This is a genomic window from Streptomyces sp. NPDC090106 (assembly GCF_044747265.1).
Taxonomy (GTDB): Bacteria; Actinomycetota; Actinomycetes; order Streptomycetales; family Streptomycetaceae; genus Streptomyces.
Genome location: NZ_JBIVDS010000006.1, coordinates 1 through 57671 on the forward strand (window position 1 = coordinate 1; position 57671 = coordinate 57671).

A 57671-nucleotide genomic window follows, 5' to 3' on the forward strand; every position below is an offset into this window, starting at 1 on the left:
ACCGCGTCCCGGTCCGCCACCTGGTGCCGCTGGCGCACGTCCCAGCCGCCGACCGTGCTCCCCTCCGCCCTGCCACCCCGCACGAACGGGGCGAAACCAGGCAGACCGGGCTCGGGCGCGGCATCGTCCGCGGTGTACAGAGGCCGGGTGCGCAGCCCGTCCTCCAGCGCGGTGGACAGGGCGTCTTCCGCCTCGGCCCCCGAGACCTCCTTGCCGGACTTCCGCAGCACACCAGCCACCAGCTGCTGCCACTGCTCAAGCGTCGCGTCAGGGAACTCGGCGGCCAGCGAAAGCCCGTCGTCAGGCAGGACCGTCATGCTCGGATGCTAGGACACGGCGGCAGAGGAGCATTAGAGGCAGCGGTTGTGAGCTTGTTCTCGCGTCGTGTGTGACGTGGGTCGCTGCCCCCGCCGGGGCCCCGCGAGGAGCCCCGGCGAGGGCCCGCCGGCACCCCGCCGAGGCGTCGAGGGCCCCGGCGGGGAGGGTGTCCCGGCGGCTCCCGCCGTGTCAACGGGCCGTGAGTTCACCCCTCACCGTGCGCGCGGCGGCGACCAGGTTCTCCAGCGAGGCCCGGGTCTCCGGCCAGCCCCGGGTCTTCAGCCCGCAGTCGGGGTTGACCCACAGCCGCTCGGCGGGGATCGCCGCCAGCCCGGTCCGCAGCAGCTCCGCCGCCTCCCCGGCGCTCGGCACGCGCGGCGAGTGGATGTCGTACACGCCGGGTCCCGCCTCCCGCGGATAGCCGTGCGCGGCCAGCTCCCGGGCCACCTGCATATGGGAGCGGGCGGCCTCCAGGCTGATCACGTCGGCGTCGAGGTCGTCGATGGCCCCGACGACGTCACCGAACTCGGCGTAGCACATGTGGGTGTGGATCTGGGTGTCCGGCCGCACCCCGGCGGTCGTCAGCCGGAACGCCTCCGTCGCCCACGCGAGGTAGGCGGCGTGGTCGGCGGCGCGCGGCGGCAGCGTCTCCCGCAGCGCGGGCTCGTCGACCTGGATCACGGAGGTCCCCGCCGCCTCCAGGTCGGCGACCTCGTCCCGCAGCGCGAGCGCGACCTGCCGGGCCGTCTCGGCGAGCGGCTGGTCGTCCCGGACGAAGGACCAGGCGAGCATGGTGACCGGCCCGGTCAGCATGCCCTTGACCGGCCGTGAGGTCAGCGACCGGGCGTACGACGTCCAGCGCACCGTCATCGGTCCGGGGCGGGAGATGTCACCGGCGAGGACCGGCGGGCGGACGTACCGGGTGCCGTAGGACTGGACCCAGCCGTGGCGGGTGGCGAGGTAGCCGGTCAGCTGCTCGGCGAAGTACTGGACCATGTCGTTGCGTTCGGGTTCGCCGTGCACGAGGACGTCCACGCCGGCCTTCTCCTGGAAGGCGATCACCTCGCCGATCTCCGCCCTGATGCGCTCCTCGTAGGCGGCGGTGTCGATCCGGCCCGCCCTCAAGTCGGCTCGGGCGGTGCGCAGTTCGGCGGTCTGCGGGAACGAGCCGATGGTCGTGACGGGCAGCGGCGGCAGCCCGAGCCGCTCCCGCTGGGCGGCGGCCCGCTCGGCGTACGGCTGCGCGCGGCGGGTGTCGTCCCCGGTCACGGCGGAGGCACGGGACCTGACCGCCGGGTCGTGGGTGAGCGGGGAGGCGGCGCGGGAGGCCAGCACGGCGCGGTTCGCGGCCAGTTCGGCGGTGATGGCGGCGGTCCCGCGGCTCAGGCCCCGGGCGAGGGTGACGATCTCGGCGGTCTTCTGCCGGGCGAAGGCGAGCCAGCGCAGGATCTGCGGGTCGATGTCCTTCTCGGCCGCCGTGTCCAGGGGAACGTGCAGCAGCGAGCAGGACGCGGCCACGTCCACCCGGTCGGCGAGCCCCAGCAGGGTGCCGAGCACGGAGAGGGACTTCGCCAGGTCGTTCACCCAGACGTTGCGGCCGTCGACGACCCCGGCCACCAGCCGCTTGCCGGGCAGTCCGCCGACCGCCGCCAGGTCGTCCAGGTTGGCGGCGCCGGACCCCGTCAGGTCCAGGGCGAGTCCCTCCACGGGTGCCTGGGCCAGCACCGGCAGGGCCTCGCCGAGCCGGTCGAAGTAGGAGGCGACCAGCAGCTTGGGCCGGTCGCCCGCCGGGATGCCGCCCAGGTCCCGGTAGGCGCGGGCCGCCGCGTTCAGCTCCGCCGGGGTGCGGTCCTGCACCAGGGCGGGCTCGTCGAGCTGCACCCACTCGGCGCCCGCCGCGCGCAGGTCGGCGAGGACCTCGGCGTACACCGGCAGCAGCCGGTCCAGCAGGGTCAGCGGCTCGAAGTCCGCGGGGGCGCCGGGCGCGGGCTTGGCGAGCAGCAGATAGGTCACCGGCCCCACCAGGACCGGCCGGGCGGTGAGACCGAGGGCGAGGGCCTCCCGCAACTCCGCAACCTGCTGCGCCGGTTCGGCGGCGAAGACGGTGTCCGGGCCCAACTCGGGCACCAGATAGTGGTAGTTGGTGTCGAACCACTTCGTCATCTCCAGCGGAGCGACGTCCTGCGTGCCGCGCGCCATGGCGAAGTACCCGTCCAGCGCGTCGGCTTCGACGGCCGCCCGGTGCCGCTCCGGGACCGCACCGACCATGACGGTGGTGTCCAGGACGTGGTCGTAGAGCGAGAAGTCGCCGGTCGGCACCTCGTCGATGCCCGCCCCGGTGAGCCGCCGCCAGTTCGCGGCGCGCAACTCGGCCGCGGTCGCACGGAGTTCGGCGGCGCCGACGCGGCCCTTCCAATAGCCTTCGACGGCCCGCTTCAGCTCCCGGCCGGGGCCCTGCCGGGGGTGGCCGTACACGGTGGCCCGTACGGTCGTCCGCCCGCTCGTCGCGGTGCCGGTCATGCTGCTGGTCACGGAGATCTCCTTCGCGAGACGATTCCCTGAGATCCCGGCGACGGGACGAGGACGCGAAGGGGTGAGTGCCCGGCGGCCGAAGCCACCGGGTTCCGCACGCCGACCCGCCCACGAGGTCACCGGGACACCGCGCGCGAGTGCTTCGCGCCCGGGCAGCCGGCAGGTCTTCGGACTCGCGGGCACGTCCTCGCGCATCTCACCGAGGACACCTACTGGCCGTCGCTTCCCAGGCCCGTTGTCCGGACCCAGTGCGTATGACGGCGCTCGTTCCCACTCACCGCTGCGGGGCAGTCCCGGAATCTCACCGGGTTCCCTCTTACGACGCCCCGCCTGGCGGACGGGGCGAACCAGCTGCACGGGCCACCTTAGTCAGTGCGCGACCGCCACCGCAGCCACCTTCTCCCCGGGAGCCGTGGTGCGGCGTACGCCGACGACCGCCGTCAACGCGCCCAGCACGCACAGCACACCCGCGACCAGGACGGACGTGTGGACGCCGTTCATGAACGCCTGGTGACTGCCCTCGACGACCGCGGACCTGAGCTGCTCGGGCATCTCGTCCGACACCGGCGCCACGCCCATCGCCACGGCGTCCTTCGCCTCGGCGAGCCCCTCGGCGGCGGCCGACGGGACCCCGGCGGAGGTGAGTTCGCCGCTCAGGGTGGACCCGACGCGACCGCTGATCAGGGAGACCAGCACCGAGGTGCCGAGCGCGCCGCCGATCTGGAGGGCCGTCGCCTGGAGGCCGCCCGCCACACCGCCGTCCTTCACCGGGGCGTTGCCGACGATCGCGTCCGAGGACGACGACATCACCATGCCGACACCGAGCCCGAGCGCGATGAACGGCGGCCACATCGTGGCGTACGACGAGTCGGCGCTCCAGCTCAGCATCGTGAAGCAGGCGGCGCCCTGGAGCACCATGCCGAGCGGCATCGTCAGCCGGGGCCCGAACCGGTCGGTGAGCGCCGCGCCCAGCGGGGAGGCGACGACCGAGGCGAGGCTCAGCGGCAGGGTCCGCACCCCGGCCTCCACGGGGCTGAAGCCGCGCACGTTCTGGAGGTAGAGCATGACGAAGAAGATCACGCCGAGCAGGACGAAGAAGTTCAGCGCGGTGATGACGGTGCCGATGGTGAGCGCCGGGTTGCGGAACAGCCGCATCGGCAGGAGCGGGGACGCCACCCGGGTCTCGTACCAGCCGAAGACCAGCACCAGGGCCAGGCCCGCCCCGATCGAGCCGAGCGTGCCGCCCGAGGTCCAGCCCCAGGTCTCGCCCTTGACGACGCCGAAGACGAGCGCGAGCAGACCGAGCGCGAGCAGGACCACCCCGGCGATGTCGAACTTCTCGTCCGCGGCGGCGGCGTTCTTGCTCTGCGGCAGCACGAGCGCGCTGAACACGAGAGCGGCGACACCGATCGGGGCGTTGATGTAGAAGACCGACTCCCAGTTCACGTGCTGCACGAGCAGTCCGCCGACGATCGGGCCGAGCGCGGTGGAGACCGAGGAGACCATCGCCCAGATGCCGACCGCCATGCCGAACTTCCGCGGCGGGAACACCGCCCGGAGCATGCCGAGGGTGTTCGGCATCAGCAGGGCGCCGAAGAAGCCCTGGAGGGCGCGGAAGGCGATGACACCGGTGATCGAACCGGACAGTCCGATCGCCACGGAGGAGAGGGTGAAGCCCGCGACGCCGATCAGGTAGAACGTGCGGCGCCCGAAGCGGTCGCCGAGCTTGCCGCCGAGGATCAGCGCGCCGGCGAGCGCGAGGAGGTAGGAGTTGGTGACCCACTGGAGGTCGGCCGTGGAGGCGTTCAGGTCCCGGCCGATCTCCGGGTTGGCGATCGAGACGACCGACCCGTCGAGACCGACCATGAAGAGGCCGAACGCGACGGCTATGAGGGTCAGCCAGGGGTTGGCGCGGACGCCGGACGGGGCGGACGGGGGAGCGACGACGGTCGCGGTGGCGGAGGGCATGCCGATGCCAGTCCTTCGTGAAGGCGTGCGGACGCGACTGCGCGCGTCCGTGAACAGACGGGGGAGTACGGGAACGACGGCGTCCGCGCGTACGGGAATGCTGAGGTACGGGGTACGGGGTGGTCAGCGGGCGTCGGAGTGGAGCTGTCCGCTGAGGGACTCCAGGGCGCCGAGCGCCGAGCCGAGGGCGTCGAGTTCGCCGTCGGTCAGCGCGCCCAGGGCCCGCGTGACATGCGTCCCCATCAGCCGCTCGACCTCGGTGTGCCGTTTTCGGGAGACCGGGGTGAGGTGCAGATGGGCCACCCGCCGGTCGGCCGGGTCCTGGCGGCGCTCCAGCATGCCGTTCTCGGTCATCTGGGTCACCAGCGCGCTGACGTTGTTCGGTTTCATCAGCAGGGCGTCCGCGGCCTCGCGGACGGTGGCGCCGTCATGGGTGTGGACGTACCGCAGCAGCGCGATCTGGGCCTCGGAGGGCTTGGGATGGGTCAGCTGCCGGTCGACCTGGCGCTCGATGGCCCGGGACAACGCGGGCAGGACCGCCGCGAGGCCGGCGGCCACACGGTCGAGGTCCTGGGCGTCGCGGGGCATGGCACGAGAATAAGTATGAACGGATAGCTATGTCAAAAGAGCTATCGCGGAAAGGCGTGTCCGGACACGGAAAGGCGCGTCCGGACACGGAAAGTGGGGCGGCCCGCACGGGCCGCCCCACTTCACCTCACCTCATCGCGCTGATCGACGGATCAGACCAGGTCGAACCGGTCCAGGTTCATGACCTTGACCCACGCGTCGACGAAGTCCTTGACGAACTTCTCCTTCGCGTCGTCGCTCGCGTACACCTCGGCGAGGGCGCGCAGCTCGGAGTTGGAGCCGAAGACCAGGTCGGCGCGGGTGCCGGTCCACTTGACCTGACCGGAGGCGTCGCGGCCCTCGAAGGCGGCCTGGTCCTCGCCGGTGGACGACCAGGTCGTACCGAGGTCGAGCAGGTTGACGAAGAAGTCGTTCGTCAGCTTGCCGGGGGTCTCGGTGAACACGCCGTGCTTGGAGCCGCCGTGGTTGGCGCCCAGGACACGCAGACCGCCGACCAGGACGGTCGTCTCGGGGGCGCTCAGCGTGAGCAGGTTGGCGCGGTCGATGAGCAGGTATTCGGCCGGCAGGCGGTTGCCCTTGCCGACGTAGTTCCGGAACCCGTCGGACGTCGGCTCCAGGGCCGCGAACGACTCGGCGTCGGTGTGCTCCTCGGTCGCGTCGACACGGCCCGCGGCGAACGGCACCTCGACGGCGAAGCCGGCGTCCTTGGCGGCCTGCTCCACGGCGGCGGAACCACCGAGGACGATCAGGTCGGCCAGGGAGACCTTCTTGGCGCCGGTGTTGAACTCGGCCTGGACACCCTCCAGGACGCGCAGCACCTGGGCGAGGTCGTCCGGGTTGTTGACGTCCCAGCCGGCCTGCGGCTGGAGGCGGATCCGGGCACCGTTGGCGCCGCCGCGCTTGTCGCTGCCGCGGAAGGTGGACGCGGAGGCCCAGGCGGCACCGACGAGCTGGGAGACGGTCAGACCGGAGTCGAGGATCTTCGCCTTGAGCGCCGTGACGTCGGCGGCGTCGATGGCCTCGCCCTCGGCGGCGGGCAGCGGGTCCTGCCAGATCAGCGTCTCCGCCGGGACCTCGGGGCCGAGGTACAGCGACTTCGGGCCCATGTCACGGTGGGTCAGCTTGTACCAGGCGCGGGCGAACGCGTCCGCGAACTGGTCCGGGTTCTCGTAGAAGCGGCGCGAGATCGGCTCGTAGATCGGGTCGACCTTCAGCGAGAGGTCCGTGGTGAGCATCCGCGGGCGGTGCTTCTTCTCCGGGTCGAAGGCGTCCGGGACGTTCTCCGGGGCCTCCTTGGCGATCCACTGGTTGGCGCCGGCCGGGCTCTGGTGGAGCTCGTAGTCGTACTCGAAGAGGTTGGCGAAGAAGCCGTTGCTCCACTGGGTCGGCGTCGAGGTCCAGATGACCTCCAGGCCGGACGTGATCGCGTCCTTGCCGACGCCGGTGCCGTAGGTGCTCTTCCAGCCCAGGCCCTGCTGCTCGATCGACGCGCCCTCGGGGTCGGCGCCGACGTTGTCCGCGGGACCGGCGCCGTGGGTCTTGCCGAACGTGTGGCCTCCGGCAATCAGGGCGACGGTCTCCTCGTCGTTCATCGCCATGCGGCGGAACGTCTCGCGGATGTCACGGGCGGCGGCGATCGGGTCCGGGTTGCCGTTGGGGCCCTCGGGGTTGACGTAGATGAGGCCCATCTGGACGGCGCCGAGCGGGTTCTCCAGCTCACGGTCGCCGGAGTAGCGCTGGTCGTCGAGCCAGACGGTCTCGGGACCCCAGTAGACGTCCTCGTCGGCCTCCCAGACGTCGGCACGGCCGCCGGCGAAGCCGAAGGTCTCGAAGCCCATCTGCTCCAGGGCGACGTTGCCGGTGAGGATCATGAGGTCGGCCCAGGAGATGGACTGGCCGTACTTCTTCTTCACGGGCCACAGCAGACGGCGGGCCTTGTCCAGGTTGCCGTTGTCCGGCCAGCTGTTGAGCGGGGCGAAGCGCTGCTGACCGGCGCCCGCGCCACCGCGGCCGTCGGAGATGCGGTAGGTGCCGGCGGAGTGCCAGGCCATACGGATCATCAGCGGGCCGTAGTTGCCGAAGTCGGCCGGCCACCAGTCCTGCGAGTCCGTGAGGACCGCGGCGATGTCCTGTTTGACGGCCGCGAGGTCCAGGTTCTGGAACGCCTCGGCGTAGTCGAACTCCTCACCCAGCGGGTTGGTGACCGGCGGGTTCGTGGCGAGGATCTTCAGGTTGAGCCGCTCCGGCCACCACTGGCGGTTGCCGCCGCCCTGGGTGGGATGCAGGGCGCGGCCGTCGTGGGCTACGGGGCACTTGCCCTCGGCGGCACTGTTCTCGGTCATGGGAAATCCTTCCGGACGGGGCGGATCTGTGGTGCTCAGAAACGGTTGGGGGAACTGCTTCTGGAACTGCTGATACCTGGAACTGCTGGTACAACGTGCGGGGAACTGCCTCAGGAACCGCCGGCGGCCATGCAGCCGGGGCACAGGCCCCAGTAGATGACCTCGGCCTCGTCGACCGTGAAGCCGGCGTCGTCCGAGGCGGTCAGACAAGGGGCGTGGCCCACCGCGCAGTCGACGTCGACGACGACGCCGCACGAACGGCACACGAGGTGGTGGTGGTTGTCGCCGACCCGGCCCTCGAACCGGGCGGGGCTGCCCGGCGGCTCGAGGCGGCGGACCAGTCCGGCCGTGGTCAGCGCGTGGAGGGCGTCGTACACGGCCTGGAGCGATATGTGGCCGACACGGTCGCGCACGCCGTCGGCGATCGCCTCGACGCCGAGGTGGTCCCCGGCGCGGACGGTCTCCAGGAGGGCGACACGGGCGGCCGTCACCCGCAGACCGGCACCACGCAGCTCATCGGCGGGGGTCGGGCTCTGGGGCGCTGTCATGCGGAACAACCTACCGCGCTAAACACGAATAGTTCAAGAAAAGGAGTCATCCAAGTCTGGAGTGTCGTCGCCGGAGGGGTGCGCGTCCTTGCGTACCTCCCTGGGGAGAACGGGAGCCGAATGCGAGGATGTGACGCCATGACGGCAGGGTGGTGTTCTCGCACGGTGCGGTCCGCGGTGTTCGCGGCCGTCTGCGTGCTGCTCGCCGCCCTGGGCCACGTCCTGATGTCCGGCCGGCACGTGCCCCTGCGGGCGCTGCTCCTCGGCGCGCTCCTGACCGGCGCCGCGGGCTGGGCCCTCGCGGGACGCGAGCGCGGGCCGCTGGCGGTCGTGGCGATCGCCGTCACCGCGCAGACGGCACTCCACCAGGGGTTCTCGCTGGCGCAGGGCGGCGCGGACGCGCACACGGGCGCGGGCGCGGGCATGACCTCCGGGCACCTGGACCCCGCCCCCATGCATTCCATGGCGTCCATGCATTCCGTGCACTCCATGGGGCCCATGAGTTCCATGGACATGGACATGGGCATGGACGCGGCGCACATGGGCGCCGGGCACACAGGCTCCGGCTCCCTCGGCATGCTCGCAGCCCATCTGCTCGCCGCGCTGCTGTGCGGTGTGTGGCTGGCCCATGGTGAGCGGGCCGCGTTCCGGCTGCTGCGGGCCGTCGCGGGCTGGCTCGCGGCTCCGCTGCGGCTGCCGCTCGCCGTGCCGCCGTCCGCGCACCGCCCGCCGGTACGCCGTCCCCGGCGCCGCTCGGAGCGGGCGCCGCGGCTTCTCCTCCTCGTCCACGCGATCACCGGCCGGGGTCCGCCCGTGGGGACCGCTGTCGCCTGACAGCCGGAACCCCCGAGGCCGCCCCTGTGCCCCTCGGGCTCTCGCCGTACGCCCGCTCCGGCGCCGTACGGCCCTTCCCCGTACCCCGAGAAGGACATCAGGTGATCCCTTCCACCCTGCCCGCGCCACGGGACGAGACCGACCGGGCCGTGACCGACCGGACCGCGACCGACCGGGCCGCGACCGCGTGGGCGCTGGCCGCCGGTGCCGGTGACGCGGTCGCCGTCGAGCACTTCGTCCGCGCCCTGCACCGCGACGTGCTGCGGTACGTCGCCCATCTGTGCGCCGACCCCCAGGCGGTCGACGACCTGGCGCAGGACACGTTCCTGCGGGCGCTCGGCAGCCTGCACCGGTTCGAGGGGCGTTCCTCGGCCAGGGCCTGGCTGCTGGCCATCGCCCGGCGTGCCGTGATCGACGGCTACCGGTGCGCCGCCGCCAGGCCGCGACTCTCCGACCTGCCGGACTGGGAGCCGGCCGCGGAGCTGGCCCAGCCGCGCGGCCTGCCCGGCTTCGACGACGGCGTCGCCCTGCTCGACCTGCTGGCGGCGCTGCCCGCCGAACGCAGGGAGGTGTTCGTGCTGACCCAGCTGCTCGGGGTGCCCTACGCGGAGGCCGCCGCGCTGAGCGACTGCCCCGTGGGGACGGTGCGTTCGAGGGTGGCGCGGGCGCGGGAGACGCTCGCCGCGCAGTGGGCGGCGGTCTGAGCGCGGGTCATTCCGCCCGCTCGGCCGGTTCCGCCGGGTCCGGCATCAGGGCCCGCATCGCCGCGCACTGCTCCGGCCCCATGAACCGGCCCAGCGACTCCTTCACCGTCACGGCGATCAGGTCCGAGGTCTCCCGCAGCAGACCTCGGGCCTTCTCCGTGAGGGCCACCTCGACGCCGCGCTTGTCGCCGCAGACCGAGGCCCGGGTCACGAGCCCCGCGTGCTGGAGGCAGGCGATCTGATACGTGAGCCGGGTCTTCGGGCGGCCGAGCAGCTCGGAGATCCGGGTCATGCGCACGCTCTCCCCGGGCTTCCCGGCGAGCAGGCACAGGATCAGGAACTCGTCGTGCGAGACGCCGAGCCCCTCCTTGACCACCCCGCGCAGCTCCTGCTCCACGGCGCCCGTCGCGGCCAGCATCAGCATCCAGGCGTGCAGCTCGGCGGGGAGCAGCCCGCCACCTGCGGCGTTCGGACAGTCGGAGTGGTCGGCCATGGTCTTGAGTCTACCTGTTGTTCAAATTTGGAGTATCGGCTAGCGTGGGCGCACCGCAGTCATCCAAATTTGGACTATAGGAGCTGAGTCGTCATGACCGTCGCCGTCGAAACCGGAACCTGGCAGCTGGACACCACCGCCACCACCGTGGCGATCGCCCACCGGACCATCTGGGGCCTGGTCACCGTCAAGGGCGCCTTCGGCTCCGTCTCCGGGCGGGGCGAGGTGCGTGCCGACGGGTCCGCCGTGGGCACCGTGACCCTGGACGCCACGTCCCTGGACACCGGCAACGCCAAGCGCGACACCCACCTGAGGTCCGCCGACTTCTTCGACGCCGACCAGCACCCCGACATCACCCTCGCCGTGCGCAGCGCCGAACTCCGCGACGGCGACACCGTGCAGGTGATCGGTCAGCTCACCGTGCGCGGCATCAGCCGGCCCCTGTCCCTGACCGCGAGGCTGACCGGGGCGGACGCCGACGCGCTCACCCTGGACACCGAGTTCTCCGTGGACCGCGAGCAGTTCGGCATCACCTGGAACCAGCTCGGCATGCTCCGCGGCCCGGCCACCGTCACCGCCACCCTCCGCTTCACCCGGAGTTCGTAGCGTGCCGTCGTGTGCGGCGAGCAGGGGCAGGACGCGGTGCCACCGGGTGGGGGAGTCCGCCGGGTCCGGAGCGGCTAGTACACGTCCCTGACGTACCTCTTCGCCGCCGCCAGCTGCTTCACGTACGCCGTCGCCTCGTCCTCGCCCAGACCTCCGTGCGCGACCGCGATGTCCCGCAGGGCCCGGTCCACGTCCTTGGCCATCCGGGAGGCGTCCCCGCACACATAGAAGTGGGCGCCGTCCTGGAGCCAGCGCCACAGCTCCGGGCCGTGCTCGCGCATCCGGTCCTGGACGTAGACCTTCCGCCGCTGGTCGCGCGAGAACGCGGTGTCCAGCCGGGCCAGGGCGCCCTCGTCGAGGAGTTCCGTCAGTTCCCGCTCGTAGTAGAAGTCGCTGGCCCGGTGCTGCTCGCCGAAGAACAGCCAGTTCGGTGCCCGGTGCCCGAGCGCGCGTCGCTCCTGGAGGAACCCGACGAAGGGCGCGACGCCCGTGCCGGGACCGACCATCACCATCGGCGTCGAGGGGTCGGCGGGCGGCCGGAAGTGCGGGGACGGCTGCACGAAGACCGGCACCTCCGTGTCCGCCTCGGCGTCCGCGAGGAACGGCGAGCAGACCCCGCCGCGCGGCACGCCGCGCAGGTTCTCGTACCGCACGACCGACACCGTCAGCGACACCAGGCGCGGGTCGACGAGCGGGCTCGACGAGATGGAGTACAGGCGCGGCTGGAGCTTCCTGAGCACGCCCGCCCAGTCCGCCGCGCCCGCCCGTACCGGATGCTCGGCGAGCACGTCGACCGCCTGGCGCCCCCAACTCCACTGCGCCAGACCGTCCTTGTTGTCGGGCCGCAGCAGCCTGCGCAACTCCCGGTCGTCGCGGGTGTGTTCGGCGACGAACCGGAGGAAGTCCGGGGTGATGCGCGTGATGTCGAGATGCCGGCGCAGCGCCTCCGCGAAGGGCACCTCGCCGACGCCGTCCAGCGGGACGCCCGCCGAGCCGTCGACGCCGGTCGCGGAGAGCCACTCCGCCACCAGCGAGGGCGAGTTGACCGGCCGTACGCCGAGCGCGTCCCCGGCCTCGTACGCCAGGGGCGTGCCGCTCGTGTCGAAGGTGAACCGGCGGACCTCCTTGCCCGCGCCGGGCAGGCTCAGCAGCCGGTTGCCGACGAGCCGGGCGGTGGCCGGGGCGGGCCGGGCGACGCGGGGGGCGGGTATCTCGGGCGCGGGTTCGGTGGCCTGCTCCGTGCCGAGGGCGCCGAGCACCTGGTCCAGCCAGGCGTCCGCCGAGGAACCGTAGTCCGGCTCGCAGTCCGTGCGCGGGGCGAGCCGGACCGCGCCCAGCTCGTCCAGCCGGGCGTCCAGCCGGCGCCCGTGCCCGCAGAAGTCGTCGTAGGAGGAGTCGCCGAAGGCCAGCACGGAGTAGCGGACCCCGTCCAGCCGGGGCGCCTGCTCGGCGGTGAGCAGATCCCAGAAGCCGGAGCCGTTGTCGGGCGCGTCACCGTCCCCGAACGTGCTGGTGACCAGAAGCAGATCGGCGCCGTCCGGCAGGGCGCCCGGGTCGGTGCCGTCCATCCCGAGCAGGGACGCGCGATGCCCGCTCGCCGAGATCCGCGCGGCGACCGCGCCCGCGAACTCCTCCGCGTTCCCGGTCTGCGAGGCCCACAGCACCACGACCTCGCGGCCCGCCCGCGCGGCCGTGACCGGCGCCGAGCGCGAGTACATCCCGGCGAGGACGCCGTTCACCCACATGGCGTGGTCGGCGCTGAACGGCGCGTCCGGCGGCAGCACCGGCACGCCCGGCGCACCGGAGTCGATGCCCGCGAGGAAACCGGTCAGATACAGCCGCTCCCGGGCGCTCAGCACCGGCGGCGGCGCGGGCGCCAGCCCGAAGGGGTCGGAGCCCGGCGTCACGGACGTGGGGACGATCACTTCAGCGGGGACCGGAACGGCCTCACGGACCTCGGCCACCGGCCCGTGGACCTTGGTCAGCGCCACCGCGCACACCTTGAACTCCGGCTGGAAGGAGATCGGGTCGACGGCGTCGCTGGTCACGGCGTTGACGCTCAGGTACTCCCCGAACAGGTCGTTCCAGTGGAACGGCGCGAACACGCACCCGGCCCTGACCCGGTCGGTCACGACCGCGGGCAGCACGGCCCGGCCGCGCCGCGAGGCGACCTCGACCCCGTCCCCGTCGCCGATCCCCAGCGCCCGCGCGTCCTCGGGGTGCAGCTCCACGAACGGCCCCGGGTTCAGCTTGTTGAGCTTGGCGACCTTCCCGGTCTTGGTCAGCGTGTGCCACTGGTGCTGCACCCGCCCGGTGTTCAGCACGAAGGGGAAGTCGTCGTCGGGCATCTCGGCGGCCGGCATGTGCGGGCGCGCGTGGAAGACCGCCCGCCCGCTCGGCGTCGGGAACCTCAGGACCCCGGCCCCGTCGACGTACCGGATCGGGTTGCGTGCCGGCCCGTCCTCGGCGGCGGACGGCCACTGCACGGGCGTGGACCGCAGCCGCTCATGGCTCACCCCGCGCAGGTCCCAGCCGGTGACGGGGTTCCAGGCCCGCCGGATCTCCTCGAAGACCTGCTCCGCGCTGTCGTACGAGAACCCCTTCCCGTACCCCATCTCGCGGGCGACGGCGGCGATGATCCGCCAGTCCGCCATGGCCTCCCCGGGCGGGTCGGCGACCTGCGGGGTCAGGGTCAGGGTGCGCTCGCTGTTGACGAAGACGCCGTCGCCCTCGGTCCACAGCGCGCCGGGCAGCACGACATCGGCGTACGCGTTGGTCTCGGTGTCGGCGAAGACGTCCTGCGCGACGACGAACTCGGCGGCCTCCAGGCCCTCGATGACCGTGCGGCGGCCCGCGACCGAGGCGACCGGGTTGGTGCAGATGATCCAGCAGGCCTTGATCTCCCCGTCGGCCATCCGCCGGAACATGTCGACGGTGCCCTTGCCGACGCCGTCCTTGCGCAGGGTGCCGGGCGGCAGCTCCCACAGCTCCTCGGTGAAGGCCCGCTCCTCGTCGACGAGGACGGACCGCTGGCCGGGCAGGCCCGGCCCCATGTACCCCATCTCGCGCCCGCCCATGGCGTTCGGCTGCCCGGTGAGGGAGAACGGCCCGGAGCCGGGGCGGCAGATGGCGCCGGTCGCGAGATGCAGGTTGACCAGGGCGTTGGTGTTCCAGGTGCCGTGCGTGGACTGGTTGAGCCCCATCGTCCAGCAGCTCACCCACTCCCCGGCGGTGCCGATCAGCCGGGCGGCCGTGCGCAGGTCGTCCTCGGCCAGGCCGGTGATCTCCGCGACGGCGGCGGGCGGGTAGTCGGCGAGGAACTCCGGCATCCCCTCCCAGCCCTCGGTGTGCGCCGCGACGAAGTCCGGGTCGGTGTGCCCGTCGGCGTGCAGCAGATGCAGGAGCCCGTTGAGGAGGGCGAGGTCGGTGCCCGGCGCGATCTGGAGGAACAGATCGGCCTTGGCGGCGGTGGCGGTGCGCCGCGGATCGACGACGATCAGCTTCGCGCCCGCCTTGACCCGCTCCATCATCCGCAGGAACAGGATGGGGTGGCAGTCGGCCATGTTCGACCCGATGACCAGGAACACATCGGCCCGGTCGAGGTCGCCGTAGGACCCGGGCGGCCCGTCGGCGCCCAGCGACAGCTTGTAGCCGGCCCCGGCGGAGGCCATGCAGAGCCGGGAGTTGGACTCGATCTGGTTCGTCCCGATGAAGCCCTTGGCGAGCTTGTTGGCCAGGTACTGGGCCTCCAGGCTCATCTGGCCCGACACGTAGAGCGCGACGGCGTCGGGGCCGTGCTCGTCGACGATCGCGCGCAGCCGCCGGGCGGTCCCGGAGATCGCCGCCGCGACCGGGGCGGGCACGGGTTCCGCGCCGCGGTCGTCCCGGACCAGCGCGGTGGTCAGCCGACCGGGCGCGGCGAGCATGTCCGCGGTGGTGGCGCCCTTGGTGCACAGCCGTCCCGCGTTGGCCGGATGCGCCTTGTCCCCGGTCGCCTTCAGGACGGTACGGCGCCCGTCCGGCCCCGTCGCGACGTCCAGCACGATGCCGCAGCCCACCCCGCAGTAGGAGCAGACCGAACGGACCTGTGACAGGGGAGTGGTGGGGGTCACACGCTGCCCTTCCTAGGCGGCCGGCTCATGACCGAGAGCGTACGAATCGCCCATTACGTCGATGTCACATGCCTTGATCATCGGGAGTTACGTCGGCCACACAGCCGCCGAGGGCCCGATGTGAGGGGGTGTGACGGTCGCGGTCCGTGTCGCTGTTGGGCCGGACGGGTGACTTGGAGTAAGAATTGGCCGGTGCAGGCATTGAAAGCGAGCGATTTCGGGGGGATCCGGTGAACAGGTACGACGTCACCGACGAGCAGTGGGAAGGGCTCGCCCAGGTCGTGCCGTTGCGGGGCCGGGACGCCTGGCCCTCGGCGGTGGACCATCGCGCCGTGCCGGAGGCCGCGACCGAGCCCCGGCGCCGATTCGTGGTCCTGCGCGTCAACGTCTTCGGTGACGCGCGCGAGGTCGCCGAGACGCTGATGGCCGGGATACCGGTCCTGCTCGACCTCACGGGCGCCGAGACCGAGACCGCGAAGCGGGTCCTCGACTTCAGCACCGGCGTCGTCTTCGGTCTCGCGAGCGGAATGCACCGCGTCGACCGCAACGTCTTCCTCCTCACCCCGCCCGGCACCGAGGTCAGCGGTCTGATGGAGGGGGCGGCGGGCGCCTCCGGCGTCTGAACCCCGTGAACCGCCGCCGCCCGGTCGCTCGATCGTAGGAAGCGGTCTCAGCCGGAACGGTTCGGCTGAAGACGGAGCCTTACGGTCCGGATATGGGTCTGTCTTCGATGTCGTCTTCCACGCCGCTCCCGCCTTCGGCGACGGCTTCTGTTTCCGCGGCTCCGGCCGATGCCCCGGACGCCGGGGCGCCCGAGGGCGCGCCGGGCTTACCGGGCTCCGAGGAGCCGTGTGCTCCGGGCGGCGCCCTCAACGATCACCGGGTGCCGGCCCAGGGACGGCCGGGGGGCGGCGCGGAGACGCGTGGGCCGGCGGGTGCGGGTGCGAATGCGGAGGTTTCGGCGGGTGCGGGGACCGGGCTGGACCGGTACTCCCGTCCCGGACGCGCGGTCGGCTCCCGTTCCGGGGCCGGGGCGGGTGCGGATCTCGGTTCCGGCGTGGCTTCCGGCGCGGCTCCCGAGGCGGCTTCCGAGGCGGTCTCCGAGGCGGTCTCCGAGGCGGTCTCCGACGTGGTTTCCGAGGCGGAGCCGAAGCGTGACGCCGGCGCGGGTTCGGCCGCGGCTTCTGCCACGGGTTCCGAGGCCGGTGCCGGCTCGGGGGTGACTGCGGTTGGGGCTGGGGCTGGGGCTGGGGTTGGGGCTGGGGCTGCGGGTTCGGGTGCCGGTACCGGGCTGGGTTCTGATCCAGGGTCCGGCTGTGTCTCCGGTTCGGGTGCCGGTACCGGGCTGGGTTCTGATCCAGGCTCTGGCCGTGTCTCCGACCCGGGTGCTGGCTCCGGGCTGGGTTCCGATCCAGGCTCCGGGCGTGTTTCCGGTTCGGGTGTCGGCTCCGGTCGTGTCTCCGACCCGGGTGCCGGCTCCGGTCGTGTCCCCGCGTCGGGTCCCGGCTCCGGCCGTGTCCCCGATCAGGGTCCCCGCTCCGGGCCCGGCGCGAGGCTCGGTGCCCACAGCGGCTCAGGACCTCGCCCCGATCGTGGTCCGGTACCGGAGGCAGGGCCGGACCGTGGTCCGGTACCGGCGGCCGGGCCTCGGGTCCGGGGAGAGAGCGCGGCCCGGCCCCGGGGCCACCACCCCAGTCGGCCCTATCTCGGTGAGCTGAGGCTCTCCGCGTTCGGGCCGCATCGGGGCGCGGTCTTCGGGCTCGGGGCCGTCACCTTGCTCGTCGGGGCGAGCGGGAGCGGGAAGTCGAGCGCGCTGCGGGCGTACGAGGCGCTGGCGCGGCTCGCCGGGGGGAGCGAGCTGGGGGAGGTGTTCCCCGACCCGGCGCTCTGGGTACCGGAACGGGCGCGGCCCGACGCCCAGCGGCGACGCGGTTTCAGGATCGGGTGCACGGCCGACGGCCCCGAGGGCCCGGTGCGGCTCGACGTCGCCGTACAGGCGGAGCCCGAGCTGCGGATCGTGGGCGAGCGGCTGAGCAGCGGCGGGCAGGTGCTGCTGGAGACGGCGCTGCGCGATCCCTCCCGGCGGTCCGTCCAGGCGGCCTGGCACACGGCCGGGTCCGCGCCGGTGACCCGCGGCCCGCTCCCCGACGACCTGCTCGGCACCGCCCTGCTGCCGCTGCGGGTCGCCGGCAAGACCGACGCGCAGCGCAGGGTGCTGGCCGCCGCCGAGCAGACGGTCGTCGCCCTGCGGTCGGTGTACGCCTGCGATCCGCGCCCCGACCGGATGCGCGCCCCCGTGCCCGCCGGCTCCGGACACCTCCTCGGCGGCTGCGACAACCTCGCCGACGTGCTGTGGCGCACCCGCTCCGAATGCGCGCGCCGCCACGCGCAGTTCGTCGCCGCGGTCCGCGCTGGCTGCGCGGGCCCGGTGGCGGACGTGTGCGCCGAGACCCTGGACGACGGCACCGTCCGCGCCGTCCTGGATCGCGGCGACGGCTTCCGTACGGCCCTGGAGCGGCTCGGCGGCGGCGAGTTGCGGTATCTCGCGCTCGCTTTGGTGCTGCTGACCGGGCCCGGGGTGCTGGAGGTCGACCCGGCCGGCGAGGTGCCCGCCGCGATGCAGACCCTCACCGTGCTCGCCGACGGCCTCGACCGGCGCCTCGACCCGTCCCAGCGCGCCGAACTCCTGCGGCTCGCCGTCCGGATGTGCGACCGGGGGCATGTGCGGCTGTTCGGCACGGCGACCGACGCGTCCTGGGCGGCCGGGACACCCGGGGTCACAGTGGTACACCTGAACCCGTGACAGAACCCCTCGACGTGGCGAAACTCCAGCGCAGGCTGGCCGAGTTCGCCGCCGCCCGCGACTGGCAGCCGTACCACACCCCGAAGAACCTCGTCGCCGCGCTCAGTGTGGAGGCCTCCGAACTGGTCGAGATCTTCCAGTGGTTGACCCCGGAGGAGTCGTCCCGGGTCATGGACGACCCCGACACCGCGCACAAGGTCAGCGACGAGGTCGCCGACGTGCTCGCCTATCTGCTCCAGTTCTGTGAGGTCCTCGGCATCGACCCGCTCGCCGCGCTGGACGCGAAGATCGACCGCAACGAACGGCGTTTCCCGGCGCCGTGACGAGACAACGAACGGCGCTTCCCGGCGCCGTGACGAGACGTCGTGGCGGGCCGTCGGGACGAGGCGGGGGCGGGCGTCGGGACGTAATGGGGTGACCCATCCGGACGTGGCGGGGCGGGGCGTCGGGCGGCGTGCCGGGAGCCGCGCGGTCCGTTTTCACTCTCCGCAGTCAAATTCACGCCTGAATTCGATTCGTTGTCCGCAGATTTCCGCCTTCCACTAGCTTTTCGTCCCGCACGCACTCACTCTGGGTAGTGGACAACGGAGTTCAGGTGCGGACGGGGACAGCCATGGACGCGATGCGGCTCATCGTGACGAGCAGACGGGCCCTCGCGGCGAGCGGAGAGCCGGCCCAGATCCTCACCGAGGTCTGGCAGGCACAGGCGCTGGCGCAGGCGATGGGCAGCAGACTTGCGGTGTCCGGCCCGCCCCGGCTGCGCGGCGAGGCCCTGGGGCTGACGGAGCTGGCGGGCCGGGGCTGCGGTGTCCTGGACCGCCCCGACCTGGACACCGCCGAACTGCGCGCCGCCCAGCTCACCGAACTGGGCGACGCCCGCCAGGCCCTGCTCTGCCTCGGCGGTCTGCTCGGCGAGGTGGGCATCGCCCTGGTCGGTCTCGCCTGCTCCGCGGACGACCAGGGCACGTACTGGCAGTGCATGGAGGCCATCGACGCGGCGGACGAATCCCGTGACCGCGTCCTGGAGATGCTGCGCAGACTCGCCGACCACACCGACGAGGTCCTGCCGGAACGGGAAGCGGGCTGACCTCCGTCCAGCTCGCCGACCGCCCCTGCGCGGGGTCCCGTCCCGGGGCGCTACTTGGTCTCGCTCTCCTCCGCCCCTCGTCCCGCCGACTGCAGATCGGCGTCCAGCGCGGACAGATCCGCGTTGAGGGCCGCCATCAGCTCCTCCATCTGCTGCAGCAGCCCCTTCGGCTTGCCGGGTTCGCCCAAACCCTGCCGCGGGACGGATTCTTCGGACATGACGGCCTCCTCGGCCCAGGCCTCCGCGGGAGGCCGACACGGGTGACGCCCGGCGCTGACCGGCCGGCGCGGGCGCCGGTCGGTCCGGCTCCGCCAGCGCAACGATCACCGGCTTCACCGGGTCACTGGGCCGGGCAGCCCCCGTGCGCCGCGTTGACGGATTTTCACCCGACCGGGGACGGGCCGGGCCGGAGGGACCAGTGGGGTTGACCGCGGGGGCGGCGTGCAGGATGGGGTCATGGATCTTCGCATCTTCACCGAGCCCCAGCAGGGCGCCAGCTACGACACCCTTCTCGCCGTCGCCAAGGCCACCGAGGACCTCGGTTTCGACGCCTTCTTCCGCTCCGACCACTACCTCAAGATGGGCTCCGCCGACGGCCTGCCCGGTCCGACCGACGCCTGGGTCACCCTGGCCGGACTCGCCCGCGAGACCAGCCGTATCCGGCTCGGCACGCTGATGACCGCCGGCACCTTCCGGCTGCCCGGCGTGCTCGCCATCCAGGTCGCTCAGGTGGACCAGATGTCCGGCGGCCGGGTCGAACTCGGCCTCGGCGCGGGCTGGTTCGAGGAGGAGCACAAGGCGTACGGCATCCCCTTCCCGAAGGAGAAGTTCGACCGCCTGGAGGAGCAGCTCGCGATCGTCACCGGCCTGTGGGAGACGAAGGTCGGCGAGACCTTCGACTTCCACGGCACGTACTACGACCTCACCGACTCGCCCGCCCTGCCCAAGCCCGCCCAGCCGAGGATCCCGGTCCTCGTCGGCGGCCACGGCCCGACCCGCACCCCGCGGCTGGCCGCCCGGTACGCGGACGAGTTCAACATGCCCTTCGCCTCGGTCGAGGACAGCGAGCGCCAGTTCACCCGCGTCCGCGCCGCCGCCGAGGAGGCGGGCCGCCAGGCCGGCGACCTCGTCTACTCCAACGCCCTCGTCGTCTGCGTCGGCAAGGACGACGAGGAGGTCGCCCGCCGCGCCGCCGCCATCGGCCGCGAGGTCCCCGAGCTCAAGGCCAACGGCCTCGCCGGCTCCCCGGCCGAGGTCGTCGACCGGATCGGCCGCTACGCCGAGGTCGGCGCGAGCCGCTTCTACCTCCAGGTCCTCGACCTCCACGACCTGGACCACCTGGAGCTGATCTCCTCCCAGGTGCAGTCGCAGCTCGCGTGAGCTGAGGCCGTACCGATACGGCCGTCCGGCGGACCCGGGCCACGCGGCACACACGCGCCCACCCGCCGGACCCGGCCCCTTGATCCGGCGGAGCCGGTCCGTGCCCGTCCGGGCCCGCCGGACCATGGGCCGCCTCCTCCGGGTCGAGGTTTCGCTCTCCGAACACATCAGGGACAGGCCCGGCATGGCGCGCATCAGGGTCCCGGTGGCGTACGGGCGGGTGAAAAATGCCGGGTGGGGCGCGACGCGCGCGCTGTACGTTGAGCGGACGTGCCCGCACAGGGGTGCGAACTCCCAGCTCAGAAGGGTCATGAGGTGTAACCACCGTGTTCCTGACCATCACCACCACCGGAACCCCGGAACGCCCCGCCACCGACCTCGGCTATCTGCTGCACAAGCATCCGGGCAAGGCGCAGGCGTTCTCCACGTCCTACGGCAGGGCCCACGTCCTCTACCCCGAGGCGGAGGACCAGCGCTGCACGGCGGCGCTCCTGCTGGAGGTCGATGCGGTGGCACTGGTCAGGAGGGGGAAGGGCAAGGGTCGCGGCGGCGCACCCGACGCGGCGCTCGCGCAGTACGTCAACGACCGGCCCTACGCCGCGTCCTCGCTGCTCGCCGTCGCGCTGAGCGCCGTCTTCTCCAGCGCGATGAAGGGCACCTGCCAGGCCCGGCCCGAACTCCCCGCGCAGGCACGGCCGTTGCGCGTCGAGGTGCCCGCGCTGCCCGCCCGGGGCGGCGCCGGGCTGGTGCGGCGGCTGTTCGAGCCGCTCGGCTGGACCGTCACCGTGGACCCGGTCGCGCTGGACGTGAAGTTCCCCGAGTGGGGGGAGTCGCGGTACGTACGGCTCGTCCTGGAGTCGGCGGAGCTGACCCTCGCCGAGGCGCTGCGGCACCTGTACGTCCTGCTGCCCGTCCTCGACGACGCCAAGCACTACTGGGTCTCCGAGGACGAGGTCGACAAGCTGCTGCGCGCCGGTGAGGGCTGGCTGCCCGAGCACCCCGAGCAGAAGCTGATCACCTCGCGGTACCTCTCGCGCCGCTGGTCGCTGACCCGCTCGGCCCTGGAGCGCCTCGAACTGGTCCGGCTCGCCGAGACCGACGACAGCGAGGTCGAGGAGATCGACAACGCGGTGGAGGAGACGGCGGAGGAGACGGCGGAGGAGGCCGGGGCCGCGGTGGCGGCCGAGGCCGAGGCCGAGCGGGAGCGTTCGACACCGCTCGCCGTCCGGCGCCGGGAGGCGATCCTCGCCGCGCTGCGGGCCTGCGGGGCCGCGCGGGTGCTCGATCTCGGGTGCGGCCAGGGCCAGTTGGTGCAGGCCCTGCTCAAGGAGCCCCGGTTCACGGAGATCGTCGGCGTCGACGTGTCGATGCGCGCGCTCACCATCGCCGGGCGGCGGCTGAAGCTGGACCGGATGGGGGAGCGGCAGGCCTCGCGGGTCAAGCTCTTCCAGAGCTCCCTGGCCTACACCGACAAGCGGCTCAAGGGGTACGACGCCGCCGTGCTCAGCGAGGTGATCGAACACCTCGACCTGCCCCGGCTGCCCGCCCTGGAGTACGCCGTGTTCGGTGCCGCCCGCCCGCGCACGGTCCTCGTGACCACTCCGAACGTCGAGTACAACGTCCGCTGGGAGTCCCTGCCCGCCGGGCACGTCCGGCACCGCGACCACCGCTTCGAGTGGACCCGGCAGGAGTTCCGCGCCTGGGCGGGCGCGGTCGCCGAACGGCACGGCTACGAGGTGGAGTTCGTCCCCGTCGGCCCCGACGACCCGGAGGTGGGCCCGCCCACCCAGATGGCGGCCTTCCACCTGAGGACCGGGACCACCCCCCGGAGCACCACCCAGAACACGACCGAGACCGAGACCGAGAAGGAGGCGGAGGCGGCATGATCGAGAACCCGACCGAGGACCGGACCCAGGGGCGTGTCCTGCCCGTCACCGACCTCTCCCTCGTCGTGCTCGTCGGCGCCTCCGGCTCCGGCAAGTCGACCTTCGCCCGCAGGCACTTCAAGCCCACCGAGGTTATCTCCTCCGACTTCTGCCGAGGACTCGTCTCCGACGACGAGAACGACCAGGGTGCGACGAAGGATGCCTTCGACGTCCTCCACTACATCGCCGGCAAGCGCCTCGCCGCGGGCCGCCGTACCGTCGTCGACGCCACCAGCGTCCAGTCGGACGCCCGCAAGCAGCTCGTCGAACTGGCCAGGCAGTACGACGTGCTGCCCGTCGTGATCGTCCTGGACGTGCCCGAGGAGGTGTGCGCCGAGCGCAACGCGGGCCGCTCCGACCGGGCCGACATGCCGGTCAGGGTCATCAAGCGGCACATCCGCGAACTGCGGCGCTCGCTGCGGCACCTGGAGCGCGAGGGCTTCCGCAAGGTGCACGTCCTGCGGGGCGTCGAGGACGTCGAGAACGCCACCGTCGTCACCGAGAAGCGGTTCAACGACCTCACGCACCTCACCGGACCGTTCGACATCGTCGGTGACATCCACGGCTGCGCGAGCGAACTGGAGTCCCTGCTCGGCAAGTTGGGCTACACCGACGGCGTCCACCCGGACGGCCGCACCGCCGTCTTCGTCGGCGACCTCGTCGACCGGGGCCCCGACAGCCCGGGTGTGCTGCGCCGTGTGATGTCGATGGTCAAGTCGGGCAACGCCCTGTGCGTGCCCGGCAACCACGAGAACAAGTACGGCCGCCACCTCAAGGGCCGCCGGGTCCAGCACACGCACGGACTCGCCGAGACGATCGGGCAGATGGAGGGCCAGAGCGAGGAATTCGTCGCCGAGGTACGGGAGTTCATCGACGGTCTCGTCAGCCACTACGTCCTCGACGGCGGCCGGCTGGTCGTCTGCCACGCCGGTCTGCCCGAGAAGTACCACGGCCGCACCTCCGGCCGGGTCCGCTCGCACGCGCTGTACGGCGAGACCACCGGCGAGACCGACGAGTTCGGCCTGCCGGTGCGCTACCCGTGGGCGGAGGACTACCGGGGCCGGGCGGCGGTCGTCTACGGCCACACCCCGGTCCCCGAGGCGTCCTGGCTCAACAACACCATCTGCCTGGACACCGGCGCCGTCTTCGGCGGCAAGCTCACGGCGCTGCGCTGGCCGGAGCGCGAGCTGGTCGACGTACCGGCCGAGCGGGTCTGGTACGAGCCGGTGAAGCCGCTGCGCTCGGAGGCGCCCGGCGGACACGACGGACGTCCGCTGGACCTCGCCGACGTGCACGGGCGGCGCGCCGTGGAGACCCGTCACCAGGGCCGGGTCGCGATCCGTGAGGAGAACGCGGCGGCGGCGCTGGAGGTCATGAGCCGTTTCGCGGTCGACCCGCGTCTGCTGCCGTACCTCCCGCCGACCATGGCGCCGACGGCGACCTCGCACGTCGAGGGCTACTTGGAGCACCCGGCCGAGGCGTTCGCGCAGTACGCGGCCGACGGGGTCGCGCGGGTCGTGTGCGAGGAGAAGCACATGGGCTCGCGGGCGGTGGTCCTGGTGTGCCGGGACGCCGGGACGGCCCGCAGGCGCTTCGGCGTGGACGGCCCCACGGGCTCGCTCTACACCCGCACGGGACGGCCGTTCTTCGACGACGGGTCGAGGACGGAGGAGATCCTCCAGCGCGTACGGATCGCCGCCGACGAGGCGGGCCTGTGGTCCGAACTCGACACGGACTGGCTCCTGTTGGACGCCGAGCTGATGCCGTGGTCGCTGAAGGCGTCGGGCCTGCTGCGCTCGCAGTACGCCGCCGTCGGCGCCGCGTCCGGGGCGGTGTTCCCGGGCGCGCTGGCCGCACTGGAGGGAGCGGCGGCGCGCGGTGTGGACGTCGGCGACCTGCTGGACCGGCAGCGTGCCCGTGCCTCGGACGCGTCCGCGTTCACCGAGGCGTACCGCCGCTACTGCTGGACCACGGACGGCCTGGACGGCGTCCGTCTCGCCCCGTTCCAGATCCTCGCTGTCCAGGGCCGCAGCCTCGCGTCCCTGCCGCACGACCAGCAGCTCGCCCTGCTGGACCGCCTGGTCGAGCACGACGGCACCGGCCTCCTCCAGACCACCCGCCGCCTGTACGTCGACACGGCCGATCCCGAGTCGGTCCGCGCGGGCGTCGACTGGTGGCTGGAGATGACGGGCCGGGGCGGCGAGGGCATGGTGGTCAAACCGCTGAACGCCCTCGTCCGCGACGGCCAGGGCCGCCTGGTCCAGCCCGGCATCAAGTGCCGGGGCCGCGAGTACCTCCGGATCATCTACGGCCCGGAGTACACCCGCCCCGACAACCTGGACCGCCTGCGCGGCCGCTTCCTGAACCACAAGCGCTCCCTCGCCACCCGCGAGTACGCCCTCGGCCTGGAAGCCCTGGACCGCCTCGCCGAGGGCGAACCCCTGTGGCGCGTCCACGAGGCGGTCTTCGGGGTCCTGGCCCTGGAATCGGAGCCGGTGGACCCGCGGTTGTGATGTGGGGTGGGGGCCACCTCCCTCACCCCACCAACCGCAACCGCTCCCCGCACACCCCCACCGAGACCCGCTGCCCCCACGTCAGTTCCAGCGCGTCGCTCTCCATGCCGTCGCCGAAGGCGATCAGGCGTTCCGATTCGACCGTCAGGTGGAGGCGGGTGGTGGGGGAGAGGTCGCCAGCGGTCAGGGAGGTGCCGGTGGCCGGGGAGGGCCAGGCCTCGCGGACGAACCAGACCAGGCGCTGTTCCGCCGGGCCGGGCAGCCGCAGTTCCGCGCCGCGCTGCTGCCACACCGAGCGGAGCCAGCCCGTGGCGCCCGTGCCCGTGCCGACCAGCACCCCGGAGGACGCCTGGGCCTCGACGACGGCCCCGTGGTCGTCGAGGCCCAGGCGGTAGCGGGCGGTCTGGTGGCCGGCGGCGCCCAGGTAGATCTCGTTGAGGGCGACGAGACGCTGGGTGTCGTCGGCGACCGCCTCGACCATGGTGAGTTCGTCGGCGGAGGGGGTGGCGGATGTCAGGAGTCTCGCCGCGTCCTGTGGGCGGTGGCGGACCAGGACCCCGGGGTTGCGGCCGGGGTCGCTGTCGATGCCCAGGACCGGCTGTCCCGAGAGGTACTTGGCGACGTTCGCCACCAGTCCGTCCTGGCCGACCACGACCACCACGTCCTCCGGCCCGAACAGGAAACGGTCCAGGTCCGCCCGCTCGACCCGGGTCTGGCGCCAGGTCAGCGGGATCGCCGAGGTGACCTCCGCGAGCGCCTGGCGGGTGCGGCGGTGGCGTTCGGCGAGCTCCTCGATGTCCCGCCCCCGGGAGGAGAGGAAGTAGGCGGCCTGGCCGTGGGTGCCGTGGTGGGCCACCAGCTCCGCGTACTCCGTGGTGCGGTGGACCAGCACGACCCGGGGGGCGAGGCTCATCCCTCGTCCCGGGCGCCGCCCAGCTTGGCCAGCAGGCCGGTCAGCACGTCCGGCGAGACGGTGAGGTTCTCGATGTGCGGCAGGTTCTCCGCGAGCCGCGTCCCGGTGAGGGCGCGCAGCACCGCCACGTCCACCTCCCCGTGCACCCGCAGCCATGCCTCCTGGGCCTGCGCCCGTGCCTCGCCGACGGCCCGCGCGCCCTCGGCCTCCGCGTGGGAGAGCCGCACGGCGCGTGCCGCCTCCGCTTCGCCGAGCTTGACGGTCCGGGTCGCCTCGGCGTCGGCGCGCACCGCGTCCGCCGCCGCCCGCTCCTCCGCCTCGCGGCGGGCGTTGGTGCCGCGCTGCTCGACCAGCTGCTCCTCGCGGCGGGCGAGTTCGATCTGGCTGGCCAGTTCGTTCTCGGCGATCGTCCGCTCCCGCTCGACCGCGACCGCCCGCCGCTCGTACGTCGCCCGGTCCGCCTCCTGCTGGATCTGCTCACGGGCCGGTGTGCGCAGGGCGCGCTCGACCTCCGGCTCGGGGCGCAGCGCGACGACCCGGACGGCCACCACCTCGATGCCCGTCGCGGGCAGCCGCGGTTCCGCCGCGAGTCCGGCCGCGACCCGTTCGCGGACCGCCGCGACCCCGTCCACCAGTGCCGACGACAGCGGCGTACGGGCCAGCACGTCCAGCGCGTGCTGCTGGGCCGTCTCCGTGAGGAGCGTGCCGAGCTGCTCCAGGGGGGTGCCGCGCCAGGCGCCGGTGTCGGGGTCGACGGAGAAGTCCAGGCGGGCCGCGGCGAGCGCGGGGTCGCTGATCCGGTAGGTCACCGTGGCCTGCACGGCCACGTCCTGGAAGTCGGAGGTACGGGCGTGGAAGGTCATCGCCAGCTCCCGGTCGTCGACCGGGACCTCGGAGAGCGCGGCGGTCAGCGCGCGGAACCAGAAGCTCAGCCCGGGTCCGTCGTGCAGCAGCTTGCCGCCGCGGTGGTGCCGGATGTGGGCGGTGGGCGCGCCGCGCAGATGGCGCCAGCCGAGGCGCCGGGTGATGTCGGCCATGACGTTCGGGGACCCCCTCTTTTCGTCCTGGAGACGATAATCGCCCATCGCCCGTTTATCGTCAAGAGGACGAGAAGAAGACGCGGGAGGAACTGGTCAAGGAGCGGGTGGATCCGGTCGTCGGTGGTCAGGATGGAGTCATGGGATTCCATGTCGACTCCGAGGCCGGGCGGCTCAGCCGCGTCATCCTGCACCGGCCGGATCTGGAGCTCAAAAGGCTCACCCCCGGCAACAAGGACGCTCTGCTCTTCGACGACGTGCTCTGGGTGCGCCGGGCGCGCGCCGAGCACGACGGGTTCGCGGACGTGCTGCGTGACCGCGGGGTCACCGTGCACCTGTTCGGCGATCTGCTCAGCGAGGCCCTGGCGATCCCGGCGGCCCGCTCGCTCGTCCTGGACCGGGTCTTCGACGAGAAGGAGTACGGCGTCCTCGCCACCGACCACCTCCGCGCCGCCTTCGAGAACCTCCCCGCGCCCGAACTCGCCGAGGCCCTGGTCGGCGGGATGACCAAGCGCGAGTTCCTCGCCGGGCACGAGGAGCCCGTCTCCGTCCGCTTCCATGTGATGGACCTGGACGACTTCCTGCTCGCCCCGCTGCCCAACCACCTCTTCACCCGGGACACCTCCGCCTGGATCTACGACGGCGTCTCCGTCAACGCGATGCGCTGGCCGGCCCGGCAGCGCGAGACCGTGCACTTCGAGGCGATCTACCGGCACCACCCGCTCTTCCGTGAGGAGCGGTTCCGCGTCTGGAGCGAGGGCCAGGCCGACTACCCCTCCACCATCGAGGGCGGTGACGTCCTCGTCATCGGCAACGGCGCCGTCCTCATCGGCATGAGCGAGCGGACCACCCCGCAGGCCGTCGAGATGCTCGCCCACAAGCTGTTCGCCGCCGGGTCCGCGCAGACGATCGTGGCCCTCGACATGCCCAAGCGGCGGGCCTTCATGCACCTCGACACGGTGATGACGATGGTCGACGGCGACACGTTCACCCAGTACGCCGGGCTCGGCATGCTCCGCTCCTACACCATCGAACCGGGCGTGGGGGAGAAGGAGCTGAAGGTCACCGACCATCCGCCGGAGCACATGCACCGCGCCATCGCCGCCGCCCTCGGCCTCGATGAGATCCGTGTCCTGACCGCCACGCAGGACGTGCACGCCGCCGCGCGCGAGCAGTGGGACGACGGCTGCAACGTGCTCGCCGTGGAGCCCGGTGTCGTCGTCGCCTACGAGCGCAACGCCACCACCAACACCCACCTCCGCAAGCAGGGCATCGAGGTCATCGAGATCCCGGGCAGCGAGCTGGGCCGGGGGCGGGGCGGGCCGCGCTGCATGAGCTGTCCCGTCGAACGGGCGCCCGTATAGTCGTACGGCTGACTGTATATAAATGCTGAGCGTCGTATACACTTCCAGGTGTACGGTCCGACGCCCCTTCTCTCCCGTGTCCCCGTCCGCCGTGTCCCTGTCCCTCGTATCCCTGGAGCGCCCCCATGGCGATCGTCCCCACCGCCCTCGCCGGGCGCCACTTCCTCAAAGAGCTCGACTTCACCGAGGCGGAGTTCCTCGCGCTCGTCGAACTGGCGGCGGAGCTGAAGGCGGCGAAGAAGGCGGGGACGGAGACGCGGTACCTGAGCGGCCGGAACATCGCGCTGATCTTCGAGAAGACCTCGACGCGCACCCGCTGCGCGTTCGAGGTCGCCGCCGCCGACCAGGGCGCCTCCACGACCTATCTCGACCCGGCCGGCTCGCAGATCGGCCACAAGGAGTCCGTCCGCGACACCGCCCGGGTCCTCGGCCGGATGTACGACGGCATCGAGTACCGCGGGGACAGCCAGCGGAAGGTCGAGGAACTGGCCGCGTACGCCGGTGTCCCCGTCTTCAACGGCCTCACCGACGACTGGCACCCCACCCAGATGCTCGCCGACGTGCTCACGATGACCGAGCACACCGGCAAGCCGGTCAAGGAGATCTCCTTCGCCTACCTCGGCGACGCCCGCTTCAACATGGGCAACTCCTACCTGATCACCGGCGCCCTGCTCGGCATGGACGTGAGGATCGTCGCCCCGAAGTCGTACTGGCCCGCCCAGGAGATCGTCGACCGGGCGAACGAACTCGCCGAGGTCAGCGGCGCCCGCGTCACCCTCACCGAGAGCGTCGCCGACGGCGTGCGCGGCGCGGACTGCGTCGTCACCGACGTCTGGGTCTCCATGGGGGAGCCCAAGGAGGTCTGGGCGGAGCGGATCGAGGCCCTGCGGCCGTACGCCGTGACCATGGACGTCCTGCGGGCCACCGGCAACCCGGACGTCAGGTTCCTGCACTGCCTGCCGGCCTTCCACGACCTCGGCACCAAGGTCGGCCAGGAGGTGTACGAGGCCCACGGCCTCGACTCCCTGGAGGTCACCGACGAGGTCTTCGAGTCCCCGCACTCCGTCGTCTTCGACGAGGCGGAGAACCGGCTGCACACCATCAAGGCCGTGCTGGTCGCCACCCTCGCCTGACGGCGGGTCTCACGCCGGGCGCCACTGCGGCGGCACCACCGGCAGCCTGAACCACACCGCCTTGCCCGACTCGGTGGGGCGGTGTCCGCAGGACGAGCTGAGGGCGCGGATCAGCAGCAGTCCGCGTCCGTGCTCCTGCCAGGGGTCGGGTTCCCCGCCGGAGGGGCGGGTCAGATCGCCGGGCGGCTTCGGGTCCGGGTCGTGGACCTCGACCTGGCAGCCGCTGGGCCGCAGCTCCACCACGAGCTCTATGGGCGAGTCCCCCGCGGTGTGCTCCACGGCGTTCGCGACCAGCTCGGCGGTCAGCAGCTCCGCCGTGTCGCTGTCCGCCCCGTGCTCCAGATCGGCCAGCGCGGTGCGGACCAGTGCGCGCGCCACCGGGACGGCCGCGGCGGAGTGCGGCAGCGCGATGCGCCACGAGGCGGAGGCGGGGGGACGTTCTTGCAAGGCGGGTCCGTTCATGAGCAGGCTGTCCTGCTTTCAACCTTATGAATGGTACGGCGCCGGCCGGCAGAGACGTCGGACAGGCACCGTGCGGGACCTTCGGACCCGTCTACCGGGCGGCTTACCCCGGTCAACGCCCCGCCCCGCACCGCTGCTCCCGTCGTTACCGCTCTATCGACGACTCGTGACGGACGAGACGTGTTCAGGTCACCTTCACCGTCTCTTCCCCCGGTCCTATCGCGCACTCCTGACGACAGTCACGAAAGAGTGATAACTTCGAAGGGCAGAGCGCACCTCACCAGGCCAGGGGAGGCCGCACGATCATGAGTCCCTTCACCGGCTCCGCCGCCCGCACCCCCCACTGGGAACACCTCCGCGTCACCGTCGAGGCCGGCCTCGCGACCGTCACCCTCGCCCGCCCCGACAAGCTCAACGCGCTCACCTTCGGCGCCTACGCCGACCTGCGCGACCTGCTCGCCGAACTCTCCCGGGAACGCGCGGTACGCGCCCTCGTCCTGACCGGCGAGGGCCGCGGCTTCTGCTCCGGCGGCGACGTGGACGAGATCATCGGCGCGACCCTCGCCATGGACACCGCCCAGCTCCTCGACTTCAACCGGATGACCGGCCAGGTCGTCCGGGCCGTGCGCGAGTGCCCGTTCCCGGTGATCGCGGCCGTGCACGGTGTCGCCGCGGGCGCCGGCGCGGTCCTCGCCCTCGCGGCGGACTTCCGGGTGGCCGACCCCACCGCGCGGTTCGCGTTCCTGTTCACCCGGGTCGGCCTGTCCGGCGGCGACATGGGCGCCGCCTACCTGCTGCCCCGGATCGTCGGCCTCGGCCACGCGACCCGGCTGCTGATGCTGGGCGAGCCGGTCCGCGCCCCGGAGGCCGAACGCATCGGCCTGATCAGCGAACTCACCGACGAGGGCCATGTCGACGATGCCGCCCTGGCCCTCGCCCGCCGCCTCGCCGACGGCCCCGCCCTGGCCCACGCCCAGACCAAGGCCCTGCTCACCGCCGAACTCGACATGCCGCTCGCGGCCTCCGTGGAACTGGACGCGTCGACCCAGGCACTGCTGATGAACGGGGAGGACTACCGGGAGTTCCACGCCGCGTTCACGGCGAAGCGCCCGCCGAAATGGCAGGGGAGGTGACCATGAAGGTCGCCGTGGTCGGCGGCGGTCCCGGCGGCCTCTACGCCGCGGCCCTGCTGAAACGACTCTCCCCCGACCGCGAGGTCACCGTCTGGGAACGCAACGCCCCCGACGACACCTTCGGCTTCGGCGTCGTCCTCTCCGACGAGACCCTCGGCGGCATCGAACACGCCGATCCGGCCGTCTACCGGGCCCTGCGGGCGGAGTTCGTGCGCTGGGACGACATCGACATCGTCCACCGGGGCGTCCGCCACACCTCCTCCGGCCACGGCTTCGCCGCGCTCGGCCGCCGGCGGCTCCTGGAGATCCTGCACGAGCGCTGCCGCGACCTGGGCGTGGACCTCCGCTTCCGCACCGAGGCCCCCGCCGGACTGGAACGCTCCCACGACCTGGTCGTCGCCGCCGACGGAGTCCACAGCGCCGTCCGTGAGGCCCACCGGGACGTGTTCCGCCCCACGCTCACCCCCCACCGCTGCCGTTACATCTGGCTCGCCGCCGACTTCCCCTTCGACGCCTTCCGCTTCGAGATCGCCGAGACCGAGCACGGCGTGGCCCAACTCCACGGCTACCCCTACGCCCCCGACTCCTCCACCGTGATCGTCGAGATGCGCGAGGAGGTCTGGCGCGCCGCCGGGTACGACGCACTCGACGTACGGGAATCCGTCGTCCGGTGCGCCAAGACCTTCGCGGACGCCCTCGGCGGCAGGCCCCTGCGCGCCGACAGCTCCACCTGGACCACCTTCCGCACGGTCGTCAACGAGCGCTGGTCGCACGGGAACGTGGTGCTGCTCGGCGACGCCGCCCACACCGCCCACTTCTCCATCGGCTCCGGCACCAAACTCGCCGTCGAGGACGCCCTCGCCCTCGCGGCCTGCCTGGAGGAACAGCCGTCCCTGCACAAGGCGTTGACGGCCTACGAGGAGGAACGCAGGCCCGTCGTCGCCTCCACCCAGCGCGCCGCCCTCGCGAGCCTGGAGTGGTTCGAGAACGTGGGCCGCTATCTCGACCAGCCGCCCCGCCGGTTCGCGTTCAACCTGCTCACCCGCAGCCGCCGCGTCACCCACGACAACCTGCGGCTGCGCGACCCCCGCTTCACCGGCGCCGTGGAGGAGGAGTTCGGCTGCCCGCCCGGCACACCCCCGATGTTCACCCCGTTCCGGCTGCGCGGACTGACCCTGCGCAACCGGGTCGTCGTCTCCCCGATGGACATGTACTCCGCCACCGACGGCATGCCGGACGACTTCCACCTCGTCCATCTCGGCGCACGCGCGCTCGGCGGCGCGGGCCTGGTGATGACCGAGATGGTGTGCGTCAGCGAGGACGGCCGCATCACCCCCGGCTGCACCGGCCTCTACAACGGCCCGCAGGCCGAGGCCTGGCGGCGTGTCACCGACTTCGTGCACACCCGCGCCCCCGGCACCGCCATCGGCGTGCAGCTCGGCCACTCCGGCCGCAAGGGCTCGACCCGGCTGATGTGGGAGGGCATGGACGAACCGCTGCCCGACGGCAACTGGCCGCTGGTGGCCGCCTCCCCGCTGCCGTACCGGCCGGAAGGCCAGACCCCGCGTGAACTCACCCCCGCCGAACTGGCCGAGATCCGCGAGGAGTTCACCGCCGCCGCGTGGCGGGCCGCCCGCGCCGGGTTCGACCTCCTCGAACTGCACTGCGCGCACGGCTATCTGCTCTCCGGCTTCCTCTCCCCGCTCACCAACCGGCGCACCGACGGCTACGGCGGCCCGCTCGCGCACCGGCTGCGCTTCCCCCTCGAAGTCTTCGACGCCGTCCGGGGCGTGTGGCCCGACGACCGGCCCATGACCGTCCGCATCTCCGCCACCGACTGGGCCGAGGGCGGCACGTCGGGCGCGGACGCCGTCGAGATCGCCCGCGCCTTCGCCGCGCACGGGGCGGACGCCATCGACGTGTCGACCGGACAGGTCGTGCCCGAGGAGCGACCGGAGTACGGGCGCTCCTACCAGACGCCGTTCGCGGACCGCATCCGCCACGAGACCGGCGTCCCGGTGATCGCCGTCGGGGCGATCTCCTCCTGGGACGACGTCAACTCCCTGATCCTCGCCGGACGCACCGACCTGTGCGCCCTGGCCCGCCCCCACCTCTACGACCCGCACTGGACCCTGCACGCCGCCGCCGAACAGGGCTACGACGGGCCCGGCGTGCTCTGGCCCGCCCCGTACCGCGCGGGCAGCCGCCGCCCGGTGACCGGACGCACGGACGCCCCCAAGCCCCGGCTGACGCTCGGGACTTGAGGGCGCCGCGAAGAGCGGTCGGGGTTACAGCTCGACCATCCCGGCCGTGAGCGTCGACCCGTCCGCCGGGTCGATGAGGATGAACGCCCCGGTGCGGCGCGAGAGCGCGTAGGCGTCGAGGGCGAGCGGCTCGGCGGTGCGCAGGGTGATCCGGCCGAGGTCGTTCGCGCTCAGCCCGTCCGCGCCCGCGAGGTCCTTGACGATCGCCTTCACGGTCCGCGTGGTGTGCCGCAGCAGCACCCGGTCGCCGACCCGCAGCGACCGGTCGGCCAGATGGCAGACGGCGGCCGTGACGTCCCGGGTCAGCGTCGGCTGGTCCGGGCCGGCCGTGAGCATGTCGCCGCGCGAGACGTCCCGCTGGTCGCCCAGGCGCACCCCGATGGACTGCGGCGCGTACGCCGCCTCCGCCTCGACCCCGAGGACGTCGATGCCGGTGATCTCGGAGACCTCGCCGGAGGGATGGACGGTGACCTTGTCGCCGACCCGCAGCGCGCCGGAGACCAACTGGCCCGCGTAGTGGCGTACTTCGCCGTCCCGGATCACGTACTGCACCGGGAACCGGGCGGGCGCGTCCGCGGCCTCGACGCCGACCGGCACGTCCTCCAGGAAGTCGAGCAGCGCCGGACCCTCGTACCAGTCCATGTGCGCGGAGCGGTCGACGACGTTGTCGCCGGCGAGCGCGGAGACCGGGATCGGGGTGAAGGACGGCAGCCCCAGCTCGGCGGCGTGCCCGGCGAAGTCCTCGACGATCCGCTCGAACTCCTTCTGCTCGTAGCCGACGAGGTCCATCTTGTTGACGGCGAGGATCACGTGCGGGACCCGCAGCAGCGCGGCGATGGCCGCGTGCCGGTGGGTCTGCTCGACGACGCCGTTGCGGGCGTCGACGAGGATGATCGTCAGCTCGGCCGTGGACGCGCCGGTGACCATGTTGCGGGTGTACTGCACATGGCCGGGGGTGTCGGCGAGGATGAACCGCCGCTTGGGGGTGGCGAAGTAGCGGTAGGCGACGTCGATGGTGATGCCCTGCTCCCGCTCGGCGCGCAGGCCGTCGGTGAGCAGCGCGAGGTCGGGGGCCTCCTGGCCGCGGTTGCGGGAGGCGGTCTCGACGGCCTCCAGCTGGTCGGCGAGCACCGACTTGGAGTCGTGCAGCAGGCGTCCGACGAGGGTGGACTTGCCGTCGTCGACGGAGCCCGCCGTGGCGAAACGCAACGTGTCGACGGTCAACTTGGCAACGGTCATGGCTAGAAGTACCCCTCGCGCTTGCGGTCTTCCATCGCGGCCTCGGACATCTTGTCGTCGGCGCGGGTGGCGCCCCGCTCGGTGAGCCGGGACGCGGCGATCTCCGCGATCACCTTCTCGATGGTGTCGGCGTCGGAGTCCACCGCGCCGGTGCAGGACATGTCGCCGACGGTGCGGTAGCGCACCTGCCGCTTCTGGACGGTCTCGTCGGTCTTGGGTCCGCCCCATTCGCCGGCGGTGAGCCACATGCCGGAGCGGGAGAAGACCTCGCGTTCGTGGGCGAAGTAGATGTCGGGGAGTTCGATCTTCTCGCGGGCGATGTACTGCCAGACGTCGAGTTCGGTCCAGTTGGAGAGGGGGAAGACGCGGACGTGTTCGCCGGGGGCGTGGCGGCCGTTGTACAGGTTCCACAGTTCGGGGCGCTGGCGGCGGGGGTCCCACTGGGAGAACTCGTCGCGCAGGGAGAAGACGCGTTCCTTGGCGCGGGCCTTCTCCTCGTCGCGTCGTCCCCCGCCGAACACGGCGTCGAACTTCTCCGCCTGGATCTTCTCCGTCAGGGGGAGCGTCTGGAGCGGGTTGCGGGTCCCGTCGGGACGCTCGCGCAGGACACCGCGGTCGATGTAGTCCTGCACGGAGGCGACGTGCAGCCGCAGTCCGTGTTCGGCGACCGTGCGGTCGCGGTACTCCAGCACCTCGGGGAAGTTGTGCCCGGTGTCGACGTGCAGGAGGGAGAAGGGGATCGCGGCGGGCGCGAAGGCCTTGAGCGCGAGGTGCAGCATGACGATGGAGTCCTTGCCGCCGGAGAAGAGGATCACCGGCCGTTCGAACTCGCCCGCCACCTCGCGGAAGATGTGGACCGCCTCGGACTCCAGCGCGTCCAGGTGCGAGAGGGTGAAGTCCCCGGAGGGCTGCGCGGAGCCGAGGTCGAGGGTGCTCACACCAGCCCCCGCTCGGCCAGCAGGGCGTACACCGTGTCGGCGGACTCCTGCGGGGTCTGGTCCTGCGTGCGCAGCACCAGCGCCGGGTCGGCCGGCGGCTCGTAGGGGTCGTCGACGCCGGTCAGCCCGGACAGCCGGCCCGCCGCCTGCTCGGCGTACAGGCCCTTCACATCGCGTTCGGAGCACACCTCGACCGGGGTCGCGACATGCACCTCGATGTACGGCGTCCCGCTCTTGCCGTGGCGCGCCCGGACGGCCTCGCGGCTGTCGGCGTAGGGCGCGATGACGGGGACGACGGACAGGACGCCGTTGCGGGCCAGCACCTCGGAGACCAGCCCGATGCGCTGGACGTTGGTGTTGCGGTCCTCGCGGGAGAAGCCGAGGCCCGCGGAGAGGAACCGGCGTATCTCGTCGCCGTCGAGCACCTCCACCCGGTGTCCCTCGGCCTTCAGCCGCTCGCCCAGATGACGGGCGATGGTGGTCTTGCCCGCACTCGGCAGCCCGGTGAGCCAGACGGTGGCTCCCTGAGCCCTTGCCGTGGTGGTCATGCGCAACAGTCCTCTTTCTTACCCGGCGTACGACGTCGTAGCACCCTAGGTAAGAACTCTGAGAGGACCGCCTAAGAAAGCTGAGGTTTAGCTGAGTGACTCCTGGTGCGCAAGAGGTCACAGGGACCCGTCATGTACTTTTCACACATGGCGGCCGGCTTCACAGTCCGGCGAACTCCGCCCCCGCGTCCCGCAGCCGCCGGTGCAGTCCCCGGAACACCTCCGCCGAGCGGGCGCCCGGCCAGTCCTCGGGCAGGAGCCGGGCCGGCAGACCGGGGTCGGTGTACGGGAGGTGGCGCCAGGAGTCGAGGGCGAGGAGATAGTCCCGGTAGGCCTCCTCGGGCGGGGTGTCCGCACGGCTCTCCCAGGCCTCCAGCACCCGCGCGTGCCGGTCCAGGAACGCCTCGTGCTCCTTGGCGACGGCCGCCAGGTCCCACCAGCGGGCGACGGCCTCGGCGGTCGGCGCGAACCCGAGGTGCTCGCCGCGGAAGAAGTCCACGTACGGGTCCAGGCGCAGCCGCTCCAGGGTGTGCCGGGCCTCCTCGTGCAGACGGGCCGGGGCGAGCCAGACGCCGGGGGCGGCCGTGCCGAAGCCGAGACCGGCCAGCCGGGAGCGGAGCACGTGCCGTTTCTGCCGTTCGGACTCCGGGACCGAGAACACGGCGAGGATCCAGCCCTCGTCCTCGGGCGGCGCGGCGCCGTAGATCCGGCGGTCGCCGTCCTCCAGCAGCTGGCGGGCGTCGGGTGAGGGTTCGTACCCCGCCGCGCCCTGTGCGGTACGGGCCGGAACGAGCAGTCCGCGGCGCTTGAGACGGGACACCGAGGACCGCACGGAGGGGGCGTCCACGCCGACCGCGGCCAGCAGCCGGATCAGCTCGGCCACCGGGAGGGGGCCGGGCACGAAGCGGCCGTAGGCGCCGTAGAGCGTGACGATGAGAGACCGTGGTGCATGCTGCTCGGACACGTTGATCATCTTAGGTCGTCGGTATCACTGCTGGTCACCCCCGGTGCGCAGTCGGAACCGCTGGAGTTTGCCGGTCGCCGTGCGCGGCAGGGCGTCCAGGAAGACGATCTCCCGCGGACACTTGTACGGCGCCAGCTCCGCCTTCAGGAACGTGCGCAGCGCCTCCGCGTCCCGTGCCGAGCCGTCCCTGACCACGGCATATGCCACCACCACTTGGCCGCGCGCCTCGTCCGGCCGCCCCACGACCGCCGCCTCCGTCACCTCCGGGTGGCGCAGCAGCGCGTCCTCGACCTCGGGGCCCGCGATGTTGTACCCGGCGGAGATGATCATGTCGTCCGCTCGGGCGACATAGCGGAAATAGCCGTCCCCCTCACGGATGTATGTGTCACCGGTCATGTTCCAGCCATGGCGGACGTACTCGGCCTGCCGGGGGTCGGAGAGATAGCGGCAGCCGACCGGTCCGCGCACGGCGAGAAGCCCGGGTTCGCCGTCGGGGCGGTCACGGCCCTCGGCGTCGACCACGCGCGCGTGCCACCCGGGAACGGGCCGGCCCGTCGTCCCTGGCCGGATCTCGTCGTCGGCGGCGGAGATGAAGATGTGCAGCAGCTCGGTGGCCCCGATGCCGTTGATGATCCGCAGCCCGGTCCGCTTCTCCCAGGCCGTCCAGGTCGCCGCGGGCAGGTTCTCCCCGGCTGAGACGCAGCGGCGCAGGGACGACAGGTCGTGCGCGTCGGGCTCGGCGAGCATCGCCCGGTAGGCGGTCGGGGCGGTGAACAGGACGCTGACCCGGTGCGCGGCGATCGCGGGCAGCAACTGCCGGGGCCCGGCCTGTTCGAGCAGCAGCGCGCTGGCCCCGGCCCGCATCGGGAAGACGACGAGCCCGCCGAGCCCGAAGGTGAAACCGAGCGGGGGACTGCCCGCGAAGACGTCGTCGGCGCGGGGCCGCAGCACATGGCGGGCGAAGGTGTCCGCGACGGCGAGCACGTCCCGGTGGAAGTGCATGCACCCCTTGGGCCGCCCGGTGGTCCCCGAGGTGAACGCGATCAGCGCCACGTCGTCGGCCGCGGTGTCCACGGCCCGGTACGGCGCGTCGGGGGCCGGACGCCGCAGCAGGTCGTCGGGGGCGTCCCCGCCGTACGTCGTGATCCGCAGCCCCGGTATCGCGGCCCTGGCGAGGTCGTCGACGGAGCGGATGTCGCACAGGGCGTGCCGGACCCGGGCCAGCTCGCACACCACCGCCAGCTCGTGCGGGCGCTGCTGCGCCAGCACCGTGACGGCCACCGCCCCCGCCTTCAGCACCGCCAGCCAGCACGCCACGAGCCACGGCGTGGTCGGCCCCCGCAGCAGCACCCGGTTGCCGGGGACGACCCCGAGCTCCCCGGTGAGCAGATGCGCGAGCCGGTCGACGCGGGCGCGCAGGTCGCCGTACGTCCAGGTCCCGCCTGCGGGGGTGTGGAAGGCCGGGCTGTCGTGGTCCGAGCCGGTCAGCAGCTCCGCGGCGCAGTTGAGCCGGTCGGGGTAGCGCAGCTCCGGCAGCTCGAAGACGAGCTCGGGCCACTGCTCCGGGGGCGGCAGATGGTCGCGCGCGAAGGTGTCGACGTGCGCCGAGACGTTCATGGCGGGTGCCCCCTGCCTTGTGGGCCTGGAATCCGGGCTCGCGCATCGAGCGTATCGTCTTGGTGACGACAGTCAACACTTCGCGATATCGTCGAGAGGTCCAGTGAGGAGAGGGGACCGGCGATGGCCGCATTCTCGCTCGATCCGGTACAGACCGCCTGGTGCGCGGAGCTGCGCCGGCTGGCCGCCGAGCGGCTGCGACCGTTCGCGGAGAAGGGCGAGCCGGGGCGGGTGAACCGGCCGCTGGTCGCCGAGCTGGGCCGGCTCGGGCTGCTGGAGCGGCTGTTCACCTCCGGCGCCCTCGACCTGTGTCTGATGCGGGAGTCCCTGGCCTACGCCTGCACGGAGGCGGAGACCGCCCTCGCCCTCCAGGGGCTGGGTGCCCACCCCGTGCACGCGCACGGCACGACGGCCCAGCGGGAGCGCTGGCTGCCCCGGGTCGGGGAGGGGAGCGCGGTCGCGGCCTTCGCGCTGAGCGAGCCGGGCGCCGGGTCGGACGCGGCGGCCCTCGCCCTGGCCGCCGCACCGGACGGTACCGACCGCTGGCGGCTCACCGGCGAGAAGTGCTGGATCTCCAACGCCCCCGAGGCCGACTTCTACACCGTCTTCGCACGCACCGGCCCGGACGCCGGCGCCCGGGGCGTCACCGCCTTCCTCGTCCCCGCCGACCGCCCCGGCCTCACCGGGACCGCCCTCGACATGCTCTCCCCGCACCCCATCGGCGCCCTCGCCTTCGCCGACGTGCCCGTCACCGCCGACGACGTGCTCGGCGAGATCGGCCGCGGCTTCCGGGTCGCGATGGGCACCCTCACCCTGTTCCGGCCCAGCGTCGGCGCCTTCGCCGTCGGCATGGCCCAGGCCGCGCTCGACGCGACCCTCGCGCACACCGCCCGACGGGACGCCTTCGGCGGCAAGTTGAAGGACCTCCAGTCCGTCGCCCACCGGGTCGCAGACCTGGCCGTGCGCATCGAGGCCGCCCGCCTCATGGTCCACGCGGCGGCGACGGCCCACGACGAGGGCGCCCTCGACGTTCCCCGGCGGGCCGCGATGGCCAAGCTGCTGGCCACCGAGACCGCGCAGCAAGTCGTCGACGCGGCGGTGCAGTTGCACGGGGCGCGGGCGCTGCGGCGCGGGCATCTGCTGGAGCACCTGTACCGGGAGGTGCGCGCCCCGCGGATCTACGAGGGCGCGAGCGAAATCCAACTCGGGATCATCGCCAAGGAGTTGTACGCGAACCTGGAGGGCGAGTGAGCGCCGAGCGCATCAACCCGGCCGGACTGTCCCCGGCGAGGGGCTTCTCCCACGCGGTCGTGGCCACCGGTTCCCGGGTGGTGTTCCTCGCCGGGCAGACCGCCCTGGACGAGGAGGGCAAGGTCGTGGGGGACACGCTGGTCGAGCAGTTCGGGCGGGCGCTCGCCAATCTGCTGAGCGCCCTGCGGGCGGCCGGCGGCACCCCGGCCGATCTGGCCCGCGTCACGGTCTACGCCACGGATGTCGCCGCGTACCGGGTCCACGCGCGCGAACTGGGCTGTGTCTGGCGGGAGTCGGCCGGGCGGGACTATCCGGCGATGGCGGTCGTCGAGGTCGTGCGGCTGTGGGACGAGCGGGCGATGGTGGAGCTGGACGGGTTCGCCGTCCTGCCGTAGCGCGCCGCCGTGAGGGAGCGTCAGGCGGCCATCGCCAGCCGGTGCGGGGCGATCACCCGGCCGTCGGGCAGCAGTTCGCCGGTGTCGTCGAAGACGATCGACCCGTCGCACAGCAGGCTCCAGCCCTGTTCGGGGTGGGCGGCGACGACGTGCGCGGCGGCGGTCTCGGCGGCGGGGCACGAGGACTGGTGGGAACACATGGCGTACCTCCACTCGGGAGGACGATCCGTAGGGCCGGTCCCTGCGTGTGTCGTCCGTATGGGTAGACCATGCGCCGCGCGCGAACTCATCGGAACGGCCGGGCGCCGACCGTGACAACACGCGGACAACACCCGGACCGATCCACGAACTCCGCTGCGGACTCGCCACCGAAGGAGTGACGATCACGCTCCTCGCGGCGCCCGGACGGTACGAGTGGAGGGCAATAATCCACTCCAAAATAGTTCGGATTCGTCAAGTCGCCCGAAACGGCTCGAATCCGCTCGTTCCGGGAGACCCTCCATGTCAGTCCGCCCCGCCCTCGCCGCCGCCACGCTGCTCCTGCTGGCCGCCGCCCCCAGCGCCGTCGCCGCCGCACCCTACGAGACGGTGACCGTCGACCCCGTCGGCACCGTCGCCGAGGACGGCACGGTCACCCTCTCCGGCACCTACCGCTGCCTCGGCAGCACGGGCCCCGTCTTCGTCAGCTCCTCGGTGCGTCAGCGCTCCGCGTCGGTCAGCCACGGCATCGGCGGCACCCGCGCCGTGTGCGACGGCGCCGAGCACCGCTGGCAGAACACCGGCGAGGCCGCGAAGGTCGAGCCGGGCGAGGCCGCCGTGGAGGCCACGCTCATGGAACTCGACCCCTCGGGCGGTCTGCCGCTGCCCCGCTTCCACGCGCGCGAGCGGCAGGACGTCACGCTGAACGAGGCCTGACCTCCAGCCAGGTGGCGAGCGCCCACCGCCAGTGCACCGCGGGCAGCGGCGGCAGATCGGACAGCGATCCGCCGGTCAGCTGCTGGAGCCGGCCCAGCCGGTAGCGGACGGTGTTGGGGTGGGTGAACAGGGCCGAGGCGGTCTGGTCCAGGCGGCGGCCGTGGTCCAGGTAGGTCAGCGCGGTGAGCGCGAGCTGCCGGTGGAAGCCGTCCGCGGGGTCGAGACCGCCCAGCAGCCGGCGGCTCACGTGCGAGCCCAGCAGCGGCTGCTCGGCGAGCGCGATCTCGGCGGCCAGGTCCGTCAGTTCGTACAGACCCTCCCGGCCCTGCCGCCGCCCCAGGTCCAACGCCCTGACGCACAGCCGGTACAGGGCGCGCAGCTCCGCCGGGGGAGCGGCCGGGGCCACCACGACCAGCGCCCCCGGCCCGATCCCGTCCGGTGCGGGCGGCCGGGGGGACAGCCCCGCCAGATGCCCCTCCACGACCGCCGTCGCGGCCCGCAACTCCGGTAGCGCGCACGGGTCCGCGGGGTCGGCGGCCAGACAGTGGTGCAGCCCCTCGGTGTTCGCGCCGAGTCCGGCCCGCGTCAACTCCTCGGCGGACGGCACCGGTCCGCCCAGCAGCAACTGGCCCAGCAGCCGGGTGCGCAGCGCGCCGGTCTCCCGCCGCGGCTCCCCCTCCGCAGCCCGGTACCCGTTGATGACATGCCGCTCGACGGCGTCGCCGTACTCCTTCAGCCGCAGGACGACGGTGAGCAGGACGGCGTCCGAGACCCCCGCCGAGCGGCAGCGGTCCAGGGTGATCTCCACGACCCGGGTGAGCGCCGCCTGCACCCCGCGCACCACCGCCGTCATCGGCACCCCCTGGACGGCGCGGTCGGCGCCGAGCAGCAGGGCGGCGGCGAAGTCCTGGTCGGCGAGGGTGTCCACCCGGTCGAAGGCGCTGAACCAGGCGCCCGCCGCCCGCACCATCGCGGTGACGTGCGAACGGGTCTCCGCCTCGGTGAGCCGGGCCAGTTCGGGGGAGCGGCTGCGGGCCGCCCGGACCAGCTCGCCGCACACGTCCGTGTCGACGGCCATGGTCCGCAGGACGTCGAGCACCGGTTCGGGTCCGTGGACGACGGTCATGGGCCCCCTCCGCGCAACTCCGCCCGGCGCGCACTGTCGCCCGGCCACAACGTCTCCGTGGCCGCGTTGACGTCCGCCGACTACCGCGACTCCCGGGCCTGCTGCTTCTCTTGTGGGCTACCGACGGTAACAGCGCAGGTGTCGCACCGACAGCCCACGAGCCGCACCGCGGCGCCTTCGTACGCCCGCAGCCACGCCGCCCCGCCCGGATCCCTCTCCGCACGCCCGCAGCCGCAGTGCCGCTACCCGGAAGGCCTCACATGGACCACCCCGCCGCTGACCCGGCCTCCTTCACCCGCCGCCGCGCCCTGACCGTCGCCGGAGGCGTCCTCGCCGGGGCCGCGCTCGCCCAGTCGGCGTTCCCCGCGTTCGCCGCCGAGTCGCAGGACGCCGACGCGATCGTCGTCGGACACGGCCTCGCCGGGCTCGTCGCCACCGCCGAACTCGTCGCCGCCGGACGCAAGGTGCTGCTCCTGGACCAGGAGCCGGAGGCGAGCCTCGGCGGGCAGGCGTACTGGTCGTTCGGGGGGCTGTTCTTCGTCGACTCCGTCGAGCAGGGCCTGATGGGCGTCAACGACTCGCGGGAACTGGCCTGGCAGGACTGGCAGGGCTCGGCCGGCTTCGACCGGGGCGTCGCCGACCCCACCGGCCAGGACCACTGGGCCTACAAGTGGGCCGAGGCGTATGTGGACTTCGCGAGCGGCGAGAAGCGCTCCTGGCTCGCGGGGCTCGGCATGCAGTGGTTTCCGATCGTCGGCTGGGCCGAGCGCGGCGGCGGCCTCGCCGACGGGCACGGCAACTCCGTCCCCCGCTTCCACGTCACCTGGGGCACCGGGCCCGCCGTGGTGGAACCCTTCGAGAAGAAGGTGCGGGCGGGTGTGTCCGCCGGGAAGGTCACCTTCAGGTTCCGGCACCGCGTCGACGGGCTCGTCACCACCGCCGGCGCCGTCACCGGCGTACGCGGCGCGATCCTGGAGCCCAGCTCCGTCGCCCGCGGAAAGCCCAGCTCCCGTACCGTCGTGGGGGAGTTCGAGCTGCGTGCCCCGGTCGTGGTCGTCACCTCCGGCGGCATCGGCGCCAACCACGACCTCGTCCGCAAGAACTGGCCCGCCCGGCTCGGCACACCCCCCAAGAAGATGATCACCGGGGTACCCGCGCACGTCGACGGCCGGATGCTCGGCATCACCGAGGCGGCGGGCGGCCGGATCGTCAACCCCGACCGCATGTGGCACTACACCGAGGGCCTCCAGAACTACGACCCCATCTGGCCCGACCACGGCATCCGCATCCTGCCCGGCCCGTCCTCCCTGTGGTTCGACGCCACCGGCAAACGGTTCAACTCCCCCGACATCCCGGGCTACGACACCCTGCACACCCTCAAGTCCATCCGCGACACCGGCTACGACTACTCCTGGTTCGTCACCACCAACAAGATCATCGCCAAGGAGTTCGCGCTCTCGGGCTCCGAGCAGAACCCGGACCTCACCGAGAAGAACATCTGGATGCTGCTCTCCCGGATCTGGCAGACCCCGGAACCCATCGAGCGGTTCAAGGCCAAGGGCGCCGACTTCGTCGTCGCCGACACGCTCGCCCAACTCGTCGCCGGGATGAACAAGCTGACCGGCGACGGCCTCATCGACCTCGCCGACCTCAAGCGGCAGATCGAGGCACGCGACCGCGAGACCGACAACCCGTACACCAAGGACGTCCAGGTCATGGGCATCCGCAACGCCCTCAACTACACCGGGGACACGCTCAGCCGGACCGCCTCCCTGCACAAGATCCTCGACCCGAGTGCCGGTCCGCTGATCGCCGTACGCCTCAACATCCTCACCCGCAAGACGCTCGGCGGCCTCCAGACCGACCTCTCCGGCCGTGTCCTGAACGCGTCCGGTACCCCCATACCGGGCCTGTACGCGGCCGGGGAGGTCGCCGGGTTCGGCGGCGGCGGGGTCCACGGATACCGCTCCCTGGAGGGCACGTTCCTCGGCGGCTGCCTCTTCTCCGGCCGTCAGGCCGGACGGGCGGCAGCAGCGGCGACCGCGACCTGAACCGGCGTCGCGGCACGACGGAGGGGCGCCCCCGTTCCCTGGCGGGGGCGCCCCTCCTTCCCTCACGGGTGTCCGTGGCCGCGGCCCCTCAGGGGGCGATGCCCACTCCGGGGACGCGGCTCCACGCCTGCTCCTGCGCCGCGGTCATCGCCGGCCAGCGCAGACCGCCCGGGCGGGGGCGGACCCGGTCGGCGTAGGAGGAGGGACGGAACCCGGGGTCATGGAAGCAGCCGGTGCCGTACTCGGCGTCGAACGCGGGGCAGGACGCGGCCACCTGCGACGGCGTGGGCTTCCTGCCCGTGCGCACCCACCGGTCGAGGGCGGTGATCGACGCGGCGTACTCCGAGGCGCTCAGCCCGCTGTGCTCGCTCTCCCGGGAGAACGTCTGCACCAGGTACCGGCCGCGCCCCGCCCCCTCCAGGGTGGCGCGGTAGGCCGCCTCGTGCTGGACGAACGCCGTCGGGTCGTCGATCGCGTGCAGGGTCAGCACGGGGATCGACACCCGGCCCGTCAGATCGCTGTCGTACGACAGGTCCCTGCGCGCCGCCGGGTCGGCCGTGAACCGCTCCACGCCCGCGTTGAGCGCCTTGTCGTCGTGCGAACCCGAGTAGCGCACAACGGAGTTGGTGAACGGATTGCGGTCGCCGAGCCGGGTGTGCACGATGTCGCGGAACGTGAAGACGGAGAACCGCAGATGCGACTCCAGCGTGCGCTCCGGGATGCCCGTCACCGCGAGGATGTCGTCCAGGTTGCGCTGCTGGAGCGCGGTGCGGTCCGCGGGGGCCGAGGAGTAGCCGGTGCACTCCTCCAGCCGGGCGCGCAGCCCCGCCGACGTCAGTGCGGAGCCGGGGCGCAGGCCCTGCCACAGCGGGTACTGCGGCTCGGTGGGGCGGGGCAGGTTGGCGCAGTAGTACTGGTAGACCACGCGCAGGTCGACGCGGTAGTCGTAACCGCGCGAACCGCCCGCCAGCACACCGTTGGTCAACAGGGCCCCGTCGTACGGGCCATGGGGACCCGCGTACTCCTCGACGACCTTGGCGGCCACGTCGCCGCCCCACGACTGGCCGTGCACGAAGGTCCGTTCGGGCTCGCCGAACGCCGACACGAACAGCCGCCGCACGTTCTCCGTGTCCGCAGCCGCCATCCGCGTCCCGTAACCGCCCCGCCGGTAGGACGAACCCGCCCACGCGTACCCCTGGTCGACCATCACCGACCAGCGGTCCAGGTCGTCGACGCTGCGCGCGGGGTCGGAGGTGTCACCGAGGTCGGGTCCGCCGTGCGCGTGGACGACGAGCGAGCCGTTCCAGTCGTCCGGCACGGCGAGGGCGTAGTAGGCGCCGTTCGCGTCCTGGCCCGTGTAACAGGTCGCCTCGTCCGTCAGGCTCGGCGGACACGCCCCCGGGGCCGGGGCGCCCGTGGCCGCCCGGGCGGGACCGCCCAGGAGCGTGCCGGCCAGCGCCGCCGCCAGACCGATCGCGACGGCCGTCCGCCGCAGGGGTGTTCTCGGGGTCTTCATGCGCGGCTCCTCGTCGTCGTGGGGCGTCGGTGCGCCGCGCGATCGTAGGAAGCCCGCTCACAGGGAATCCATACCTCCGGAGTTTGTGTTCATAGAGTTCGCCGGCCCGGCCCCACGTGCTCGGTACCGGTGGCTCACGTCCAGCGGAGCCGGCGGCGGGCGCGGACGTACGAACGCCGTCCGAAGAGCCGCCACATCGGACGGGCGGCCGGCGGCGCCTTGGTGAGGAACAGCTCACGCTCCTCCTCGTCCATGTGCGCGGTCGGCACCGCGCCCAGGTCGGCGAGCCGGTCCGCCACCAGGTCACGGACCGGCGGACGGGCGTCTGCGGCCAGCGCCGGCAGCGCCTGGGCCACCTGCGCGACGAGCAGCTCCAGACGGTGCGGTTCCTCGTGTTCGGCGCGACGCACTTCGGCGCGACGCGCTTCGGTGCGGTGGACATGGTCCGGCCGCGGTGGCGGCGCGGCGCACGGAACACGGTTGCTGACGCGGATCGACGTCCCGTCGACAACGAGTGACAGCCGCGGGGAACGGGGCGACAGGGGAGCGGCCGGGGGCGGCCGGGGAGCCACTGGGGGGCACGCGCGAAGACGCCGCCGCTCCCGGGTGAGGGGGAGTGACGGCGTCCGGTGGGCCAGGGCCGGTCAGATGTCCCGGAAGATCTCGATCTGCGCCCCGATCGAGTTCAGCCGCTCGGCGAGGTCCTCGTAGCCGCGGTTGATGACGTAGACGTTGCGCAGCACGGACGTGCCCTCGGCCGCCATCATCGCCAGCAGGACGACCACGGCGGGACGTAGGGCGGGCGGGCACATCATCTCGGCGGCGCGCCAGCGGGTGGGGCCCTCGACCAGCACGCGGTGCGGGTCGAGGAGCTGGAGACGGCCGCCGAGACGGTTCAGGTCGGTGAGGTAGATTGCGCGGTTGTCGTAGACCCAGTCGTGGATCAGCGTCTGGCCCTGCGCGGAGGCCGCGATGGCCGCGAAGAACGGGACGTTGTCGATGTTCAGGCCCGGGAACGGCATCGGGTGGATCTTGTCGATCGGCGCTTCGAGCTTGCTCGGGCGGACCGTGAGGTCGATCAGACGGGTGCGGCCGTTGTCCGCGAAGTACTCGGGCGTGCGGTCGTGGTCGAGGCCCATCTCCTCCAGGACCGCGAGCTCGATCTCCAGGAACTCGATGGGCACCCGGCGCACGGTCAGCTCGGACTCCGTCACCACCGCCGCGGCCAGCAGGCTCATCGCCTCGACCGGGTCCTCGGAGGGGGAGTAGTCGACGTCGACGTCGATGGTCGGGACGCCGTGCACGGTGAGGGTCGTGGTGCCGATGCCCTCGACCTCGACGCCGAGCGCCTCCAGGAAGAAGCACAGGTCCTGGACCATGTAGTTGGAGGACGCGTTGCGGATGACGGTCACACCGTCGTGCCGCGCGGCGGCCAGCAGCGCGTTCTCGGTCACGGTGTCGCCGCGCTCGGTCAGCACGATCGGCCGGTCGGGCGTGATCGTCCGGTCCACCCGCGCGTGGTAGAGCCCCTCGGTGGCGGCGATGTCCAGACCGAAGCGGCGCAGCGCGATCATGTGCGGCTCGATGGTCCGGGTGCCGAGGTCGCAGCCGCCGGCGTACGGCAGCTTGAAGCCGTCCGCGCGGTGCAGCAGCGGGCCGAGGAACATGATGATCGAGCGGGTGCGGCGGGCCGCGTCCGCGTCGATCGCGGCCAGGTCCAGCCGGGCGGGCGGGACGATCTCCAGGTCGACGCCCTCGTTGATCCAGCGGGTGCGCACCCCGATGGAGTTGAGCACCTCCAGAAGGCGGTACACCTCCTCGATGCGGGCGACCCGGCGCAGCACTGTGCGCCCCTTGTTCAGGAGCGAGGCGCACAGCAGCGCCACACACGCGTTCTTGCTGGTCTTGACGTCGATGGCGCCGGAGAGCCGGCGACCGCCGACGACCCGTAGATGCATCGGTCCCGCGTAGCCCAGGGAGACGATCTCGCTGTCGAGCGCTTCACCGATTCGAGCGATCATCTCAAGGCTGATGTTTTGGTTGCCGCGCTCGATGCGGTTGACAGCGCTCTGGCTGGTGCCGAGTGCCTCCGCGAGTTGCGACTGTGTCCAGCCACGGTGTTGCCGGGCGTCACGGATGAGCTTGCCGATGCGTACGAGGTAATCGTCTGCCATGGGGCTGAGGCTATCTCAGATATGAGATGGCACATCCCGGGTGGACCATTGGGGTGATAAGCCGTCAATAGGCTTCAGTGACCACAAGGGTGGCAATCGTCGCTAATGGCTCTTCTTGGTCCGGGTCTTGCGCCAGCCGAACGGTCCGGGCAGGTCCACCGATGTCGTACGGCGGCCCGTGCTGCTGCTCGTGTGGCGCGGGCCGTGCTTGCCGCCGCCGGTGGTGATGGACCAGGAGCGGCGGTTGATGTTCAGCCGGACGCCGGGAAGGATCCGGAAGCTCTTGCGGAAGGTCAGGGGCATGCGGGCGTCTCCTTCGGGTTGGTCGCGTCCCCTTCGGATACCCCCGCTTCGGGAAGTGATGGCTCGCACATCACAGTGAGGCCGGGCATGACCATCCCGGCCTCATGTACTAGAGTTATCTCGACATCGAGATATCTGCCGAGGCGTACCGCCTCCGCACGCTTTCGAACCTCTGGCAGTAAGGCATGCCTAACTTAGCCTTACCTTAGCGGTTCCGCCAAGACGGCGTGGCGGCAGGATGCGGTGGTAAGCGCACCAAAATGAAGGAGACTGTCGTGTCGGCGAACAGCTTCGACGCCCGCGCCACGCTGAGCGTGGGTGACGAGTCGTACGAGATCTTCCGGCTGGACAAGGTGGAGGGCTCGGCCCGCCTGCCGTACAGCCTCAAGGTTCTGCTGGAGAACCTGCTCCGTACCGAGGACGGCGCGAACATCACCGCCGACCACATCCGCGCCCTCGGCACCTGGGACTCCCAGGCCCAGCCGTCGCAGGAGATCCAGTTCACGCCGGCCCGCGTGATCATGCAGGACTTCACCGGCGTGCCCTGTGTCGTGGACCTCGCGACCATGCGTGAGGCCGTGAAGGCCCTCGGCGGCGACCCCGCCAAGGTCAACCCGCTCTCGCCGGCCGAGATGGTCATCGACCACTCCGTCATCGCCGACAAGTTCGGCACGAACGACGCCTTCAAACAGAACGTCGACCTTGAGTACGGCCGCAACAAGGAGCGCTACCAGTTCCTGCGCTGGGGCCAGACCGCGTTCGACGACTTCAAGGTCGTCCCGCCGGGCACCGGCATCGTCCACCAGGTCAACATCGAGCACCTCGCCCGCACGGTCATGGTGCGAGGCGGCCAGGCCTACCCCGACACCCTCGTCGGCACCGACTCCCACACCACCATGGTCAACGGCCTCGGTGTGCTCGGCTGGGGCGTCGGCGGCATCGAGGCCGAGGCGGCCATGCTCGGCCAGCCCGTCTCGATGCTCATCCCGCGTGTCGTCGGCTTCAAGCTGACCGGCGAGCTGCCCACCGGCACCACCGCCACCGACCTCGTGCTGACCATCACCGAGATGCTCCGCAAGCACGGCGTCGTCGGCAAGTTCGTCGAGTTCTACGGCGAGGGCGTCGCCGCCACCTCGCTGGCCAACCGCGCCACCATCGGCAACATGTCGCCCGAGTTCGGCTCCACCGCCGCGATCTTCCCGATCGACGGCGAGACCCTGAACTACCTCAAGCTCACCGGCCGCTCCGAGCAGCAGGTCGCGCTCGTCGAGGCGTACGCCAAGGAGCAGGGCCTCTGGCTGGACCCGAAGGCCGAGCCCGACTTCTCCGAGAAGCTGGAGCTGGACCTCTCGACGGTCGTCCCCTCGATCGCCGGCCCCAAGCGCCCGCAGGACCGCATCGTCCTCGCGAACGCCTCCCAGCAGTTCGCCTCCGACGTCCTCAACTACGTCGACACCGCCGACGAGGCCGGCAAGGAGTCCTTCCCCGCCTCCGACGCCCCGGCCGCCTCGAACGGCGTCCCGTCGAACCCGGTCACCGTGACCGCCCCCGACGGCTCGACCTACGAGATCGACCACGGTGCGGTGACGGTCGCGGCCATCACCTCCTGCACCAACACCTCGAACCCCTACGTCATGGTCGCCGCCGCGCTCGTCGCGAAGAAGGCCGTGGAGAAGGGCCTGACCCGCAAGCCGTGGGTCAAGACCACCCTCGCCCCGGGGTCGAAGGTCGTCACCGACTACTTCGACAAGGCCGGTCTGACGCCGTACCTCGACAAGGTCGGCTTCAACCTCGTCGGCTACGGCTGCACCACCTGCATCGGCAACTCCGGCCCGCTGCCGGAGGAGGTCTCCAAGGCGGTCAACGACCACGACCTCGCCGTGACCTCGGTGCTCTCCGGCAACCGCAACTTCGAGGGCCGGATCAACCCCGACGTCAAGATGAACTACCTGGCCTCCCCGCCGCTGGTCGTCGCGTACGCCCTCGCGGGCTCCATGAAGGTGGACATCACCAAGGACGCCCTCGGCACGGACCAGGACGGCAAGCCCGTCTACCTCCAGGACATCTGGCCCTCCGAGGCCGAGGTCAACGACGTCGTCGCGGGCGCCATCGGCGAGGACATGTTCTCCAAGTCCTACCAGGACGTCTTCGCGGGCGACGCCCAGTGGCAGGCGCTGTCGATCCCGACCGGCGACACCTTCGAGTGGGACGCCGAGTCCACCTACGTCCGCAAGCCCCCGTACTTCGAGGGCATGACGATGGAGACCACCCCGGTCACCGACATCGCCGGCGCCCGCGTCCTGGCCAAGCTCGGCGACTCGGTCACCACCGACCACATCTCGCCCGCCGGTGCCATCAAGGCCGACACCCCGGCCGGCAAGTACCTCACCGAGCACGGTGTGGAGCGTCGTGACTTCAACTCCTACGGCTCCCGCCGAGGCAACCACGAGGTCATGATCCGCGGCACGTTCGCCAACATCCGCCTGCGCAACCAGATCGCGCCGGGCACCGAGGGCGGCTACACCCGCGACTTCACCCAGGCCGACGCGCCGGTGTCGTTCATCTACGACGCCTCGCAGAACTACCAGGCCGCCGGCACCCCGCTGGTCATCCTGGGCGGCAAGGAGTACGGCTCCGGCTCGTCCCGCGACTGGGCCGCCAAGGGCACCGCGCTCCTCGGCGTCAAGGCCGTCATCACCGAGTCGTACGAGCGCATCCACCGCTCGAACCTCATCGGCATGGGCGTCCTGCCGCTCCAGTTCCCGGCCGGCCAGAACGCCGACTCCCTCGGCCTGACCGGCGAGGAGACCTTCTCCATCGCCGGCGTGACCGAGCTGAACGAGGGCACCACCCCCGCCACGGTCAAGGTCACCACCGACACGGGCGTCGAGTTCGACGCGGTCGTCCGCATCGACACCCCCGGTGAGGCCGACTACTACCGCAACGGCGGCATCATGCAGTACGTGCTGCGCAACCTGATCCGCAGCTAGTCGCTCCACAGCCCCGGGGCTGGTGAGGGCCGTGTTCCCGCGAGGGGGCGCGGCCCTTCGCCGTACCCGCCGCCGGAAGCGGCAGGTCATCACGCATCCTCAGGCTGAACACAGGATTCCCCCAGCGGACGGGGACAGGATCAGGACATGACTGGCACCGCGGGGTTCCGAAACGGTCGTGTCCGTGTGCTCGTCGTCGACGACGAGCCCGCCCTCACCGACGTGCTCTCCGTCGCCGTCGAGGAGGCCGGATGGCGGGCCTACCCGGCACTGGACGGACAGAGCGCGCTGCGGATCGCCCGCGGCTGCCCGCCGCACGCCGTCGTCCTGGACTGGATGCTGCCCGACCTCGACGGCCTCCAGGTGCTGCGCCGGCTGCGCCACGACAACCCCCGGCTGCCCGTCCTCATGCTCACCGCCCGGGACGCCCTCGAACACCGCCTCGACGGACTCGGCGCGGGTGCCGACGACTACGTCACCAAGCCGTTCACCCTCCAGGAGGTCGTGCTGCGGCTGCGCGGGCTGCTGCGCCGGGCCGGGGCCGTCCAGGCCAGAACCGACGCGTCGGTGAAGGTCGTCGGCGACCTCGTGCTCACCGAGGAGAGCCGTGAGGTGCACCGCGCGGGCGCGCCCGTCCAGCTCACCGCCAAGGAGTTCGAACTGCTCGGCCTGATGATGGAGCACCCGCGGCAGGTCCTCAGCAAGGCCCAGATCCTCGCCCATGTGTGGAGCACCTCCTTCGACGGCGGCGGCAACCTCGTCGAGGTCTACATCTCCAGCCTCCGCCGCAAGATCGACCGCGGCCGGGCGCCGATGATCCACACCGTGCGCGGCCTCGGCTACGTCCTGCGCCCCACGGGGGACGGCAGATGACCGCCCGGTGGCGGCTCCGCTCGATGCGGACCCGCCTGCTCGTCTTCATCGGCCTCGCGCTCGCCGCCGTGTGCGCGGCGATGGCGCTCACCACCGTCCTCGTCCAGCGCTCCTACCTGCTGGGCAACCTGGACGACCGGGTCGACAACGCCGCCGAACGCAGCCTGGGCGGCGCCCGGTTGCACGCCGACGACCCGTCCGACCTCGGCTTCCTCATGGAGAGCGGCCACCCCACCGGCATGCTCGCCGCCCGGCCCGCCGACGACGGGAGCATCCTCGTCGCCGAGACCGTCAGCCAGGACGCGCCGCCCACGGCCCTCACCGACGCCCAGAAGGCCGCGCTCACGGACGTCGACGCCGACGGCGCCATGCACACCGTGGACATCCCCGGCCTCGGCACCTACCGGGTCACCGTGCTGGAGAACGACGGCGTCCGGGTCATCGCCGGTCTGCCCATGGACGACGTCCAGCACATGATCAGCGGCATGGTCGTCGTCGAACTCGTCGTCGCGGCGATCGGCCTCGCCGCCGCGGGCGCCCTGTGCACCGTGGTCATACGACGTCAGCTCCGGCCCCTGGGACGGGTCGCCGCCACCGCCGTCGAGGTCTCCCGGGCGCCCCTGGACCGCGGCGAGGTCAGCGCCCTCACCCGCGTCCCGGCCCAGGACACCGACCCGGGCAGCGAGGCCGGACAGGTCGGCGCCGCGCTCAACCGGATGATCGAGCACGTGGAGTCGTCGCTGAGCGAGCGCCAGCGCACCGAGGAACGCATGCGCCGCTTCCTCTCCGACGCCAGCCACGAGCTCCGCACCCCGCTCGCCTCGATCGCCGGCTACGCGGAGCTGATGAACCGCGGCACGGACCGCATCGAGCCCGGCACCGCCTGGCGCCGCGTCTCGGCGGAGTCCGCGCGGATGACCGGCCTGGTCGAGGACCTGCTGCTGCTCGCCCGGCTGGACGAGGGACGGCCGCTGGAGTCCGCGGAGGTCGACGTCGCGGCGCTGGTCGCCGAGGCGGTGTGGGACGCGCGGGCCGCCGGGGGCGGTCACGACTGGCAGCTCGAACTCCACCTCGACGCGGCCCCGTTGGTCCTCGGCGACGAGGGACGCCTGCATCAGGTCGTCGCCAACCTCCTGGCCAACGCCCGTGTGCACACGCCCTCCGGGACGCGGGTCACCGCCGTCGTGGAGACGGGGCCCGGACGGTGCGTCGTGCGGGTCCGGGACGACGGACCCGGCATCCCCGCCGGCCTCCTCCCCGCCGTCTTCGAACGCTTCACCCGCGCCGACGCCTCCCGCACCCGCGCGGACGCCCGCTCGGGCGGCTCCGGCCTCGGCCTGGCCATCGCGGCGGCCATCACCTCCGCCCACGGCGGCCTGATCCACGCACACAGCACCCCGGGCCACACCGAGTTCACCGTGGAACTGCCGCTCCACACCCCGGACGACGCCCCGTCCCCGGCCACCACACGCCCCGGAACGGGGGAGGAGACACCGACGCGCCCTCGGACCGCCTCGGTCTGAGGGGAGGCACGCCGTGGTCCCGCACCGGCTCTACCCTGTGCGGATGACGCCCACCGCACTGCTCCGACGTGCCCTGCACGACGACCCCGGCGACCCGCCCCTGCGTCGACTCCCGGACGAAGCGGCACGGTTGCTGTGCGAGCTGGCCGTTCCGCCGCGCCTCGCCGCCCACTTGAGGGCCGTGCACGACGTGGCGTACCGGATCGTGGAGTGGGTGGAGCGACGGCACCCGCGGCTCCCGCTCGACCGTGACGCGGTGCTGTTCGGCGCCGCCACGCACGACATCGGCAAGACCGCCCACCGGGCCGAACTCTCCGGCCCGGGCTCCGCCCACGAGGACGCCGGCCGCCGGATCCTGCTCGCCCGCGGCGTCGAACCCCGTCTGGCCCGTTTCGCCGCGACGCACGCGACCTGGACGCTGCCGGACCTCGGCCTGGAGGACCGTCTGGTGAGCGTCGCCGACAAGGTCTGGAAGAACAAGCGGGTCCCGGACCTGGAGGACCTCGTCGTCAGAGACCTCGCCGAGGCCGGTGGCCGGACCGTCTGGGAGGAGTTCCTCGCCTTCGACGACCTGCTGACGACCCTGGGGGACGGCGCCGACGCGAGGCTGGCGTTCCAGTCGTCGTACCCGGTCTGACCGGCCCCGTACGGGCCGGATCGGCGACTCCGGCGCCCGCCGGGTGACGTCGCGCCCCACCCCGTCCTGCCGCGCGGACCACCGCCGCGGCGCGGCGCGCCGTACCGCGGCCCTCGTGCGCCAGACGTTTACAGCCGCCCCCGTTCGCGCTACGTTCACCGACAGGTGGGGTGGGAGCGCTCCCATGCGGTCGGACCGGAACCCGCCCGACAGGAGCCCCCCACCCCGCCCGGTCACAGGCACGACGCGGCCCAGGTCGCACGCGCGTGTCCGCACACGCATCCGCGCGCCAACGGTCCGCGCCCACCCGCACCCCTTCCGCACGCGCGCCTCCGCACCCCCTCGCCCGCGTGCACCCGCACCCGCATCCGCACGTCCCGTACCCCACGGAACGGACCTGACTGTCATGATCCTGACACCCGATTCGGCCCACTCGGCCTCATCGGCGCCCCCGGGGCGCCGGTCGACGGCCCTCTCCCGCCTGGCGCTCCCCACGCGTGCCCGGGCCCTCTTCCTCGTCCTGGTCTCGCTGCTCGCCACGATCCCGGCCGTCGCGCTCGTGATGACGGCCGGCGGCACGGCGGAGGCGCACGGCACCCCGATGAAGCCCGCGAGCCGCACCTTCCTGTGCTGGCAGGACGGACTGACCGACACCGGGGAGATCAAACCGGTCAACCCGGCCTGCAAGAACGCGCAGGCGGTCAGCGGGACCACGCCGTTCTACAACTGGTTCTCCGTGCTCCGCTCGGACGGCGCGGGCCGCACCCGCGGCTTCGTCCCGGACGGCGAACTGTGCAGCGGCGGCAACACCAACTTCACCGGCTTCAACGCCGCCCGTGACGACTGGCCGCTCACCCATCTCACCTCGGGCGCGACGGTCGACTTCTCCTACAACGCCTGGGCCGCGCACCCGGGTTGGTTCTACGTGTACATCACCAAGGACGGCTTCGACCCCACTCAGACGCTCACCTGGGACGACATGGAGGCCTCGCCGTTCCTCACCGTGGACCACCCGCCGCTGAACGGCACCCCGGGCACGGTCGAGGCCAACTACTCCTGGACCGGGCAGCTTCCGGTGAACAAGTCGGGCCGCCACATCGTCTACGTGGTCTGGCAGCGCTCGGACAGCGCGGAGACCTTCTACTCCTGCTCCGACGTCGTCTTCGACGGCGGCAACGGCGAGGTCACCGGCATCCACGACCCCGGCGACCCGACCGACCCGGTGCCGGGCACCTGCTCGGCCACCCGCCGCACGACCGGCTCGTGGTCCGGCGGCTACCAGTCCGAGGTGACCGTCACCAACTCCGGCGACGTGCCGATGCTCGGCTGGATGGTCGACTGGACCCTCCCGTCCGGACAGCAGGTCGCGAGCCTCTGGAACGGCAACGCCACCTACAGCGGTCAGGACGTCATGGTCCACAACGCCGACTGGAACGGTTCCCTCGATCCGGGGGAGAGCGCGAACTTCGGCTATGTCGTGACCGGAAACGGCGGTGACTCGTCGACGACCCTTCCCTGTCAGGTCGGTTGACGCCTCCGCACCGCGCGGACCCGGTGGGGCTCCCACCGGGTCCGCGCGCCGGGCAGGCTAGGGGGAGTCTCTGCCCGGATCTGCGGGTGGTCTGACGGGGCCTGAAGCCGGCTCGTGGTGACATCGCGTAGCGGACAACGATGTCGACAACGTTTTCAGTCGCCCGGAATCTCACTCTACTGCCTCGATGGATGCCTCGGTCAAGCGAGTTGAGGCAAGCTTGAGGAGGCGCCGGGATGTGGAGCGGACCGTTCCCGGGGCCGGTTCGACCGGGCCCATCCGGGTGGCCCCGCCGCGCGGCCCCGCGGCCACCGGCCCCTCGCGTGGTACCGCTGCGCACGTGAAGTCCCTGATCCTCGCCGCCGCCCTGGCCTTCGCCGGTGTCCACCCCGTCGCACCGCCGCCCGAACTCGTCGACGACCCCACCCCGTACGTCGACCCCCTCATCGGCACCCGCGCCGGAGGCAACGTCTTCCCCGGTGCCGTCACCCCCTTCGGCATGCTCTCCTGGAGCCCGGAGAACACACGCGGCCACGCCACCCGCACCGCCGCCCCGGGCGGTTACCACTACGACGTCCCCCGCATCCGCGGCTTCAGCCTCACCCACCTGTCCGGCACCGGATGCGCGGGAGCGAGCGGGGACATCCCGTTCTTCCCGTACGCCGGTGAGGTCACGTCCTCTCCCGCGAGCGACACCGGGGACGCGGTGTACGCGGCCGGCTTCGACCACGCCGACGAGCGGGCCGAACCGGGGCACTACCGGGTGCGCATGGCGAGCGGCGTCACCGCCGACCTCACGGCCACCACCAGGACGGGCTCCGCGCGGTTCACCTACCCGGCGGACCGCCCCGCCTCGCTCCTGATCCGGACCGCCAACTCCGAGGTGGGGTCGACGGATTCGGAGGTCGAGATCGTTCCCGTGACCCGTACGGTCTCCGGCTCCGTCACCTCCGGCAACTTCTGCGGCCACCTCGACCCGGAGGGCCGGCGCGCCTACTACACCCTGCACTTCACCGCCCGCTTCGACCGCGCCTTCCGGGCCGCGGGCACCTGGACCGACGGCCGCCTCGGCCCCGGGTCGCTGCGGGCGAGCGGCGGCACCGGCGGCTTCACGGACCAGGGGTGGCCCGTCGCGGGCAAGGGCGCGGGCGGCTATGTGGAGTTCGCTCCCGGCGACGGGCCCGTGAACGTCAAGGTCGGCATCTCCTACGTCAGCCGGGCCGGGGCCGCCGCGAACCTCGCCGCCGAGAACCCGCCCGAGCGCTCCTTCAACGAGGTGCGCGAGGCCGCGCGCGGCGCCTGGCGCGACCGGCTGGACGCCATCCGGGTCGGCGGCGGCACGGACGCCGAACGCACCACCTTCTACACCGCGCTCTACCACTCCCTGCTCCACCCGAACGTCATCAGCGACACCGACGGCCGCTACCGCGCCGCCGACGGCGCCCCGCACACCACCGCCCGCGACGCCCAGTACGGCACCTTCTCCGGCTGGGACGTCTACCGCGACCAGGTCCAGCTCCTCACCCTCCTGGAACCGGACACCGGCGCCGACATCGCCCAGTCGCTGTACGAACTCGCCCGGCACAACGGCGGGATCTGGGACCGCTGGCTGCACGGCGCGAGCGGCACCCACGTCATGAACGGCGACCCCTCACCGATCGCCCTCGCCGGGATCCACGCCTTCGGTGGCACGGACTTCGATCTGCGCGGGGCTCTCGCCTCCCTGGTGAAGGCGGCGACCGTGCCGACCCGGCAGGACCTGTCGGCCGCCGGGAAGCCCGTCCTGTCCGTGGGGCAACGGCCCTCCCTGGACCGGTACCTGGCCCACCACTACATGCCGGCCGAATCCAACGCCTGGGGCGGGGCGGCCGAGACGCTGGAGATGTCCGGCGCCGACTTCGCGCTCGCCCAACTCGCCCTCGCGGCGGGGGAGGAGGAGACGGCCTCGGCGTTCATGGAGCGGGCACGATGGTGGCGCAACAGCTTCGACCCCGCCGCCCACCCCACCGGCGGCTACATCG

Annotated in this window: 46 protein-coding genes, 1 pseudogene and 1 riboswitch (1 of these 48 running past the window's edge); of the genes and pseudogenes, 24 read left to right on the plus strand and 23 right to left on the minus strand. The window is 72.3% G+C overall.

Translation table 11 applies throughout. The features are described 5' to 3' along the window. From ACIPSE_RS20290 to ACIPSE_RS20315, 6 genes are all read right to left on the minus strand, one after another. Window positions 1-317: methylmalonyl-CoA mutase family protein (locus ACIPSE_RS20290; RefSeq protein WP_401664463.1), on the minus strand; the 317-nt coding region annotated here is incomplete at its 3' end. Window positions 318-507: 190 nt separating this feature from the next. Then, complete coding sequence (gene metE / locus ACIPSE_RS20295) at window positions 508-2838, minus strand: 5-methyltetrahydropteroyltriglutamate--homocysteine S-methyltransferase (RefSeq protein WP_401665018.1); 2331 nt, start codon at window positions 2836-2838, stop codon at window positions 508-510. A 152-nt stretch (window positions 2839-2990) separates the two neighbouring features. Then, window positions 2991-3217, minus strand: a riboswitch (cobalamin riboswitch). A 2-nt stretch (window positions 3218-3219) separates the two neighbouring features. Further along, window positions 3220-4818 carry an MFS transporter gene (locus ACIPSE_RS20300; RefSeq protein ID WP_401664464.1) on the minus strand — a complete coding sequence of 533 codons (1599 nt, stop codon included), beginning with the start codon at window positions 4816-4818 and terminating at the stop codon, window positions 3220-3222. 123 nt (window positions 4819-4941) lie between these two features. Continuing rightward, the gene (locus ACIPSE_RS20305) at window positions 4942-5406 is read right to left on the minus strand and encodes a MarR family winged helix-turn-helix transcriptional regulator (protein WP_401664465.1); all 465 of its coding nucleotides are present in this window, start codon (window positions 5404-5406) and stop codon (window positions 4942-4944) included. Between the two features lie 152 nt (window positions 5407-5558). Beyond that, window positions 5559-7748, minus strand: coding sequence for a catalase/peroxidase HPI (gene katG / locus ACIPSE_RS20310; protein WP_401664466.1), 2190 nt, complete (start codon window positions 7746-7748; stop codon window positions 5559-5561). Between the two features lie 110 nt (window positions 7749-7858). Beyond that, the gene (locus tag ACIPSE_RS20315; protein WP_401664467.1) at window positions 7859-8296 is read right to left on the minus strand and encodes a Fur family transcriptional regulator; all 438 of its coding nucleotides are present in this window, start codon (window positions 8294-8296) and stop codon (window positions 7859-7861) included. Between the two features lie 138 nt (window positions 8297-8434). On the opposite strand from ACIPSE_RS20315, the gene ACIPSE_RS20320 reads away from it, so the two are divergent. Further along, on the plus strand, window positions 8435-9130 hold the full coding sequence (locus tag ACIPSE_RS20320) for a hypothetical protein (protein WP_401664468.1): 696 nt from the start codon (window positions 8435-8437) through the stop codon (window positions 9128-9130). Window positions 9131-9231: 101 nt separating this feature from the next. Next, window positions 9232-9834 (plus strand): sigma-70 family RNA polymerase sigma factor, encoded by a 603-nt coding sequence (locus ACIPSE_RS20325; RefSeq protein WP_401664469.1) that lies wholly within the window; start codon window positions 9232-9234, stop codon window positions 9832-9834. Window positions 9835-9841: 7 nt separating this feature from the next. On the opposite strand, the gene ACIPSE_RS20330 is transcribed toward ACIPSE_RS20325, so the two are convergent. Next, entirely contained in the window at window positions 9842-10327 is a 486-nt protein-coding gene (locus tag ACIPSE_RS20330) for a MarR family winged helix-turn-helix transcriptional regulator (protein WP_401664470.1), read from the minus strand. A gap of 93 nt (window positions 10328-10420) precedes the next feature. Between ACIPSE_RS20330 and ACIPSE_RS20335 the strand changes: the two genes are divergently transcribed. Further along, the gene (locus ACIPSE_RS20335) at window positions 10421-10933 is read left to right on the plus strand and encodes a YceI family protein (protein ID WP_401664471.1); all 513 of its coding nucleotides are present in this window, start codon (window positions 10421-10423) and stop codon (window positions 10931-10933) included. Window positions 10934-11007: 74 nt separating this feature from the next. On the opposite strand, the gene ACIPSE_RS20340 is transcribed toward ACIPSE_RS20335, so the two are convergent. Then, window positions 11008-15045, minus strand: a complete 4038-nt coding sequence (locus ACIPSE_RS20340) for a molybdopterin-dependent oxidoreductase (protein WP_401664472.1) — start codon at window positions 15043-15045, stop codon at window positions 11008-11010. A gap of 230 nt (window positions 15046-15275) precedes the next feature. Between ACIPSE_RS20340 and ACIPSE_RS20345 the strand changes: the two genes are divergently transcribed. The 4 genes from ACIPSE_RS20345 to ACIPSE_RS20360 all read left to right on the plus strand — a co-directional run bounded on the left by ACIPSE_RS20345 (window position 15276) and on the right by ACIPSE_RS20360 (window position 18935). After that, on the plus strand, window positions 15276-15668 hold the full coding sequence (locus tag ACIPSE_RS20345) for a cell division protein SepF (protein WP_401664473.1): 393 nt from the start codon (window positions 15276-15278) through the stop codon (window positions 15666-15668). Between the two features lie 1091 nt (window positions 15669-16759). Further along, entirely contained in the window at window positions 16760-17848 is a 1089-nt protein-coding gene (locus ACIPSE_RS20350; RefSeq protein ID WP_401665019.1) for an ATP-binding protein, read from the plus strand. Further along, window positions 17845-18171: a nucleotide pyrophosphohydrolase gene (locus ACIPSE_RS20355; RefSeq protein ID WP_401664474.1), complete on the plus strand. Its 327-nt coding sequence runs from the start codon at window positions 17845-17847 to the stop codon at window positions 18169-18171. Before ACIPSE_RS20350 ends, ACIPSE_RS20355 begins: the two co-directional genes overlap by 4 nt. A 290-nt stretch (window positions 18172-18461) precedes the next feature. Next, on the plus strand, window positions 18462-18935 hold the full coding sequence (locus ACIPSE_RS20360; RefSeq protein ID WP_401665021.1) for a DUF6099 family protein: 474 nt from the start codon (window positions 18462-18464) through the stop codon (window positions 18933-18935). A gap of 50 nt (window positions 18936-18985) precedes the next feature. On the opposite strand, the gene ACIPSE_RS20365 is transcribed toward ACIPSE_RS20360, so the two are convergent. Further along, the gene (locus tag ACIPSE_RS20365) at window positions 18986-19153 is read right to left on the minus strand and encodes a hypothetical protein (protein WP_401664475.1); all 168 of its coding nucleotides are present in this window, start codon (window positions 19151-19153) and stop codon (window positions 18986-18988) included. A gap of 238 nt (window positions 19154-19391) precedes the next feature. On the opposite strand from ACIPSE_RS20365, the gene ACIPSE_RS20370 reads away from it, so the two are divergent. The 3 genes from ACIPSE_RS20370 (at window position 19392) to ACIPSE_RS20380 (ending at window position 24753) form a co-directional block, all read left to right on the plus strand. Next, window positions 19392-20315 (plus strand): LLM class F420-dependent oxidoreductase, encoded by a 924-nt coding sequence (locus tag ACIPSE_RS20370; RefSeq protein ID WP_401664476.1) that lies wholly within the window; start codon window positions 19392-19394, stop codon window positions 20313-20315. Between the two features lie 326 nt (window positions 20316-20641). Next, entirely contained in the window at window positions 20642-22201 is a 1560-nt protein-coding gene (locus ACIPSE_RS20375) for a 3' terminal RNA ribose 2'-O-methyltransferase Hen1 (RefSeq protein WP_401664477.1), read from the plus strand. Continuing rightward, window positions 22198-24753 carry a polynucleotide kinase-phosphatase gene (locus ACIPSE_RS20380; RefSeq protein WP_401664478.1) on the plus strand — a complete coding sequence of 852 codons (2556 nt, stop codon included), beginning with the start codon at window positions 22198-22200 and terminating at the stop codon, window positions 24751-24753. Before ACIPSE_RS20375 ends, ACIPSE_RS20380 begins: the two co-directional genes overlap by 4 nt. Window positions 24754-24775: 22 nt before the next feature. On the opposite strand, the gene ACIPSE_RS20385 is transcribed toward ACIPSE_RS20380, so the two are convergent. Together ACIPSE_RS20385 and ACIPSE_RS20390 are read right to left on the minus strand one after the other, a co-directional pair. Then, window positions 24776-25666: a hypothetical protein gene (locus ACIPSE_RS20385; RefSeq protein WP_401664479.1), complete on the minus strand. Its 891-nt coding sequence runs from the start codon at window positions 25664-25666 to the stop codon at window positions 24776-24778. Next, entirely contained in the window at window positions 25663-26703 is a 1041-nt protein-coding gene (locus tag ACIPSE_RS20390) for an SPFH domain-containing protein (RefSeq protein WP_401664480.1), read from the minus strand. Before ACIPSE_RS20390 ends, ACIPSE_RS20385 begins: the two co-directional genes overlap by 4 nt. Before the next feature lie 140 nt (window positions 26704-26843). Here ACIPSE_RS20390 and ACIPSE_RS20395 point away from each other — a divergent pair, with 140 nt between their 5' ends. Next, window positions 26844-28067, plus strand: coding sequence for an arginine deiminase (locus ACIPSE_RS20395; protein ID WP_401664481.1), 1224 nt, complete (start codon window positions 26844-26846; stop codon window positions 28065-28067). Window positions 28068-28192: 125 nt separating this feature from the next. Then, the gene (argF, locus tag ACIPSE_RS20400; RefSeq protein ID WP_401664482.1) at window positions 28193-29200 is read left to right on the plus strand and encodes an ornithine carbamoyltransferase; all 1008 of its coding nucleotides are present in this window, start codon (window positions 28193-28195) and stop codon (window positions 29198-29200) included. Window positions 29201-29209: 9 nt separating this feature from the next. On the opposite strand, the gene ACIPSE_RS20405 is transcribed toward argF, so the two are convergent. Further along, window positions 29210-29662: an ATP-binding protein gene (locus tag ACIPSE_RS20405; RefSeq protein WP_401664483.1), complete on the minus strand. Its 453-nt coding sequence runs from the start codon at window positions 29660-29662 to the stop codon at window positions 29210-29212. A gap of 305 nt (window positions 29663-29967) precedes the next feature. On the opposite strand from ACIPSE_RS20405, the gene ACIPSE_RS20410 reads away from it, so the two are divergent. Continuing rightward, window positions 29968-30795: an enoyl-CoA hydratase family protein gene (locus ACIPSE_RS20410; protein ID WP_401664484.1), complete on the plus strand. Its 828-nt coding sequence runs from the start codon at window positions 29968-29970 to the stop codon at window positions 30793-30795. A 2-nt stretch (window positions 30796-30797) separates the two neighbouring features. After that, window positions 30798-33059: a bifunctional salicylyl-CoA 5-hydroxylase/oxidoreductase gene (locus ACIPSE_RS20415; RefSeq protein WP_401664485.1), complete on the plus strand. Its 2262-nt coding sequence runs from the start codon at window positions 30798-30800 to the stop codon at window positions 33057-33059. A gap of 24 nt (window positions 33060-33083) precedes the next feature. On the opposite strand, the gene ACIPSE_RS20420 is transcribed toward ACIPSE_RS20415, so the two are convergent. From ACIPSE_RS20420 to ACIPSE_RS20440, 5 genes are all read right to left on the minus strand, one after another. After that, entirely contained in the window at window positions 33084-34298 is a 1215-nt protein-coding gene (locus ACIPSE_RS20420) for a sulfate adenylyltransferase subunit 1 (RefSeq protein WP_401664486.1), read from the minus strand. 2 nt (window positions 34299-34300) lie between these two features. After that, the gene (cysD, locus tag ACIPSE_RS20425; protein WP_401664487.1) at window positions 34301-35236 is read right to left on the minus strand and encodes a sulfate adenylyltransferase subunit CysD; all 936 of its coding nucleotides are present in this window, start codon (window positions 35234-35236) and stop codon (window positions 34301-34303) included. Continuing rightward, window positions 35233-35784 (minus strand): adenylyl-sulfate kinase, encoded by a 552-nt coding sequence (gene cysC, locus ACIPSE_RS20430; RefSeq protein WP_401664488.1) that lies wholly within the window; start codon window positions 35782-35784, stop codon window positions 35233-35235. Before cysC ends, cysD begins: the two co-directional genes overlap by 4 nt. 160 nt (window positions 35785-35944) lie before the next feature. Continuing rightward, complete coding sequence (locus ACIPSE_RS20435) at window positions 35945-36757, minus strand: PaaX family transcriptional regulator C-terminal domain-containing protein (protein ID WP_401664489.1); 813 nt, start codon at window positions 36755-36757, stop codon at window positions 35945-35947. Window positions 36758-36772: 15 nt separating this feature from the next. Beyond that, a complete protein-coding gene (locus ACIPSE_RS20440) occupies window positions 36773-38365 on the minus strand; it encodes an AMP-binding protein (RefSeq protein ID WP_401664490.1) in 1593 nt (530 codons plus the stop codon). A gap of 123 nt (window positions 38366-38488) precedes the next feature. Here ACIPSE_RS20440 and ACIPSE_RS20445 point away from each other — a divergent pair, with 123 nt between their 5' ends. Beyond that, the gene (locus tag ACIPSE_RS20445; RefSeq protein ID WP_401664491.1) at window positions 38489-39616 is read left to right on the plus strand and encodes an acyl-CoA dehydrogenase family protein; all 1128 of its coding nucleotides are present in this window, start codon (window positions 38489-38491) and stop codon (window positions 39614-39616) included. Continuing rightward, window positions 39613-40011, plus strand: a complete 399-nt coding sequence (locus ACIPSE_RS20450; RefSeq protein ID WP_401664492.1) for a RidA family protein — start codon at window positions 39613-39615, stop codon at window positions 40009-40011. The genes ACIPSE_RS20445 and ACIPSE_RS20450 overlap by 4 nt, the downstream gene beginning before the upstream one ends. A 20-nt stretch (window positions 40012-40031) precedes the next feature. Here ACIPSE_RS20450 and ACIPSE_RS20455 read toward each other — a convergent pair whose 3' ends face one another. After that, window positions 40032-40211, minus strand: coding sequence for a DUF5999 family protein (locus tag ACIPSE_RS20455; RefSeq protein WP_401664493.1), 180 nt, complete (start codon window positions 40209-40211; stop codon window positions 40032-40034). Window positions 40212-40512: 301 nt separating this feature from the next. Between ACIPSE_RS20455 and ACIPSE_RS20460 the strand changes: the two genes are divergently transcribed. Continuing rightward, entirely contained in the window at window positions 40513-40926 is a 414-nt protein-coding gene (locus tag ACIPSE_RS20460) for a DUF6299 family protein (protein ID WP_401664494.1), read from the plus strand. Here ACIPSE_RS20460 and ACIPSE_RS20465 read toward each other — a convergent pair. Beyond that, window positions 40907-42052, minus strand: a complete 1146-nt coding sequence (locus ACIPSE_RS20465) for a PucR family transcriptional regulator (protein WP_401664495.1) — start codon at window positions 42050-42052, stop codon at window positions 40907-40909. The genes ACIPSE_RS20460 and ACIPSE_RS20465 overlap by 20 nt on opposite strands. A gap of 260 nt (window positions 42053-42312) precedes the next feature. Here ACIPSE_RS20465 and ACIPSE_RS20470 point away from each other — a divergent pair, with 260 nt between their 5' ends. Beyond that, complete coding sequence (locus ACIPSE_RS20470) at window positions 42313-44103, plus strand: FAD-binding dehydrogenase (protein WP_401664496.1); 1791 nt, start codon at window positions 42313-42315, stop codon at window positions 44101-44103. 88 nt (window positions 44104-44191) lie between these two features. Here the strand turns inward: ACIPSE_RS20470 and ACIPSE_RS20475 are convergent, their stop codons facing one another. From ACIPSE_RS20475 to ACIPSE_RS20490, 4 genes are all read right to left on the minus strand, one after another. Continuing rightward, window positions 44192-45619, minus strand: coding sequence for a hypothetical protein (locus ACIPSE_RS20475; protein WP_401664497.1), 1428 nt, complete (start codon window positions 45617-45619; stop codon window positions 44192-44194). A gap of 134 nt (window positions 45620-45753) precedes the next feature. Then, a complete protein-coding gene (locus tag ACIPSE_RS20480; protein WP_401664498.1) occupies window positions 45754-46029 on the minus strand; it encodes a hypothetical protein in 276 nt (91 codons plus the stop codon). 234 nt (window positions 46030-46263) lie between these two features. Continuing rightward, entirely contained in the window at window positions 46264-47793 is a 1530-nt protein-coding gene (locus tag ACIPSE_RS20485; RefSeq protein WP_401664499.1) for a helix-turn-helix domain-containing protein, read from the minus strand. 102 nt (window positions 47794-47895) lie between these two features. Beyond that, on the minus strand, window positions 47896-48096 hold the full coding sequence (locus tag ACIPSE_RS20490; protein WP_401664500.1) for a DUF4236 domain-containing protein: 201 nt from the start codon (window positions 48094-48096) through the stop codon (window positions 47896-47898). A 275-nt stretch (window positions 48097-48371) separates the two neighbouring features. Here ACIPSE_RS20490 and acnA point away from each other — a divergent pair, with 275 nt between their 5' ends. The 6 genes and pseudogenes from acnA to ACIPSE_RS20520 all read left to right on the plus strand — a co-directional run. Continuing rightward, window positions 48372-51086: an aconitate hydratase AcnA gene (gene acnA, locus ACIPSE_RS20495; protein WP_401664501.1), complete on the plus strand. Its 2715-nt coding sequence runs from the start codon at window positions 48372-48374 to the stop codon at window positions 51084-51086. 147 nt (window positions 51087-51233) lie between these two features. Beyond that, window positions 51234-51959: a response regulator transcription factor gene (locus ACIPSE_RS20500; protein ID WP_401664502.1), complete on the plus strand. Its 726-nt coding sequence runs from the start codon at window positions 51234-51236 to the stop codon at window positions 51957-51959. Further along, window positions 51956-53482, plus strand: coding sequence for a sensor histidine kinase (locus ACIPSE_RS20505; RefSeq protein ID WP_401664503.1), 1527 nt, complete (start codon window positions 51956-51958; stop codon window positions 53480-53482). The genes ACIPSE_RS20500 and ACIPSE_RS20505 overlap by 4 nt, the downstream gene beginning before the upstream one ends. A gap of 43 nt (window positions 53483-53525) precedes the next feature. Continuing rightward, the gene (locus ACIPSE_RS20510; protein ID WP_401664504.1) at window positions 53526-54119 is read left to right on the plus strand and encodes an HD domain-containing protein; all 594 of its coding nucleotides are present in this window, start codon (window positions 53526-53528) and stop codon (window positions 54117-54119) included. Between the two features lie 406 nt (window positions 54120-54525). After that, on the plus strand, window positions 54526-55650 hold the full coding sequence (locus tag ACIPSE_RS20515; RefSeq protein WP_401664505.1) for a lytic polysaccharide monooxygenase: 1125 nt from the start codon (window positions 54526-54528) through the stop codon (window positions 55648-55650). Window positions 55651-55990: 340 nt separating this feature from the next. After that, window positions 55991-57671, plus strand: a pseudogene (locus ACIPSE_RS20520) (GH92 family glycosyl hydrolase); its annotated part runs 695 nt beyond the window's last position; the annotation flags it as partial.

Coding starts and splice junctions, on each gene's coding strand:
- metE (WP_401665018.1), bottom strand. CDS start 2,838: ATGACCGGCACCGCGACGAGCGGGCGGACGACCGTACGGGCCACCGTG.
- ACIPSE_RS20300 (WP_401664464.1), bottom strand. CDS start 4,818: ATGCCCTCCGCCACCGCGACCGTCGTCGCTCCCCCGTCCGCCCCGTCC.
- ACIPSE_RS20305 (WP_401664465.1), bottom strand. CDS start 5,406: ATGCCCCGCGACGCCCAGGACCTCGACCGTGTGGCCGCCGGCCTCGCG.
- katG (WP_401664466.1), bottom strand. CDS start 7,748: ATGACCGAGAACAGTGCCGCCGAGGGCAAGTGCCCCGTAGCCCACGAC.
- ACIPSE_RS20315 (WP_401664467.1), bottom strand. CDS start 8,296: ATGACAGCGCCCCAGAGCCCGACCCCCGCCGATGAGCTGCGTGGTGCC.
- ACIPSE_RS20320 (WP_401664468.1), top strand. CDS start 8,435: ATGACGGCAGGGTGGTGTTCTCGCACGGTGCGGTCCGCGGTGTTCGCG.
- ACIPSE_RS20330 (WP_401664470.1), bottom strand. CDS start 10,327: ATGGCCGACCACTCCGACTGTCCGAACGCCGCAGGTGGCGGGCTGCTC.
- ACIPSE_RS20335 (WP_401664471.1), top strand. CDS start 10,421: ATGACCGTCGCCGTCGAAACCGGAACCTGGCAGCTGGACACCACCGCC.
- ACIPSE_RS20360 (WP_401665021.1), top strand. CDS start 18,462: ATGGACGCGATGCGGCTCATCGTGACGAGCAGACGGGCCCTCGCGGCG.
- ACIPSE_RS20365 (WP_401664475.1), bottom strand. CDS start 19,153: ATGTCCGAAGAATCCGTCCCGCGGCAGGGTTTGGGCGAACCCGGCAAG.
- ACIPSE_RS20370 (WP_401664476.1), top strand. CDS start 19,392: ATGGATCTTCGCATCTTCACCGAGCCCCAGCAGGGCGCCAGCTACGAC.
- ACIPSE_RS20380 (WP_401664478.1), top strand. CDS start 22,198: ATGATCGAGAACCCGACCGAGGACCGGACCCAGGGGCGTGTCCTGCCC.
- ACIPSE_RS20385 (WP_401664479.1), bottom strand. CDS start 25,666: ATGAGCCTCGCCCCCCGGGTCGTGCTGGTCCACCGCACCACGGAGTAC.
- ACIPSE_RS20390 (WP_401664480.1), bottom strand. CDS start 26,703: ATGGCCGACATCACCCGGCGCCTCGGCTGGCGCCATCTGCGCGGCGCG.
- ACIPSE_RS20395 (WP_401664481.1), top strand. CDS start 26,844: ATGGGATTCCATGTCGACTCCGAGGCCGGGCGGCTCAGCCGCGTCATC.
- argF (WP_401664482.1), top strand. CDS start 28,193: ATGGCGATCGTCCCCACCGCCCTCGCCGGGCGCCACTTCCTCAAAGAG.
- ACIPSE_RS20405 (WP_401664483.1), bottom strand. CDS start 29,662: ATGAACGGACCCGCCTTGCAAGAACGTCCCCCCGCCTCCGCCTCGTGG.
- ACIPSE_RS20410 (WP_401664484.1), top strand. CDS start 29,968: ATGAGTCCCTTCACCGGCTCCGCCGCCCGCACCCCCCACTGGGAACAC.
- ACIPSE_RS20415 (WP_401664485.1), top strand. CDS start 30,798: ATGAAGGTCGCCGTGGTCGGCGGCGGTCCCGGCGGCCTCTACGCCGCG.
- ACIPSE_RS20420 (WP_401664486.1), bottom strand. CDS start 34,298: ATGACCGTTGCCAAGTTGACCGTCGACACGTTGCGTTTCGCCACGGCG.
- cysC (WP_401664488.1), bottom strand. CDS start 35,784: ATGACCACCACGGCAAGGGCTCAGGGAGCCACCGTCTGGCTCACCGGG.
- ACIPSE_RS20435 (WP_401664489.1), bottom strand. CDS start 36,757: ATGATCAACGTGTCCGAGCAGCATGCACCACGGTCTCTCATCGTCACG.
- ACIPSE_RS20440 (WP_401664490.1), bottom strand. CDS start 38,365: ATGAACGTCTCGGCGCACGTCGACACCTTCGCGCGCGACCATCTGCCG.
- ACIPSE_RS20445 (WP_401664491.1), top strand. CDS start 38,489: ATGGCCGCATTCTCGCTCGATCCGGTACAGACCGCCTGGTGCGCGGAG.
- ACIPSE_RS20455 (WP_401664493.1), bottom strand. CDS start 40,211: ATGTGTTCCCACCAGTCCTCGTGCCCCGCCGCCGAGACCGCCGCCGCG.
- ACIPSE_RS20460 (WP_401664494.1), top strand. CDS start 40,513: ATGTCAGTCCGCCCCGCCCTCGCCGCCGCCACGCTGCTCCTGCTGGCC.
- ACIPSE_RS20465 (WP_401664495.1), bottom strand. CDS start 42,052: ATGACCGTCGTCCACGGACCCGAACCGGTGCTCGACGTCCTGCGGACC.
- ACIPSE_RS20470 (WP_401664496.1), top strand. CDS start 42,313: ATGGACCACCCCGCCGCTGACCCGGCCTCCTTCACCCGCCGCCGCGCC.
- ACIPSE_RS20475 (WP_401664497.1), bottom strand. CDS start 45,619: ATGAAGACCCCGAGAACACCCCTGCGGCGGACGGCCGTCGCGATCGGT.
- ACIPSE_RS20485 (WP_401664499.1), bottom strand. CDS start 47,793: ATGGCAGACGATTACCTCGTACGCATCGGCAAGCTCATCCGTGACGCC.
- ACIPSE_RS20490 (WP_401664500.1), bottom strand. CDS start 48,096: ATGCCCCTGACCTTCCGCAAGAGCTTCCGGATCCTTCCCGGCGTCCGG.
- ACIPSE_RS20500 (WP_401664502.1), top strand. CDS start 51,234: ATGACTGGCACCGCGGGGTTCCGAAACGGTCGTGTCCGTGTGCTCGTC.
- ACIPSE_RS20505 (WP_401664503.1), top strand. CDS start 51,956: ATGACCGCCCGGTGGCGGCTCCGCTCGATGCGGACCCGCCTGCTCGTC.
- ACIPSE_RS20510 (WP_401664504.1), top strand. CDS start 53,526: ATGACGCCCACCGCACTGCTCCGACGTGCCCTGCACGACGACCCCGGC.
- ACIPSE_RS20515 (WP_401664505.1), top strand. CDS start 54,526: ATGATCCTGACACCCGATTCGGCCCACTCGGCCTCATCGGCGCCCCCG.